Source organism: Pedobacter sp. AK017, assembly GCF_014200825.1.
Taxonomy (GTDB): domain Bacteria; phylum Bacteroidota; class Bacteroidia; order Sphingobacteriales; family Sphingobacteriaceae; genus Pedobacter; species Pedobacter heparinus.
This window is the reverse complement of record NZ_JACHCW010000006.1, coordinates 1-57671: the sequence shown is the minus strand read 5'-3', so window position 1 is coordinate 57671 and position 57671 is coordinate 1. Positions and strand designations below refer to the sequence as shown.

The window sequence follows — 57671 nt, the reverse complement described above, 5'->3', positions numbered from 1 at the left end:
GCCCCCAGAGAAAAAAGGCCCAGTAAAAAAACCTCATAAGTACGGCTAAGTGCAGCCGGAACAAATATGAAAGCGCCCAGGGCCATTGTCCAGAAACCGATCATCATCCCCTTTTTAAAACCTACAGATTTTAGCAAAAAGGAAGAGGGTACCGACATTACGAAATAAGAAATGTAAAAGGCAAAAGCAACCAGATAAGACTCAAAGTTACTTAGCTCACAGGCTATTTTAAAATAGGGGATCAGAATGGCATTTACCCATGAAACAAAACCGAATATAAAAAACAGCAATCCTATAATCAGGATCGAGATCAGGGTATCACGCTTACTTAGCGAACTTACAGCTACAGAACTGACTTGTTGGTTCATCTTGGAATAGGTTATTTATAATTTTTTTGAAAAACGAAACTAATGATATCAATACACAATAAAAGGCTATAGTACAGATAAATGAATGGCAACGTTACCGATAACGTTCTCGCTGTTTTATTCCCTGATATGGTCAGATTCTTAAAAGTCATTTAATAGCTTTGAATCAAAACTCAACCATCATTTTAATCATACAGTTAATGAAGAACAACAGAAGAGATTTTTTAAAGCTCGGTGGTATGGCAGGTCTGGGACTGGCAGGTTCGGGTATTTTATCTGCTTATACCGGCCGGGAACTGCCAACTTCAGACCAGACCCTAAACCTGGCCACAAAGCTGCACAAACAGGAATTTAACATGAGTGGCTACGCGGCCCCAAAACTGGATACGGTGCGCATTGGTTTTATAGGCCTGGGCAACAGGGGTACCGCAGCTGTAAAACGAATGGCAAGGATTGCCGGCACAAGCATCAATGCCCTATGTGATATCCGCCCGGAAAGAACGGATACCTCTGCTCAGAACTTAAAAAACACCATACATAAGCCTGTAGTTTATACCAAAAAGGAAGAAGACTGGAAAAAACTGTGCGAACGTGATGACATTGACCTGGTTTATATTGCCACACCCTGGGATTTACATACCCCGATAGCTGTATATGCTATGAACCATGGTAAACACGTATGTACTGAAGTGCCTGCAGCTACTTCACTTGAAGAATGCTGGCAACTGGTACGCACCTCAGAACGTACAAAGAAACATTGTATGATGCTGGAAAACTGCTGCTACGATTTTTTTGAAATGCTGACCTTAAACATGGCAAGACAAGGTTATTTTGGCGATATCATCCATGGTGAAGGTGCTTACATCCACGACCTGCTGGAAGGGAACTTTTCGAAGTCCAAATACTACGAGATGTGGAGGTTGAAAGAAAACATTAAACACAAGGGAAATCTTTATCCTACCCATGGTCTGGGTCCAATCTGTCAGGTCATGAACATTAATCGTGGCGACCAGATGAAGTTTCTGGTATCTGTTTCGAGCAATGACTTTATGATGAACGAAATGGCTACAGAACTGGCGGCTAAGGATCCTTTTTACAAACCTTATGTAGGTAAAGCCTATAGGGGAAACATGAGTACCACCACAATTAAAACACATCTTGGGCGTACCATTATGGTGCAGCACGATGTGACTTCGCCAAGGCCATACTCCCGCCTGCACCTGATAAGCGGAACAAAAGGTACGGCACAAAAATACCCCCTGCCGGGTCGGATCTCTAACAGCCATGAAGGTTGGCTTACAGATGCTGAAATGAAAGCACTGGAAGAAAAGTATACGCCAAACCTGGTGCGGAAGATCGGTGAAATGGCCAAAGCGGTAGGTGGACATGGGGGGATGGACTTTTTAATGGACTGGCGGACGATAGATTGCTTGCGCAACGGCCTGCCCCTTGATCAGGATGTTTACGATGCAGCCTTATGGAGTTCTATTCTTCCACTTAGTGAATGGTCTGTAAACAACCGTTCCAATTCTATCGATGTACCTGATTTTACCGGCGGGTCCTGGAAGAAAAATTTGCCGGTAGACATTTCCCTTTCTAAAGGAGGAACAACAGGTGTAATTTAAAAAAGCATACAACCACTGAAAAAATACGGATGACAATAAAAATGGAAACAAGTGTAACAAACAACCCTGTTGAGCTGGGAAAAGCTGCAGGAAAAGCTGCCGCAGCGCTGATCAGGGAAACCATTGCAAAAAATGGTAAAGCAAACATCATTCTTGCCACAGGGGCAAGCCAGTTTGAAACTTTAAATCAACTGATCAGCGAAGAGATCGACTGGAGCAAAGTGACTATGTTTCACCTGGATGAATACATAGGATTATCAGAATCGGCACCAGCCAGCTTCAGAAAATACCTGAAAGAACGTTTTCTCGAAAAAGTATCCCCTTTAAAAGCAGCATACCTGGTTAACGGAGAAACCGATCCGGAAGCAGAATGCCAGCGACTGGGTGAGATCATTACCCAAAACCCAATAGACGTTGCCCTGGTAGGTATCGGCGAAAACGGCCACCTGGCCTTTAATGATCCACCGGCCGATTTTGAGACCAAAAGACCTTACCTGGTCGTTAATTTAGATGAGCAGTGCCGCAAACAACAGTTTGGTGAAGGCTGGTTTAAAACCATTGAGGAAGTACCTACACAGGCCATTAGCATGTCTGTCCAACAGATCTTAAAATCAAAACACATTATATGCTCTGTACCCGACAGCAGAAAAGCACAGGCGGTAAAAGATAGCCTGGAACAGCCTGTCAGCAATCAATACCCTTCAAGCATCTTACAGCTGCACCCTGATTGCAGATTTTTCTTCGACAAGGCATCTGCCGAACTGTTAAGTGAAGCTTAAATAAAAAAGGCGCTTTCATTAAGCGCCTTTTATCATTCTTTATTATAGCTCATCTCCTTTGAAATTCCGGAGAACCAATGATAATACCCACCACCTGGGCCAACATGTTGTTATTCACTACCGGAACAACTTCTTTCTTCTTCTCATTTAGCTCTTCTGCTCCTGATACGGCATCCATGCCGGAAAACTTATTAGACACAGGCTGGGAGACAGCGGTTGTTTTACCAGCTTCATTATTCATCTTAGCCGCTGGCACGGGCACCTGCAACAAGGGGATCAGCTGTTGATAAGCCATATCCAGGTTTCGCTCAGGTATCATTACTTTACTATAACTGACCAATGCCTTTCCTGCAGTTTCAGTACCCTTTTGCGGGTTCAGCGCAGCAAGGTTTACCACCACCCCCGGAATGCGTCCTGAGCTGAGTGCCAGGCCAAAGTTCATCCGGCTCAGTAAGGAACCCGTATTGATCCAGTATTGCCCCTTGTCGGGGAAACCGGTAGGGGCCTGATAATAATAAATCCGCTGCCCCATTCTTGAAATCCAGGTAAACAACTGATAAGGCTGCTGAATGTCGGCATTTACGGCCCGTACACTACTTATAGCTAGTTCAAAAGGCGATTTGGTTTTCTGCCTCAATGCTTTGGCATCCCAGAATTCAGGCGAGTTTACCATGGTACGCAACACCTGCCTGATGTCCCCATCTGCCGAGGTAAATGTCTTGGCCATTTTCCTGATCATGCTGGCCGGAGGATTGTCACTTACAAAACGTACAGCCAGTTTCCTGGAAATAAAATTAGCAGCGGCCGGATGATGGGCCAGCATCTCTAAAAGTGCTACCCCCTCTTCATAGCCACCATTTGCCTCAAAACGTTTTCCCAATACCACCTTCTCTCCCTTATCATGCCGGTTAGGTGTAAACAAAAAGTCACCCTCATGTACAAAGCCTTTCGCAGCCAGGTTATTTTCCCCGATTTTAGCGACCAGGCCTTTCATCGCACTGCCATAACCTGAACTGCTGATCGGATAAATGGTCCAGCCTGTCAGAACGCGGGCGGCCTGTGTAACATCCGACTGGGTATAACCTCCATCAACACCAAGAGTATGCAGTTCCATTACTTCCCGGGCATAGTTTTCATTCAGCCCAGGCACGTTTTTAGGCGGCACAGCTGCCATATTTACCGGTTTTGTCTTTTGCGGGCTTTCGGATGCCATCATCATACCCATAGCAGGCTGACTGGCAGGAACTGCTGCACCCTGACTGGTAAAATTGTCGAGAAAATACAGCATAGCCGGAGATTTGGCAGAAGCGATCAGCAACTGATCAAATTTTCCCAGCGCATTTGGTCTGATGACGTCCCTTTCATAAGCAGGTATAAACTGCGCACACTCCCCTTTGGTAAATGAGACATTAAAATGGTTAAACCAAAAATCCGACATCACTTCCTGCAACTGGTTATTGGCATAGGCAGCCCTTAATATGTGCTGTGATATAAACTGCTTATACAGCTCCTGATCGGACTTAAGCCCTTTACTGGCCATATAAGCCTGTATCTGCTCGTTGTAAGCTTTTTTGTCTACGGCCTTTCCCACAGAATCTTTACTGATCACACTGTCTTTCAGTGCCATTTGTAATACTACAAAGCCCGGCGGATATTTGCTCAGCACCTCTGTATTGCTAAGTTGAATGGCATCATAACTTCTTAACCTGCCCTGCAGCCCCTCATCCGGCAAATTTCCTTCCAGTTGTTTGTTAAACCAGTTTTCAAGTCCCATGGTTACTACCTCATCAATTTGACCGGGTGTAGCCCCATAGGTAAATCGGCTTAAAAGATGTGCCGCAGCCTGCCGTATGTTTAACCCTGCCTGTTTATAAGGAAAGGCAGATTTTGCTGCTGGCCTTCCCTTTTGAAAAGCAGTACAGAATACAGTCGCGATGAACAGGAATACAAACAAACAGACAATTTTGGCGGGCGTTCTCATAACAGTTTATTTTTATATATAACGTTAAGACCCTCAATAAAGTTTAAGGTTATATTTTTATGAAAAGCCCGCTTTGCCTTTCGCTGATATTATTGAACTCAATGATATAAGAGCCCTGCGGCAAATCAGTAGCATCTATTTCAGTTTGCATTATGCCATTTTGAATGGATTTGACAATTACTTTTCGGCCGGTTATGGTATAAACAGTCATCATTGCCGATGGGTTGGCTTTTGAATGGTTAACCTTTAATATGCCTGTCACCGGATTTGGATACAGCTTTAATTTTTTCAGTTCTTTTACAACACTGGTATCCGGCATTTTAGGCAGTGTTGAACTACGTTTCAGCATTAAAGGGGTATGGTGAATGCTTACCGTATTGCTGTAAACGGTGCTTCCCGTACCATCGATGCGTTTACTCCCAATTTTATAATGAACAGTTTGCCCGGGTGTGGCATTATCTTTCAACAGATAAGCAGTTTGATTTATTGAAGCCGTAATTTCTGTAATTTTTGTAAATGACAGGCTGTCTGTAGACCTGTATAATCCGAGCTTAAACTGGTCCTTTGCCCAGTCAATATTAAAATCGACCTTAACGGTATCCAGTCCGCCTTTTTGGGCATTGATTGCCATAAACGTAACCTGCTGATCGGGTGAGGGTATACCATTTAGGTATTTTTCAAGCAGGTTATAACCATCTGCAGCATAGGTATTCCTATCCAGCCCGGTCGAATCTGTAGCAGAACCCTGTGTCATTTTTTCCCACCAATCCGGCAGGCCGTCATTATCAGTATCTCTAGCATAAGTGGTACTGCTCAGTACAGGCCAGCCTCCAACAGTGTTCTGGCTGTCTATGATACCCGAAGGGTGTCCCATACCTGCAGCTACATAGCTGCTGTCCTCATAGGTTGCGGTGCCCGTTCTGGTTTCTTTAATGATCCGTCTGTCAACCGTATCGCGGCGGGGCAAAATGGCTCCGGCACTGTTCATGACCGCATCAAAAGCTGCTTCAGCGGTTTGCGTTACTACAGGGCTGTAAGGAAAAGCGGTCGATACCTTTCCTGCAGCCTTCATTGCTGCAGCATCATAATAACTATCTAACTGCACACCTTTTGTCCAATTATCAGCTGTAACATCCGGAAAGCCATGTACGTAATTGCCGTCAATATAAAATTTAGCACCAAACACAGTGTCCCCCGCCAGGGTAGTGCTGAAGCTGGGGAATAAAAGGATGCGGTTTTTACGGTTCGTGGCCGAACTGCCAGCCCCACCTGTAGTTGCCGGCCCGGCCTTATGGTAATTGTTCACCATGTTATAATGCCCCCCGGCACCGCCATAAGGCGATCCTACCCAGTTAAAGATCACATTATTTCTAAAATCTGCATATTCAAGTTCCGGCTGTAAACTGGTAGTGCCCCCGGAAAAACGCGGGTTCCTGTTAGAGTTACTTGCCAGTAAATTATGATGGAACGAGGCGTTCTGGCCACCCCATATTCCACCATATCCGTGTGGGGTACCTTTGGTATGGAGCGACTGGTACAGGCTTTCACTCAGCATACTCCATTGCAGGGTAAACTTCGAAACCGCATAAAAAGAGCCTACTTCATCGGTAGACCAGCTCATAGAGCATTGATCAATCATGATGTTGTTGTAAGGCTGACTGATGGGACTGCCAAAATTGTTGTACATCGCATCCACCACTTTAGAAGAATCACCCGGCACTGTGATCACATCTCCCGGACGGGAACGGATATACCTTACGATAACCTGGTTTGCACGTATGCCCAGTCCATAATTCTTCAGGCAAATACCGTCTCCCGGAGCAGTCTGACCAGCAATAGTGATGTTATCTTTAGTAATGGTTATGGCACTTTGCAGATTGATCGTGCCAGATACTTTAAACAGTACCGTACGGTTGGGTTGCGATACCGCATCGCGCAGGCTTCCGGCCAGGTTGTCGTTCAAATTGGTCACATAATAAATATCCCCTCCGCGACCGCCTTTGGTATAACGTCCTCCACCTTCCGCTCCTGGAAAAGCCAGCTGCGGACTAACCTCGCTACTGCCACTGACGACAACATCTTTTGAGACCAGGTATCTGCCATCACTGAATCCGCTGGTTGTCCATGGATATACCCGGAGGTAAAAAGTACGGTTATCTGTAACCGGAATGTTCAGGTTTGCAAAGGTAATTACAGCAGGTACTGAACCAGATGTCAGTGTTACATCGGGGTTTAAATTGGTAAAGGTGGTCCCATCTGTTGACCAGCAGATCCGCGCATGTGCATAAGCAGAGGAATTAAAACTAAGGGGCACCTTAACCTGGCTTACCACAAAATTATAGCCCGCGGCCGGGTTTACAGCATACTGCACATACCTGTTGCTATCTGCACCGGTATTGGCAGGCCAGTTCCCATCCAGCGGTAAAATGCGCTGACCTCCGCTGCCGGAAATGTAATTGTTTACCTTAAGTCCGGAAAGCACCTGTACCGGTGCAGTAACCTGACCGGTAACACTGGCTGTCTGGTTTGCAGTTAAGCTCCAGCTGGCAAATGGGGAAACATTGGTAGTTCCGCTGATGGACACATTCCTGATGAGCAGGTATTTATTATTTATGACACTGGCTGTCCAGGGAGAAATCCTGAAATACAACTTTTTGCCGCTTGGCACAGTAATGTTCAGTCCGCCAAAAATATAGGATGTAGGTGTTGTACCTGATACCAGTGAAAAGTTTGAGGTCAGGTTTGTAAAATGAACACTATCGGTAGACCAGGCCATGTTTACACGTCCGGCACTGGAACCATAAAAACTGATCATCAAGGCTACCGAACTAACATTTAAATCATTTCCGCTAAGGGGGCTCAATGCAAATTGCATAAACCGTGTAGTATCTGGCACAGTCTGGGCAGGCCAGGTACCCCCAGGAGGCAAAGTCCGCTGTCCCCCGCTGATGTAGTCCTGGATGGTTAAGCCCGCAAGCTGCTGAACAGCTGCTGTAATGTTGCCCGTTACGGATGCACTTTGATTAGCTGTTAAGGCCCAGCTTACCGTAGCCGGACTTTGTGCATGCAAATTACCCAGTGTAAACCAGCAGAGAAAAAAGCACCATACCTTAGTAGCCATAATCCTGCTTTAGCTTTGGATTCGATTCTACCACAGATTGTGGCAAAGGCATCAGTTCGCTGTGATCGGGCTTAAAATACTGGGCAAAATTGGTAATCCAGGTAGTTGTAATGGAACTTACCCAGGCTACCCTGGTATATCCGGTAGGTAAAGTTGCCGGAGTTGGAGCATACAATGAATTGCTGAAAATCACATCCGGAGAGGCTGTTTTATAATACATATTCTGTGGCAGATTATTGTAAGGGGCCTGTTTGTTCAGCATCTTGGTATAATTTGCCCTTGTCTCACTGATCCTGGCAGCCAGGAGGTTCCAGCGGATCAGGTCATATTTCCTAACTCCTTCTCCGCCGAACTCAAAATACCGTTCGTTTACAATGGCATTAAAAAAATCGGCTTTACCACCCGGGGTAATGCCTATAGCACTTTCATTGCCTTTAAAAGCACGTTTTCTCACCTCTTCATACGCTGTTTTTGCAGCCGGACTTGGACCATTGTTTAGTTCATTTTCAGCTTCAGCAAACATCAGCAGTACATCCGAGAACCGAAGAATAGGCCAGTTGATGCCGGTTTGCTGACTGGCAGAAGTTGGCGCCGGATTCCACCAGTCGGCCCTGAACTTACCGCAGGTCATGTTTACCATGGTTTGCACCGCTTTGGTCTTGTCGGCATTGTTGTAATAAGGCGCCAGCGTAACATCCCTTCGGGTATCCAATTCATTAAATGCATAAAAATATACGGGCACAGCCCTAACAGAGCTGTTACCCTGTTGAGCAGTGGTAGAAGAAACATAAAAGCGCGGGCCGTCATAATAACCAATACGTCCGCTAATGTCCTTACCCAAGGCCACTTCAAACATTACTTCACCGTTGGGCTCTATTTTAAAAGCATCAATATTATTTTTGAATATATCCTGGAAATTCGGATTGAGTGTATGTTTATCCCGGCGCTGCATCACCTCATTACATTCATCGCGCGCAATCTGGTAATATTTCAGGTAATCTGCTTTCCGTTCCATCTGCTGTGGTTCCCTTCTTAACGCATATCCACCTCTGAAAAGGGCAATACGTGCCCTTAAGCCTTTTACAGCTCCTTTGGTAATGCGTTCATCCGCTACCACACCCGGATCATTACGCCAGGGCACCAGCTCGGCGGCCAGTTTAAGATCATCCAGCAAACGGTCGTAAATCACATCGCGATCTGTTTTTGGCAGGTAAAGATCTGCCTGGTCAATTGCCGGTTCAAATATGGCTGGAAGATCCCCCCAGTTCCTGAGCAGTTCCAGATAAAACTGCGCACGCAGGGTAAGCGCCTCGCCGTATAACCTGCGGAGCTGCTGTTTCTCAGTTTCCGAGCCGCTGCTGTACATGGCCATTGCCGGAATGTTCTTGATGCAGATATTGGCCCGCTCCACTCCGGTATACAATTGTTGAAAAGGCAGGGTAAGCTGTCCGTTTGTAGGTTGCAGGTTATACCGCGAAAGGTCGCGCGAATTGTTATCAGGTGCAGAAGCATTGGTAACACCTATAAATTCGTCCGTATCGTAGGGGTACATCATGCTCAACCTGCTTCCATAGCCATTGTCGCCGGTCAGCTGTTCATAAACACCCATCAGGGCACTGGTAGTATTGGCCACATTGCTGAACACAAACTTTTCATCAAATGCGGATGGTGGCGACAGGTCAAGATACTTTTTACAGGAAACCAGGCCAAGTATGCTGGTAAAAAAAAGAAAGGTTATTGCGGATAAAAATGATTTCTTTTTCATCTTTTGTGTGGTTGAGGTTAAAGGGAAAGGTTAATGCCAAACAGATAAGTGCGGCTGCGCGGATAAGCGGAATAATCTACCCCCGGCGTTACCGGATTGGAACTGCGGACATTCACTTCGGGGTCAAAACCGGAATAGCCGGTTATAACGGCCACATTATTTGCCGTAACATATACCCGAAGCTTGTTTATTTTTGCCCTGCTCAGCAGTTTAACCGGAAAAGTATACCCCAGGGTAATGTTATTGAGTCGTAGAAAAGAACCATCTTCAACTGCCCATGAGGTAGGATAAAAAGCACCTGTACCACTGATGGGCATCCAAATGTTCGCATCCTTGTTCAGTGCCGCCAGCTGATCCGGTGCTATGCCGGTTACCTGGGCCACCCCACCTGTTACAGTCACCTTTTGTACTACCACACCATTGGCATCAATCGTTTTCCAGCGGTTGTTCATAATGGCCAGCATATTGGTATTGGGTGTATAGCTGTTGGTAAACTCCACTTTGTTGGCATTGTAAATATCATTGCCAACAACAAAGTTCACAAACATGCTCATGTCAAAATTTTTGTAAGTAAACTGCTGATTAAAGCCCCCTGTAAATTTAGGTGTGGCATTGCCGATGATCTCCTTGTCATTTTCCGTAATGATGTTATCGCCATCACGGTCTTTCAGCTTCATCCAGCCCGGTTGTGCTGTACCAATTACACCAGATACATCGGCTACCCCTGCTTTAAGCGTATAAATTTGCGTAGCTGGATCATAGTTAAAATCATCTACTTTATAAAAACCATCCGATACAAAACCGTACATAGAACCTACGGGCTTACCTACTTTAACGATATAGTCGGAAGGCTGACCGGAAACAAAAGATACGGCTGGAGCAGGAAGATAACTGGAGGCGGTAGACAGCCTGTCAATATTATTCCGGTTAAAGGCAAGGTTGAAATTGGTTGTCCAGGAGAAATTCTTGTTCTGTACCGGAATGGCATTTAACTGAAATTCCAGTCCTTTATTAGAGGTTTGCCCTACATTCTGGAGTTGTGTGGTGTAACCGGAAATAGATGGTATCCGCACATTCAGTAAAAGGTCTTTCACCTTGTTTTTATAGGCATCAATATTCAGTTGCAGGCGGTTATCCCAAAGGGCGATGTCCAAACCTATATTCTGTGTTACTGTAGTTTCCCATTTCAGGTTTTTGTTGGCCAATGAAGAAGAGGTAAAACCAGCGTTTACGATCTCATTTAAAGCATATTTGGCATTGGTGGTAAAAGTGGTCAGGTAAAGGTAATCGTCAATCCTGTTATTACCCGAAGCCCCATAGCTGGCGCGGAGTTTCAGATCAGAAATAAAGTGCACATCCTTCATAAAATCTTCTTTTGAGATGCGCCATCCTATTGACCCGGAAGGGAAATAGCCCCAGCGTTTATCTGTTGCAAATTTTGAAGAACCATCGGTACGGAAGGTCAGCTTTGCCAGGTATTTATCATTGTAGACATAATTCAGGCCACCAAAGAACGAAAGCAGGTGGCTTTCGGTGATGACATTGGCCGGGAACAGTGGCGAGCTGACGCCCAGACTAAGCTGGCCCAAAGCCTTTTCGGGTGTAATACCCATAGAAAACTGTTTCAGCTGGTCCAGCTTCACCTCGTCCCTTAAATTATAGATTTCCTGTCCGAGTAATGCACTAAAGTTATGGGCCTTCTTTTTTAAAGTATAGGTGAATACATTAGAGTTGTTGAGGCTGAAACGTTTGGTATTGTTAATGTTAACAATGGGCAGACCGCCACCGTTCTGACGGGCATTGGAAGTAAAATAATCATCAAAGGAATTGATGGTAGTATTGGTAAAATTAACTCCTGCGGTAGATCTGAAAGAAAGGCCTTTGGTTAATATATAATTAAGGTAACCATTGATGTTCAGGTTGTTTGAAGGCCGGTTCCGGTATTGGGCATCACTCAACTGAATAGGGTTCAGTACACCCAGGCCATTGCCGGTATTGGTATCATTAAAATAATCCTCGTCCTGTACGTCATCACTTAAACCGGTGGTGTTTAAAGGCTTATATTTAATGGTATGCCTGAGCAGGCTGTAGGTAGCTGTTGTTTCGCTGGTGGAAACACCAGAGCCATTGATTTTCTGATCGTTGTACCGCATGCCGAAGCCTGCCCTCAGCTTTTCACTGGCACGGTGGTCTAGCTTTAAATTGATCAGCTGCCGGTTGAACTTCGAATTCAGCATGATGCCCTGCTGCGCATTGTTGGTATAGCTCACATTAAAAGTGGTGGCCTTTCCCCCACCGGTTAGGGCAATTGTATGGGTCTGCGAAACTGCATCGCGGCCAAAGGTTTTTTCCTGCCAGTCTATTCCTGCAATGTTTTTATACTGGCCCAGATCTTCAAAATCGCCGTAAACCTGCTGAAAGGCAGTTTCATTATTGGTCAGGCCACGGCTCCTTTCATATTGTCTGAGTACAAAATCATAGGGGCTCATCACTTCCAGTTTACGCTGCAATTGTGCCAGTCCGAAAAAACCGTCATAGCTGATCCTGGTCTTAGCTTCCCGCCCCCCTTTGGTAGTCACCACAATTACTCCGTTTGCGCCCCTTGCACCATAAATAGCAGTTTCTGAAGCATCTTTTAAAACCTCAACAGATTCTATATCTGATGGTGCAATGTTCGACAGCCCATCCTCTACCTGCACCCCGTCTATGACGTATAAAGGCGCGTTACTTTGCGTAATGGAACCTCCACCCCTAACAAGGATCCTCACATCCGAGCCGGGCATACCTTCATTTGCGGTAACCTGAACTCCAGCCAACCGGCCTGCCAGCGCTTCTGCTGCCGAGTTAATGGGGATATCTTTCAGTTGCCTTGCATTTACTGAAGCCACTGCACCCGTAATGTCTTTGCGCTGCAAGGTTTTGTAACCAATGCTAACCACCTCGTTCAGCATATAGGCTTCTGGCTGCATCCTTACCGTCAGCTCCTTTTCATCTGTAACTTTTACTTCTCTGGGCTTGTAGCCCATGTATTTAAATACAAGCGTTATTTCTCCGTTTAAGGGAAGGGTTATTTTAAAAGCCCCGTTGATGTCTGTACTCACTGCCGTAGGTTTTCCTTTTATACCCACAGATACGCCAGCCAGCAGTTCATCTTCTGCCTGGCTCATAACTTTACCCGAGATTGTACGGTTCTGTTGCTGTGAAAAAGAAATGCCTGCAAAGAGCAGCAAAATAAAAAGTAGTGGTATAGATCTTTTCATAATGTTTGGTTATAGCTGGTTTAGCACGATTGACCTATCGTTTTATAACAAGATTACATTATTCTGATGAAGATATAACCGATTTGAGGTTAAAAAAGTATGCAACCGTTACCGAGAACGTTATCGATAGCGTTCTCATTGATTTTATACATTGGATTGGCTTTCGGCAAGGGCCTGAAAAGTATCTTCGTAAAGATTAAAACCCTAAATTTAAATCATGATGAAACCGACATTAAAACCCTTAATCGCCTCATTAATAATATTGTTTGTACTGGTCAGCTTTAAGAACGAGCGGAAAAAGATAACCATATATTCTATCGGCGACTCTACCATGTGCGATTTTGCCCCCAGTTACCTTTCACAATTTGGTGGCGACAATTATCCCATCAGGGGCTGGATGCAAATGATGCCCGGTTTTTTTAATGATCAAGTGCTGATCCATAATGCGGCCCGCAGCGGTAGGAGCTCTAAAAGCTTCAGGACCGAAGGTCATTGGAAACCGGTTATAGACCAGGTAAAAGCCGGTGATTATGTATTCATTATGTTTGGCGGCAACGACCAGAAACCCGATACTGCCAGACATACAGATCCGCAAACCACCTATAGGCAAAACCTGCTGAATTATGTAAATGAAACAAAGGCTAAGGGGGCATATCCCATTCTGTTTACCTCACTGGTACGCAGAAGCTTTGGTAAAGATGGCAAGCTGCGCGATACTTACGGAGATTATGTGACAGCGGTACGCAACCTTGCCAAAGAAATCAACGTCCCTTTGATAGATATGTATCAAAAATCGTGGGACCTTGTTGAAGGGTATGGTCCTGAGGAATCTAAAAAACTATTCCTGTATATTGAACCGGGAAAATTTACCAAACTGCCTGAAGGTAAAAAAGACGACAGCCATTTGTGTGTATTTGGTGCTACCGAAATGGCGCGTCTTGCCGCACAGGGGCTAAAAGAAATAAAATCGCCCCTGACCGGCTACCTGAAATAATGATCTGGCCGGCTTCAGGGCTGAACTTTACCTGGTTAAAACAAGTCCTGAAGCCGGATCCATATTTACCTCATTCTCTATTACATTTCCCTGCAATGTTTTCCATTTGCCTTTGGGGAGTTGAACTGCAGCGACATTAACTGCAGATGGATTTACCAGACAGAGTCCCCTGGTATACGGCCGGATCCAGGCACCGCTGCTGCTTTCTTCAGGCTCGGCAACGGGTTCACCAATGGCCACATCCATTTCCTTACGGTAATCAAAATAATGATAAACAGTAGTTTTTCCATATCCTGCAAGCGCAAGCAAACTTTGAGGGCCACGCGATAACAGGTAGTTGGCCAATACCCATTCTATTTGCGCTGCCGGTGCTTGCGGCACCAGCCCCTTTACCTGATTAATGGATACATAAGCCTTTACAGGTGCTACCTTTCTTAAAAAAAGGAAGGCTTTTTTCCAGGCAGCACCTGTAATGTTTTCTCCGCGATGGCAGAAACCATTTTCATCAACCCACATGTCAACAGCGTCAATTACTTTTAATATCACTTCTGCACTGGCAGTGGTGGCCTTGATATTAGCCGAGACACGAACGCCAAGGGGCCGGAGTTTAGCACTTAAATACTGCATCCAACTGATCATGTTCTGCTGAAAAACAGGATCATCCTTTTTACCGGTATACAGTTGCACCCATTCTTTCCCTTTAAAATGGCCTGCACTTTTTGGCCAGTTGCCCAGGTCAACATTGTCCATAGCAACCATTTTATAGCCACTTTTTACAGCAGGTAAAATAAACGTATTGAAATAAAACTCCTGAACTTCCGGATTGGAAACATCCAGTGGCGTTAAACCGCCATAACTATAAACGTAGCCATATGCAGGTGTAATCCTGTCTTCCTGGTACATGACCCAGTCGGGATGATGTTCCTGATACCAGGCTATGGATAGTTTTTTATCTGGGGTACGGATAGAGGGAAAATACTTACTTGCGATAACACCCGCCGGCTGTTCAGCTTTCAAAGCACCCCAGATGTAACAGACTTTTGACAGATGGGCTGTATATTGACTGGGGTCGGTAACTTTAGAATCAAATGTCTGTGCCAGGGCTATTCCTCCCGAAGGGATTTCCGGAAATGGATCTGAGCGCTTATGCTGTGCAAACAGGGTAGGTCCTGAAAGAATAAGAAAGCTGTAAAGTAAAGTTTTCATAGCTTCAAAAATATTGATATCACCTTGTCATTTTCAGGATAAGAGTAATAAAAACAGCGAGAACGTTGCCGGGAGAACGTTGCAGGCAGGAGGATTATTTATCTTCCCTGAACAGCAACAGGGGAAGGTTGGTATGATAGGCCAATTTACTGGTCAGGCTACGGTGAAACAATCCCTCAAAAAAACCATAAGCCCTGGGCACGGTAACCAACAGCTGAATTTGCTGCTCACTGGCAAATTCCATAATTCCGGCTACCAGATCTTCATGGTCAGTATAATGATATTCAGGCTCCTCATCGTCCCACAGGCGGTGCAGGGCTGCCAGTTCGGCTATGGTATCAGGATTAAAGCTGGCGGTATTTTTCGCAACATTTAAAATATACAGCTTTGCATTCAGCGCATGAATCAATGTTTTTATAGGCCGTGTGGGTATAGTTTCAATTACCTTTTTAAGGTCACAGGCAAACAGCACCCGCTGTATATCTGCAAATACAGCCTCTTTAGGTACAATAAGCAGGGGCACCCTGCATGCATCGGCTATATGAACGGCATTGCTACCTATAAATATTTTTTCAAGGTTACTTTTGCCTGTCGTACCCATAACCACAAGGCCAAGTTGTAATTGCTCGGCAAGGATATTCACCGCTGCTGCCAGCGGGCGCTCGTCACAACGTACAGTTACCGTAATGTCATCAGCAACCATCAGTTCTATTTCCTTTTTTAGCTTGTTCAGCTCCCTGATACTTTCAGTCTGAAAATCTATGGCAGGCGGCGGATTTTGCAAAGGAACATCCGTAGCCAGCGGGACTGAAACGGAGTGGTATAAAATGATACTGGAAGTTTTAAACCTTGTCGTAATTGCAGCAGCATATCTTGCAGCATTCAATGCAGCCGCAGAAAAGTCGACCAGCACCAATATGTTTTTTATGGAGTATATTTTATCAAGGTGCTTATCTATGGCCTCTCCAAGCTCCTGAAAACCCTTTTCCGGGATTGTTCGCTGTCCGGGTTGTTCCACCTTCCATTCCCCAGCCTCCGAACGCAGCAGGATGATCGGGTTATCTTCATTCGTCACAAACTCAACTTTAAAACGACGATGGTAGTCAAAAGCCGTTACTATGGCCTCCAGCTCCAGACTACCCACTTTAAACTCAACAGAAAATGTTTCCACAGTATTTCCTCCTTCAATTAACCAAAGCAGATCAACAAGCAACAGATCGATGTGATCAAATAACAATTCAGCATGAAAATGGTTTACATCTTTATAGGTTAAACAATTTATTCACTATCTTTATTATTCTAATCTATGATGATATGATACTGCAATACCTCACACAAGAATTTGAGCATGAAGTAACCAGCACGCGCAAATTATTACAGGCGGTCCCTCAAAAAGACCTAGGCTATAAACCATCAGAAATTTCCTGGACTATGGGCCAGCTTGCTCAGCATATTGCCATTATTTACTATTGGTATGTGGGTACACTCACTAAAGATGTGTACGACATGGCCGGTGACCATCTTGAGCGCGGCGATCCTAATGATATCAAAGCTACCCTTGCACTTTTTGAAAGTAATGTAGAGAAGGCCAGGGCTGCACTAAAATCGCTTACTGAAGAGAAGCTGCAGGACAACTGGACAATGAAAATAGGTGAGCAGGTGGTTCTCGGTCCTATGCCAAGGGGCATTGTATCGCGTGGATTTCTTTTTAACCACATTTACCACCATCGTGGTGAAATGATTGTTTACCTGCGTGCTACAGGAAATAAAGTACCAGGTATGTACGGTCCAACGTATGAAGAAAGTATATAAAAGCTTAAGGAATCCGAATTGTATCTTTAAGGCATGACCACCTCAAACCTCATTAAAGCAGCTTTTCTGGTCTTTAGCATTACCATAATTACGGCCTTCAAAGTACAGCAAAACAGCGGTCAACCCAAACCAGGGAAAGCCTTAAAAATTATGGTAATCAGCGACCTGAATGCCAGTTATGGCGCACTTAGCTATAGCCCCGATATCAGAACTGTAATTGACCGCATCAAAACCATTAAACCTGATATCATATTGTGTGGTGGGGATATGGTAGCCGGCCAGAAAGCTTCACTTACGGAAACCCGCATTGACAGTATGTGGACAGTTTTTGATCAAACTGTTTTAAAACCTATCAGCGATTTAAAAATCCCTTTCGGCTTTACTCTGGGGAACCATGATGCCGCCCCGGGATTTGTAAAGGACCGTACAGCCGCCAAACAATTCTGGGACAAACATATTGGAGCTACCCATCTTGATTTTGCCGACAATACGCATTATCCTTTTTATTTTAGCTACGTGAGCAACAATGTATTCTTCGTCAGCTGGGATGCCTCATCGGCAAAAATAAAACCCGAAGTACTGGAATGGATGAAGGTGCAGCTGAAAAGCAAAGCAGCTACAAACGCAGGCTTTCGCATCTTGTTGGGTCATTTACCGCTTTATGCAATTGTGGCTGATAAAAACAAGCCCGGTGAAGTAAACGAAAATGCAGACCAGAGCCTTAATTTCTTTAAAGACAACAATATTGATATGTATATCAGCGGCCATCAGCATGCCTATTTCCCGGCACATAAAAATGTGGTGATATTGTTCAATGCCGACTGTATTGGCAATGGCCCCCGTCCTATCCTAGGTCATCAGGAGCCTGCAAAAAAAGCCTATTCTATCATTGAAATACCAGTTAAAACGCCTAAAAATTTCAGCTTCAATACTTTTATGCCTGAAAACAATATGCCTATAGCATTAGGCAGCCTGCCCGATTCTGTGACTGGTTTTAATGGCTCCATCAAACGGATAGACATCAGATAAACCTGAGCTTACGTTTTTTTTTCAGCCAGATGATCAACCCGGTAACAGGCAAACTGGCCGAGGTCAGTGCTGCCAGGCAAGCAATAATTTTACCGGGCAAGCCGAATAACCTGCCGGTATGAAGGTCATAATTTGTGGCCTCTACCAGATCAGCCCCATTATACTCCTTGTATAGCTTTGCACGCAACAGCTGTCCGCTTGCCTCATCAAAGAAAAAGGTATTCTGGTTACGCGCCCATCGGTATGGGTAGATCATCCTGAGCCGAAGTTCACCTCCTTTTCTTACCGAAATACTGGTTGTAACAGCACCAGGATATTTAATCATCATGTTTTCATAAAGCCTATTGTACCTTATTGCCAGCGGTTCAATTACAGCAGGCTTAAGGGAGGGTTCCACTTTTCCACTGCTGAGTTTTGAGCCGGTAAAAAAACTGGCCACCATTTTAACTTCCTTAAAGGCAAAGAACAGGCCTGTCAGCGAAATTACGAGCAGCAGCCAGGAAGCATAAAAGCCCAATACATTATGCAGGTCATAATTTATCCGTTTAAATGAGCCTTTCCATTTAATGCTGAGCGACTGTTTTAGCAGCCTTAACTGACGGGGGAACCATAAAACAAGACCGGTGATCAGCATGAATACAAATATGACTACCGACCAGCGTTGAATAAATTTACCCGTTTCACCCATCAACAGGGTCATATGGATCTCTTTAACCGTCTCCAGCCAATCGCGTCCACCTTTGTACACCAATTCTCCGGTGTAAGGATTAAAGTAATAGATTTTATTTTTAGCCGCTATTTCTACCGTAGCATTTGCTTGTCCGTTGGTAATTCTTAAAACGGTGATCTTTTCTTTTGGTGCCAGTTTTTCAAAATTGCCAATCACTTTATCCAGTCCTATAAAGGGTTTTTGCTGCAGCGGAACATACAGTCGATCAGTCTGTGTAGCTTCCCTGATCTCTTCTTCAAAAACATACAGGCCACCGGTAATGCTAATCACAAATACAATTAGACCGGTGCCTAAGCCCAGCCACAAGTGTATTTGTCTGATTATTTTTTTGAACCTTTTATTCATCCCTAAAAAGCGTAGCCAATGGAAAGGTTAAACCTCCGGCCATTTCCCCTTACATAATTGATACCACTTCCGTAAAATTGGGATATGCTCGGATAATAGCTTTTGTTCAACAGGTTTTCTATGCCCAGATTTGCTTTTAAAGAAGGAATAAGCTGATACGAGGCAGCGATATTAAAGAGGTCAAATGCCTTTACGGGCCCTTCACCAATCAGGTATTTGCCACTGGCATTGGGTTTAAAACGGTCCCTGCTGCCTATGCGCATCCAGTTTACATCAATAAGCAGATTTTTAAGCCCGGAATACTTCACATAAGCAGTAGTTTTTGCCGGGGGAATACGGGTCGTATTTAAATAAACATCTGTGGGTCCATCAAACTTTCCATCATTGTCAACATCACCTTTTCCTTCCACTTTTGCGTAGTTACCTCCTATCGTTAACGATTCCAGCAGTTGGTAGTCGGCCTGGATCTCGTAACCATAAACCTCTTCGGGAATCCTTTGAGAAATATACTTTCCATTAACCTCCAGTAAATTTGCACCCAGTTTAGAAGTACTGTAATAATAAGCTGCACTTAAGTTAAACTTGCCAATAGTGCTGCTAAAACCACCCTCATAATTGTTTACAATAATCGGCTTGGTTTCCAGCTGGGCAAGGGTATTGCTTTCTGCTGCCCTAAGCACCCTGCCCAGTTCAAATACAGAGAACGATTGCGCATAACTGATGAAAGGGTTAAAAAACTTAAATTTAGAATACCGCGCACCTGCATTAAACACAAGCGCATTGTAGTTTAAAGCACCTCCCTTTACAGCAATGCTTCCGGCGCCATTGGCCCCAGTTGCCAGGGTATTAAAATCATCCACGTCAATATTGATGTTCTCTGCTCTTGCCCCCGCTTTTAAAGTCAGGTCGGTAAACAGGTTTGCCGATGCCTGAAAATAAGGTGCAAAGTTTACCATGTTCATTTTTGGCACCCAGCTTCTCCCATCAACCAGGTTTTGGGCGGTTTTATCATTCATCAGGTCCAGGCCATAGTTGATTTGCATCGGAACCAATGGCCTAAGCCTAAATGGCGTATTCAGGTTTACACGTGCACCCTTTTTTGTAGAGGTGATGGCAGATTGCCCGCCTTCATAAAAAGACGTTGAATTAGAATAAATGGTATAAAAGTCCTGAAAATACAGGTTCGCTGTCAGATCGGTATGCCCAAAAATTTCGCGATTGCTATACTGAAGGTTTGCATTGTGGTTAAATCGGGTTCCCTCATCTACGCCAAGCCTGTTGCCCGCCACGCCAATGGCAGGAGATTCTCCATAAACACCTGCTTTGGTAACATACCTGGAATCCTGCCTGGAACTAAAATAATTATACATCAGCTCCAGCCTTTGTTTGGCCGTAATGTCGTAGCCTATTTTTGCAAAGCCGTTATAGGATTTTGTTTCTCCAAGTCCGTATTCCGGCGAAATAACCAGTCCTTCTGCATCACGGAACACCCCTGTTTTCTCAAACATACCACTTACAACGTAATCGAACTGCTCTACTTTACCATAAAACTGCTGGGTTGCACGATAACCAATGGTACTGTCTCCCTTCAGGTTGCCTGTTAAGCCAATTTGCGAATACCCGCCAAAAGATTTTCCTGTGTTCGCCTTTTTAGTGATATAATTGATCAGTCCCCCTTCTGCACCATTGCCGTAAATAGCAGTAGCGCCTTTAATCACTTCTACCCGTTCAATAACAGATGGATCTATGCTCCGGATGTCCCTGCCTCCAGCCCTTAATGGGGTCGACTGCGGAATACCATCAATCAGTACCAGTACATTTCTGCCACGCAAGGTTTGCCCTGAATTGCCCGTCTGATTTGTTGATGCACCTAGTCCGGGTACACTATAAGAAAGGATATTGGCAAGGTTAGGACTGATAATGGATTGTGTTGCGATATCTTTTGCTGTAAGCACAGTAACCGAAGATGGCGTTTGAGCCAGGGACTCTGCCCTTCTGCTTGCAGAAACAATGACTTCATGTAAATCTGCATTCGCTTCTGTAAGTGTAAAATCAATTGTCGAAACCTGATCTGTATTTACGAGCAGCTGCTGTTCCTGGTTGTTGTAACCTGTAATAGAAACACGGATAGTTCGGTTTCCTGCGGGAACATCATTTAAAGTAAACTTTCCCCATTTGTCGGAAGTGGTTTTGAGCTTTAATCCTTTTACCTGGATATTGGCAAAAGCAATCGCATTTTTCAAAGAATCTGTAAGACTGCCATTTACCGTACCCCTACCACTTTGGGCCATGATATTTATGGGAAGGATGAACACGAGAAGGAAGAGCGCAAGGTTAACCTGAATATATTTCATGCGTTGATTTTATCTGCGCGCAAATATAGACTTATTTAGATTTATTAAAAATAAAAAAAGAAAGTAGTGCCATTCCCAGGAGTGCTGATCAGCCACAGCTTGCCATGGTTGGCTTTTATAAACTCCAGACAAAGCATTAAACCTATCCCTGTACCCTTTTCTCCGCTTGTTCCGTAGGTAATGTCCAGGTTTTGTTTTAAAAACAGGGCCTGCTGCGTTTCAGTAATTCCTTTGCCTTCATCTTTTACTGAAAATATTACCTTTTCCGGATCAGATACATCTGCATTGATCCATATTGTCTTTCCGGGATAACTGAATTTGATGGCATTGGAAAGCAGGTTCCTGATGATAAAATCAAAGTGGTCTGCATCACCACTGATCCAAAGCTCTGCTGCAACGGTATTTTCTATCCGCAAAGACTTATCTGTAACCTGTTTATTCAATGCGGCCAGATTTTTCTGGATATAGGTAAGGGGACTAAAATGGCTGGTTTTCACATTGACACCTTTAAGCTGGGCTTCTCCCCAGTTCAGCAAGGCATTCAAGATCTCAAGTGCTACATCGCCCTGTTTCCGCATGGCCGAGATCATCTGATGGAGCTCTTCCAGGCTCAGTTCCTGTTCGTCCATTACCGCAAGCAGCTGGGTAATCCCCCCCACAGGATTACGCAGGTCGTGCCCTATAATAGAAAATAACTGATCTTTGATCCTGTTGCTTTCTATAAGCCTTTTGTTCAACATACGGGTCTTATAAAAATAGAAAGCTGTAATTGCCAAAATAACAAATGCTGCAATGGCCAATCCGATACCGATGTTGCGCTGGTAGGTTTTTTCCTGGTTGCTTAACTCCAGGCTTTCAATATGCGCCCTTCTGGCCGCAAGTTCATAACTGTTTTGCAATACCAGGAGCTTATGTGCTTTGTTTATATTGGACAGGCTATCGTTTAACCGGTGGTGCATCTCTAAAGCATTTAGCGCTTCTTTATGCATAGACTGCTGGTTATACAGTTCGGTAAGGCCCTTATAAATTTCTGCCGACAATTGTTTATGGCCAATTTCCTGTGCAAGGTCCAATGCAGTTTTCAAATGCTGAATTCCTTTTTGTGCATCTTCATCTTTCACCGCTCTTGCCATTACCAGCAAAGACCTTGCTTCATCCTCCTTCAGGTTGTGAGCCCGGGCATTTTGCAAACCCATGCGGTGATAAACTAAGGCTTCTTTGGCACTGTCAAGCGTATCCAGCATATGGCCTGCACTGTGCAAAAACCGGATGTGTGTTTTAACAGCTGCCGGACTACTGCTTTTTTCAATTCCTTCCCTATAATACCGCAAAGCTTCCCGCGGAAGTCCTTTTTTCACATTCAGGCGGGCCATATTGTTCAGCAACACAAAATAATCGTCTTTAACTGGTTGGTCTTTGTTGAGTTGTTTGGCTTTTATGTAAAAAGCCATAGCTTGCTTCAATTGGTGATCAAGTTCATTTACCTCGCCAAGCCGGGTATAAACAGCTACCATACCCGGTATATCGGCCAGGGTCTTATAAAGGGCTAAAGCCTGCCCCAATTGCTTCATTCCCAATTTCGTCCGCCCCCGCCCGGCTTCCAGCATGCCCAGCTGTGCATGTGCCGCAGCCTGCCCGGATCGGTTTTTTAATTGCTTATAGATGACCAGTACCTCTTTCTGGTAACGGCTGGCAAGTTCAAGGTTCCCATACACTTCATTAATAGCCGAAAGCTGGTTGATCAACAAAGCTTCGCCCAGCCTGTAATGCAATTTCTGGGAAAGCTGCAGGCCTTCCCGGGCATAATGCAGCGCCGAATCAGGCTTGCCCTGCTGATAAAAAATACTCTTTTGAATATATTGCTGAATCTTTAAGCTGTCCTTTTTCGAAATCCTGGGTAGCTGGCGCTGGTCAGCACTGCGGCCACAGGCAGCCATGGTTATTAAGGAAAAAAGAAGGTAAAAAAGGGGATGCTTCATTTTTACAAAAAATGGATTTAATGCCAAGTTAATTTATTGAACTGCATTTACCCAAAATTGTTTTAAACATCAGAATTTTTAACTGTGTTTTATCTGTGCTGATCTCATTTAGTCCCCCATTCTTTATTGGGCTCCTGCCCAAGCCAGATTTCAAGCTTACCTCCCTTTGCAAAATCGGCATGGCTAAACCAAAAACGGTTCAGCGCTTTACCATTTAGTGTTGCTTTCTGAATATACCTGTTTTCTCTGGAATTGTTATAGGTAATGATATCAAATTCTTTTCCGGTATAATACCTGGGGTCGAGGCTGATCCTTATCCTGTCAAAAATTGGACTGGTGATTTCATAAACAGGCGCAACTGCTGCATTGCCCTGCAGATTGAACAGACCTATAGCCATCAGCGCACTCAGTGCCCCCATTTGTCCCTGGTCCTCATCATGTCCGCCATAGCCCAGATCCGGACTGGTACCTCCATAAGCCTGCTCTCTTACTCTGCGTACCCAGTATTGTGTTAACCACGGCTTACCCGCATAGTTAAACACATGCGCATTGGAAAGACCAGGCTGGTTGGCATAACTTACATAACCATCGTTATAGGCAAAAACAAAATCCTGGGGGGCTGCTTTTTCAAAAGCGTAATTCAGCTTATTACACAAACTGTCATTGCCACCCATTAGTTTTGCCAGGCCGGGAATGTCATGTGATACACCCCAGGTAGCCTGCCAGGCATTTGCCTCTATAAAACCGGCGCCACTTAAAGGATCATTACTTGTAAAATGCCCAAGGCTATCCTTAGGAAACAAGAGGTTCTGTGCAGGGTTAAAACAGTTTTTCCAGCTTTCAGAACGTTTTAAGAAATAATTGTAATCGGTTTTGCGGCCCAGCTTCTTCGCCATCTGCGCAACTGCCCAGTCCTGAAATGCAGCCTCAATGGTAATTCCCGCATTGTTTTTCCACCAGCCGTTCTTAATGTAAAATTCAACATCAGTATTGCTGCCCAGCATTCCGCCTGGCATCTGGTTGCGTTTTAAAACATCAAAAGCATGCCTGGCATCCACTTTTGTCAGTAATCCTTTCTGATAGGTTCCTGCCACCAGGTTGGCCGTCGGGTTACTGGTCATGATGTATGAATAACCCCCACCGGAAGGCCCTCGGGGCAGCAAACCTCCATTATCCGCATACTGGATCATAGAGGCCGACAGTTCATCCTGTACTTCAGGCCAACCCAGCCCCCATAAAACATTCAGGTTCCATTGGCTTAGCCAGAAAGCATCCGAATTGTACATATGGTATTTTACCTTGCCTTCTTTAGTTTTAGGCAAGGTTTTTACTTTAAAAATGGCATCGGTAAAATTGCCTTCCCGTTTACCGGTAGTGCGGTCGGGATAATCACCGGATACATCATCAAGCTTTTGGCGGCCCAGCAAAACATGCCATAAATCTGTATAGAACTTGATTTTCTGATCCTGGGCGCCACCTTCCACCTCAATTTTACCCAGCCATTCGTTCCATACCTTTCTCGAATCCTGCCGCACTGCATCAAAATCCCAGCCCGGGCATTCTGTATCCATATTTTTCCGGGCATTGGCTATATTGGTATAGGATAGGGCAACCTTCATTTTAATTTCATCGCCCGCCTTTACGTTATATTTTGCACTCACACCTGCCTCATCACCCTGCAAGGCAGCTACATCCTTCAGCAGCTCTTTCCCCTTCCAGCCATCCAGTGCATCCACATCACGGTCAAACTGTACCACAAAAAAAACTTTGATATCCTTTGGGCCGCCCCAATACCTTTTTACAGAACTGAAAGAACCCCGAAACTCCCGGTTATTGATCTTTTTCAGTTCGGCATTGGCCATAGTACTGTTGCCCATATAACCCCCCAGGTTTACCAAAACCTGGGCCTGCATATCCTGCGTATATTTAAACCGGTAAAAAGAAACCCTTTCTGTACTGGTCAGCTCCACCCAGGTTTTGGGTGTACGCAGGTATACCCGCTGATATCCGGGCTGGACAATCTCGTCATCATGGCTGAATTCCGATTTCCAGGTCTGTTCCCCGCCCCGTGGATCAACTGCTTCTGATGCCGGCATCACTCCAATACCTGAGATCATCCAGGTATGGATCTGCCCGAAACCCAGGATCTCGTTTTCGTTATAATTGTAACCCCCGCCATTCTGGTTTTTATTGCGGGTATGCGGGGCAGCACCTACCATTCCAAACGGCCTGGATCCGGTTATGAAATAAAAATACCGCCCCCTGTTCGTTTCTATATAAGGATCAACCCAGCTTACATAATCGCTTTGCGCGGTTCTGGCCGTAAACACTTCTATTTCAGAAAAACCCAGGTCTTTGCCCTTGCCATCGGTTACGACAAATTTTACCCAGGATACGGCTCTGGGACTAAACTGTACCAACCTGGCGGTTCCGTTATTGGGGATCTGATTTACCCATACTACTGTGCCATCGCTAAACTCCAGCCGGCCGCTTGCAATGTGTTCACTCAATGAAGGCCGGTCGTACAGCACTATCCTGTCAATGGTATAATTTTTATCCCAGTCCAGCCTGACCCATGGGAAACGCACATACCCCCAATCTGTTGTTACACCTTCACAAGCCCATTCACCTTTATTTTCAATGCCGGTAAGGCCATCCTTAACATGATTTGCGCTGAAGCTGGCATTCAGCACTGAGGAAGCAGAAATGCCGGCCAGCGGAGCAATATTATCTGTACCTGCCACAGCAGTAAAACTAATTAAAAATAAGACTGCAGGGTAAATGGCCCGTTGTAGGAATTTTCTTAACATAATGTGCGTACTTAAAAGACCCAGGGATCTTCAGAGAATAATTTATGAGCTGTTTTGGCGGGCAGCTGGTCTGTCCGGAAAGGAGCTGCGGGCAATCCGCTGCTGTTGTACAGGTTAAGTTCGCCGGGATTGTCAGACCAGGCATAGCGCACTGAAACAGGTTTTTTAATCCCATCCCAATACACGATCACGCTATTGTTCCGGATAAAGGCTTTTGCCCAGTGAAACTTGTTGCTACTATCTGCGATGGCAAAACCTTCGATATATTCATGTTTACTATAAAGCTGATCTGTCCCCTTCGCATAATGGACGACAATAGAATCCCCCTTGATTTCCATACCCGCATAGGTTGGGCCTTTACTGATAATATTTTTATGATAGGCGGTATACAAAGCTTCAAGTGCCAGCCGCCGGCCTACATCCATTTTATTTTTGGGGTGGATATCACCCGCCTCACCAATGTCGATAAGCACGGCCATACCGGTATTGGGCAAGGCCAAAGCTTTTGCCTGGGCTTCACGCAGTTCTGCCCAGTCGCTTTCTCCCGGCTCAGGCTTTTCCGCCATATAATTGGCCAGTTGGGCAAATAGAAAAGGTACATCACCCTGTTTAAATTGTTTCCGCCAGTCCCTGATCATAGCCGGAAACAGCTGCCGGTATTCAACTGCACGGCCAGCATTGGATTCGCCCTGATACCAGATAAAACCCTTAATGGCCATTTGTGTAACCGGGGCAATGTTACCATTATACAACACTGCAGGTGTAGAAAAAGGGCTTACATTTACCACATGAGGTTTCGGAAAGGTAGCAGCATCTATTTTCAGGTCTTGCTGGTAACTCCATTTACCCAGCAAAATGGGATTGCCCCAGATGGCACCTGAATACATTCCACCTTTACCGCCAATGTCAAAGACCCTTATTACAATCACATTATCCGTTGGTTTTAGCATATGGGCAGGCACCTGGTAATTGCGCCAGTTCTGGTTACCAAAACCTTCGCCAACTTTTACACCATTGATCCAGACCATATCATAATCATCTATCTGGTTCAGCTGGAGCAGGAAATGTTCAGCTTTAAAATCTTTAGGCAGATCGAATGATTTACGGAACCAAACCGCCCCATCAAAACCCGGCAGCTCCTGGTCTTCCCACCAGGAGGGGACTTCTATGGTTTTCCATGTTGAAATGTCAGTTTCGGGCAGGTACCATTTTTCTTCCATCCCCTTTCCTTTCCAATAATAATTTTGCTCCCATTCGGGCTTCATCTTTTCAAATGCCGTAGTAATTTCTTTAAAACTTTTGGCCGGTGCCAGGTAAGCATCGGCATAAGGCTTAAATTGCGGGAAGGGAGAAAGTGCAGCAGCACTCATCCAGGTTTCTATACTGGTAGCCCCCAGGTTAATGCTCAGCAGTCCAATCGGCACATGAAGTGAATCGGCCAGCGCAAGGCCAAAGAAATAGGCAGTGGCCGAGAAATTACGGATACTTGCTGCTGAGGCACTTGTCCAGTTGCCACCTGCAAGATCCTTTTTAGGCACATAATCCATATCTATGCTTGCAGTAAACAAACGCAGGTTAGGGTTATTGGCTGCAACTGTATCTTTTGGTGTGTAGCCGATCTGGTTTAAGGTGTATTGCATGTTCGACTGTCCGCCACAAATCCATACATCGCCAAATAGTACATTTTTTAAAGTAAGGCTTTTTGATTTCCCTCTAATGAGTATTTCATAAGGTCCTCCTGCGGTTTGTGCGGGCAATTTAATGTTCCAGCTCCCGTCTTTACCGGTAATGGCAGTATAGTTGAGCGCCTTAAAGCGCAGTGTAATTTTTTCTCCTGCAGCCGCGAAACCCCATATAGGTACTGGCTTATCGCGCTGCAATACCATATTGCTTTGAAAGAGCTGTGCAAGTTTTAACCCTGCATGGGCAGTTGCAGCCATACTACCCATCAATATCAGCAGAAAAACTTTCCTGAACGCAGCCATCTTTTTAAGGTTTAAATTTAACGTTGATGAATCTTGGGCGGTAAAGGTTAGGGTACAGCAGGATGTCCTTATCAAAATCAAAGGAATTGACATTATAGCTGATCAGCAGTTCACCGGGTCTGGATAAGCTGGGATGTGCCTTCGCATTATAGGAGAATATTTTGGGTGCAAGCAGATCGGCCTTACTATCGTATAAATTGATGATGGGGCCAAAAGGACCAGCCGGACTGCTACCCAGGCGCATGCCGATCACTGAACTGATCCCATCTACCTGGAAAACCAGGGCATAGCGCCCATCAGGGATTTCGCTTACACTCAGCTCGTTCGACACCCTGTCGGTAACCCCTTTCGAGGCCTGGATATCCGGGTTCCACTGTTTTCCGTCCCAAAAACGCCATTTCTTAAAATCCTCAAAATCTTTTGGCAGCACTCTGGAAACGATCAGGCTTTTACCTGGTCCCTTAACCCCGTATACATATACATAACCATCGGGGTTTTTAGCGCCAGCTTTTGCAGTATTTACAAATATACCGCTGCCATAAGCAGTTGGCTCTCCACCGTCTTTAGCCGCAACAAATAAAGGAACATCCAATTGCCGCTGGTCTTTATAAGGTGGTTTACTGCCTTTAGGCAATACAATAAGGGTAGTACCCACATGCTCAAAACCAAAAGGGGTCTTTCCCTTAATATCCCTGATCCGATACCCAAAAATATAGGTCTGTCCCTTTAGTTCCTGATTTACAAAACCATCGCCCAGCCAGTAATAATCACCCGCTTTGGTACGTGCTGTTTTAGGGATAAAAAGCGATTCCGGTTTGCCGTCTGCTTTTTTATCGATATGAAATTTAATACTTCCCTTAGGTACGGTGCCCTTTCCAAAAGTGGCCACAGAATTATGAGTCATCACAAAACCGGGTTTCAGTTGGCCTGCTTTAATTTCGCCCACCATAGTATCGCTAAACAATAGCGTAATTTCACCGCCTACGGCTTTATCGTTCCCGTTTGCCGGAATGGCAAAAATTCCATCTCCCCCAAACCAGCCCAGCTGTCGCTTAAAAATGTTGCTCCATTCGGGCGCCTCTTCTACACTGAACTTAACCTGTGTAAGCTCGTCCTGCTTTTGCTGTGCTTTGCCCGCAATACCCGCACAAAACACAAGCATTGCTATAAGTCCCAGTCTGCTATTTTTTAAAATGCTATGCTTCATCACCAATAAATTTAACATTAACGACCACTGGATTCATAGGTAAAAACAAAAAGTTCATGGTCGGTTTCACCAAATGCTGTAAGGTCATATGTGATGCTCATCACCAGTTTTTCTTTGGTTAAAGAAATTACCTTGTATTTATCATTTGTTATTTGTGCCGGATTAAACAACGCATGATAAGTAATGGTCAGTTCTTTCTCATCATCAGATAAGCTCCAACCGTCATAGACATTAAATCCATCAAAAGTACAGGCAGATGTACCATAATTTACAGACATCGTTCTATCGCGGTTAAAAAGAAAAGCATCGTCTTTTTCACAATCCGTGATATTTTCTATAGGGGGATTTTTCTGCCACATCTTGGATTTCAGGTTCCATTTGTAAGTGTACAAAAGCTGGGCGGCCGAAACAGTGGTATTCAATGTAAAGTCTTTCTCTGAGGCCAGTCCTTTGCTGTCTTCGACCCTGAAGTTAAAACCAACCAGCTTATCTACTTCTTCGGGCTGCAGTGTATATTTAAAGATGTATGTTAACGTACTGCCAGTACCGGCAACTTTCAATACACCAGCAGTTCCAAAGGTATTATCGGGTTTCAGGTTTACCCCCTTGGTAATCAAAAGGGCCGATAAGCCATTGGGTGACGTTACATTAACAGTTACCTCAAGCTCCTGACCTGATTTTCCTAAAAATTTCTCGGAAGACAGGGTAATTTTAGGTTGGTTTGGGTCTGGTTCAGCATCCTTTTTACAGGAATTAAAAACAACAGTTGCAAATAGTGCAAGGGCAGTAATCAAATAATAAGCTCTTTTCATCTTCAATTTTTTTTATTGTTTATAATTAAACAGTACCGGTTTTGTGCCATGATTTTTCAATTTCTTCCAGACTTTTCCCTTTGGTTTCCGGAACAAGCTTCCATACAAACAGAAAAGCGACGATAGAAGTACCCATAAAGATCCAGAAAGTATAAGCGCTGCCGATAGATTTTAACAACATGGGGAAAAACTGGGATACGAAATAAACGGAGGCCCAGAGAAAGAAAAGACAGATGGACATGGCCCGGCCACGCACCCGGTTTGGAAAGATCTCGGCTATAACCACAAAGGTTAAAGGCCCTAATGACAAGGCAAAACAGGCAATATAGGCCAGGATAGCTACCAATACCAGGTATCCTTTAACGGCATCCATATGAAATGCCATGCCGATAATGGCCAGACAAATGGCCATGCCTGCTGAGCCGGCCATGAGCAGGCCTTTACGACCGGCGCGGTCTACATATTTAATAGCCACTATGGTAAACAACAGGTTGACCACCCCAACCAGTATAGTCTGCAATAAGGCTGAACCAGATCCATCGCCGGTAGATTTAAAAATTTCGGGTGCATAATACATGATGGCGTTGATGCCGGTAACCTGTGATACGATAGAAAGGATAATACCGATGATCAGTGCGGTTCTTAATCCCGGTTTAAAGAGTTCGGCGAAGGTACCCGTTTCGGTATGGATAGCCGCTTCAATTTCAGCTAATTCTGTTTTAGCTTTTGCTGCTCCATTAATTTTAGTCAGGATCTCTTCTGCTTCTTTAGCTCTACCCGCCTGTATCAGCCACCTCGGACTTTCAGGCACAAACATAAGCAGGATAAAGAAAACCAATGACGGTATGATGCCCGAGCCAAACATCCAGCGCCAGCCGGTATGGATGTTCCAGGCTTCATCATACAAGCCGGCAATGCCCGCATTTACAAAATAAATGAGCAGGATACCCGTTACAATGCCAAACTGGTTAATGGAAACCAGGCGGCCACGGATAGCTGCCGGTGCACATTCTGTGATGTACATGGGCGAGATCATAGATGCAATGCCGATACCCAGTCCGCCTAAAATTCTGAATACCACAAACCAACTGAGTTCATGCGGCATCGCAGTACCTACAGATGATACTGCAAAAAGGATGGCGGAAAGGATGAGGATCTTTTTACGGCCAAAGCGGTCGCTCAGGTACCCCGCAAACATCGCCCCCGTAATGCAACCTACCAGGGCACAGGAGGCGATCCAGCCCATCATAGCCGGCGAAAGGTCGAACCGCTGCTGGATAAAACCAATGGCTCCGGCCACAACTGCCGTATCGTAACCAAACAATAAGCCACCTACTGCCGCAACAATCGTGATCTTATATACATAACTCATATTTCCTTGTTTTTCCACCTGGATGTGTTTAAAGTTTGTAATTCATTAAATTTTCTGTCCGCACATAAGCCTTGATGGTTGCACAAGGTTTACCGGCAACATATGGTCTGATGGTATAAGCGCCTACCGCGGCCGGCACAATAAAGGTTTCAGCATAATGTACGATATATGGTTCAAAAGCTGCAGTCGGACTTTCTACAAACGCAGCATCACCCTCAATCAGGTTCAGTACGTTCACAATCCCATTGGTATTGTGCGGCACCGTTCCTGTAAACCAATGGCGTCTGGTTTCTATAAATAAACCTTCGTGCAGACCCGTCCTTTCTTCCTTCCAGCCCTCAGCTGCTGCAATAGGCACAACCTGATTGATCAGATGATCTTTAACCCAATCGGTTGTCCTGTCCCATTGAATGACATTCCTGCCATGCTCCAAAGAAATCGGCCTTGGCTTGCCATCCAGTCCCATACGCCCCCAGTCCCAAAGCTTAAAAGTAAAATTAAATGGCGTGGCACTGATTTCCAGTACCACACTATCAGCACCCGAGCAATGTACGGTACCTGCCGGAATAAGGATATGATCATGTTTTTTAACCGGCCATTTCTCTACAAAACGCTCTGCATCGAAAGGTTGATCACCTTCCTGGGCCTGCTGCAACCCTTCGAGCATTTTTTCTGGTTCGATCCCTTCTTTTAAACCCAAATAAACAAAGGCATGATCCCGGGCTTCCATAAAGTAATAACTCTCGTCCTGCGTATAGGCTATTCCGAAGTGTTCTTTTGCATAGGCCTTTAATGGGTGTACCTGTAAACTCAGATTGCCCCCATCCATCGTATCCAGGAAATCGAAACGTATGGGGAATTCGTCACCAAAAGCATCGAAAACTTTTTCGCCCAGCAAAGCTTCCGGATGTATAAACACCAGATTGATGGCCGGCATTTCAAACACCTGGTCTTCGAAACGGAACAACAAACTGTTTTCTTCCGGCACACAATCGAAGCCCCAGGCATAATTAGATTTGGTCCTGTCCAGATCGCAAACCTCTTTAAGCCACTGGCCGCCCCATGGTCCGGGATCAAAAAACGGGACTACCCTGAACGGCTGAGTTACAGCCGTATCCAATGCCTGCTTTGCTGCAGCACTGCTGATCATTTTTGGCTGGTTAGGAATAGTAGTATCCAGAAAATAATCAATAGAAGACCAGCTTTCTTTTTTATGCCTGTCTAATGCCTTCCAGTCTACAAAAAAAGCACGCTTATATTGATAAGAAAACTTATCATTTTGATTTTCAATACCCAGGTTACTAACTGTATTTGCTCTGAACCTTTGCTGAATTTCCCATCTTGGCATATCAGCATAGATCAACAGATCCGCATCCGGCGCGATTAAAGAAGCTCCCGGACCCATGACTACAACAAGACCATTTGTTACAGCAGAAAGTTCGTTTTGCAGATCCTGCACTTTTTGCGGATCTAAAAAGTCTTTGACGGTAAATGCACTCACATAGCCAAAAACAGGATCATCAGTTACAAAAGGCTGTACCATTGTATTGATTTGTTCTGCTGAAAGAAAAGTCTTTGCAACAGGCAGTAACTTAACCGGAGCCAACGCCGCTTGTAATTGTTTTTCTATTTCAGTGATGTATACCCCCTGATAGGTATCTATAGCAATGATACGCTTATTTTTTTGTTCCACATGGCTGGTGATAAACGCGTTTATAGCTGTCCATCCCGAAATGCAGGCATGCCCCTTAATAGTTAACGCTGGAAATTTTTCAAAGTTTGATGTTTTCAAAACCGGTATTTATAATTTATTGTTTAACAGATCCATTACCTAGAAATCTAAGTTCTGGGTAAGATTTTCATTGATGTCCCGCTCCTGCTGAGGAATCGGGAACAGGTAATTTTTTGCTTTTGGGGTTACACCTGGCTTGGCCAGGGGTACCAAAGTTTCAAGTGTTCCGGTACGTGCCAGATCAAACCAGCGCTGCCCTTCGGCCACAAACTCCATCCTTCTTTCTTTTAAGACCGCTGTCCGGAAGGCCTCTTTGCTTAAATTACCATAATCGGGTACCGTATTCAGGTACACCGTACCATTAAAGCGCGCTCTTTTGCGCACCATATTAATGTACTGTGCCGCCGTTCCCGGATCATTCTGTTCACTCGATGCCTCGGCATAGATCAGCAATACATCGGCATAACGGATGACCGGAAAATCATTGGCCGAACCATTTGCTTTAGGTTCTGCAACCCTGTCCCAATACTTCTGGATATAAGGCCTGATCTGGCTGGTGGTACTATTTTTATTGTGGATCTCGGTTACAAACGTAACCGACCTGCGGCGGTCGTCGATGTCATAAGTGCTGTATAAATTCAACGTTGGGATTTGCCAGCCCTGGGCATTTTCTACCCCTTCTTCACTCAATGCTGCAGGCAACAAACGCACATTGAACTGTCCCACTTCCCAAAAGGAAATTGCACCACCGCCATCACCAAACCCCACAGAAAATATAGCCTCTTTGCCGTTGCGGCTCGACAGCTTAAATACATCAGCATAATCATCCCAAAGCTGATATTGTTTGGAATTGATCACTTCCAAAGCTTTTGCTGCAGCCTTATCATACACCTTCCTGGTCAGATAAACCTTAGCAAGAATGGCTTTTGCTGCGCCCGAAGTTGCACGGCCTTTTCCATTGCCAGCAGGATAACTCAGTGGTAAAGCTTCAGCAGCACTAAGGTCGGCAATCACCTGATCATACACCGTCGCTGCAGCGGTTCTCGAAGGTTTCAGCGTTTCCACTTCTTTGGTTAACAGCGGCACATCCCCAAATAAACGCACCAGGTTAAAGTACATCAGGCCCCTTAAAAATTTAGCCTCATTAACCAGTCTGGTCCTTAATGTAGGGTTCATATTGATCAGCGGGATCCTTTCAATGGCAATATTGGCCACCGTAATGGTTTTATAATTCATCTGCCAGATCTCGAGCAGCGTTTTGTTTTGCGGGCCATTGGTAAAGGAAGACAACTGGTCCAGATCGGGCGTACCCAACTGGTTGTTCAGCATCTCATCCGATGCCAGGCCGGCAGTAACCCAGAAAGAGCTATGGTAAACACCTGCAGTTGAACCCGTACTGGTAGAATTTAAATAGGCATACACCGCATTTACTGCGGCAATGGCATCGGCTTCTGTTTTATAGAAATTGCCTACAGAAACCTGGCTTTTAAGGTCTTCCTCTAAAAACTTTTTACAGGATGGCAACATCAGCACAGTTAAAAGAAGCAGGGCTGCTGTTCTGGTATATTTTAAATAACAATTCATCTTTGCTGTATTTAAGGTTAAAAACCAACGTTAATTCCAAGACTGTATGTTTTTGCAATGGGGTAACCGCCCTGGTCGTAGCCAATTACAAAGCTGTTCTGTCCAAAAGTATTGGCCTCAGGGTCGTAGCCACTGTATTTGGTATGTGTCCAGAGATTTGTTGCACTGGCATACACCCTTACGTTGTTCAGTTTTATTTTCTGTACCCAGCTTTTAGGCAGGTTATAGGCCAGCGTCACATTTCTTAACCTGATATAAGAAGCATCTTCCACAATGGCAGTAGAAAATACGCCCTGGTCCAGACTGCCTTCGGATACCGCCCTCGGGTATTTGTTGCTGTGGTTTTCAGGTGTCCATCTGTTCAGCCCCCCTTCTTTCAGCACATTGGTCTGCCCGTTAAAGTTCAGCAGGTCGTAGGAGTTGAGATTGGCCATTTTATTGCCCTGAGAACCTTGAAAAAAGAAACTCAGGTCTATATTTTTAAAGGAAAGCGTGTTGTTAAATCCCCAGGTAAAATCAGGCTGCGCACTGCCGATGATCGTCCGGTCACCCTCATCGATCACCCCGTCTTTGTTGATGTCACGGTATTTTCTGTCGCCAGCCTTAGCCCTCGAGGCCACATTGGCCGAATTGGCTTCCTGTCCTTTTAACACAGGGCTGCCTGCAGCTTCTGCGTCAGACTGGAAGATGCCTTCAAAGATATATCCGTAAAATGTACCTACGGGCTGCCCTACACGTAGCAGACTACCGGAAGAAAGGATATCAGCATTTTTATTGGCCAGACTGGTTATCTCATTTCTGTTGATAGAAAAATTGACGGAGCTGTTCCATTTTAATGCCCCGGTAGTATTTACCGTACGCAGGTCAAAATCAAAGCCTCTGTTTACGATGTTTCCAATATTTAACAGGGTTGAAGTAAAGCCGGAAGTAAGCGGAATGGGCGACGACAGCAACAGGTCATTCGTTTTTTTATGGTAATAATCGGCAGTGAGCGCAATACGATTCTCAAAAAAGGCCACATCCATCCCTATATCAAACTGACGTGTACTCTCCCATTTCAGGTTTTTATTGACGTAGGTAAGCGGCTCACGTCCGGTATAGATCTCCGAACCGTTAAAAACACCCTCTCCATAAGGGCCCACCAGGGCGAGCGACTGATAGGGCGCAATATTCTGGTTGCCGATCAGTCCGTAACTTACTCTTAGTTTCAGGTCAGAGAGCTGTTTTACTGTTTTCATAAAGTCCTCTTCCACCACCTTCCAGGCAAATGCCCCCGATGGGAAGAAACCATATTTTTTTCCTTCCGCAAATTTGGAAGAACCATCTATCCGACCTGTTGCTGTAAACAGGTATTTGTTTTTCAGGCTGTAATTGATCCTGCCCAGGTAAGAGATCAAACTCCATTGAGATTCATTATTGGTTGTCTTCTGCGGGTTCAGGGCAGTACCCAGATTATGATAGCCCGTCAGGTTATCAGGGAAATCAAACGCATAGGCAAACAGGCTTTCGTTATTGAAACGCTGCATGGTAAAACCGCCCAGAATATCAAATACATGATCTTCCTTAATCGTCTTGTGATAGGTAAGTGTATTTTCATTTAGCCAGGTCAACCCAGAGATATCACCAACAGAAGCTTCACCTTTACTGGCCTGTGTTCTTTTCAGGAAGTTTGGTCCGAAAGCATTTTCCTTGGAAGTAAACTGATCTATACCAAAGCTGGTCTTAAAATCGAGCCCCTCAACAATCTTGTATTTGGCGTATACATTACCCAGCAACCGCGCTATGGTACTGTAAGAATTGTATTCTTTAGCTTCTGCAATAGGATTGCCAAGTGTTTTACCCCTGTCGTTCTCGAAGGTATAACCACCTGCCACCGAGGCATCATAAACAGGCAATACCGGATTGAACAAAAGTGCAGAACTGGTTACCCCCGGAACAATGGTTCCTGAATTGGTCAGCACACCTGTTGAAGCTATTCTTGAGAAACTTAAACTGTTGCCAATGGTCAGTCTGCTACTCACCTCACGGTCCATATTGGCCCGGAATGCATATCTTTTAAAATCAGAATTTAAAATGATACCCTTCTGTGTAAAGTAACCACCAGATACCGCATATTTTGTTTTTTCATCGCCCCCTGAAAACGACAGCTGATAGCTGGCCATAGGTGCTGTACGCAGCAGCTCATCCTGCCAGTCGGTTCCCATGCCCAGGTTTTTAGGATTTACATATATGGGCGTTGCGTTGGAATTCAGCTTTGCTTCGTTCACCAGGTTGGCAAATTGTTCGGCATCCAGCACCTCTACTTTGTGAGAGATTTCCTGAATGCCATAATAGCTTTCAAAAGTGACAATGCCGGCACCAGTACGGCCCCTTTTAGTCGTGATCAGCACTACACCGTTCGCACCTCTTGAACCATATATCGCCGTTGCAGAAGCATCTTTCAATATTTCTATGGATTCGATATCACTGGGATTGATGGAGGACAGCGGACTGATCCTGGGGCCCCGGGTTGCACCGGTACTCATATCTGCACCATCGCTGCTCACCAGCATCCCGTCAATTACATATAAAGGTTCATTTCCGGCATTGATAGAACTGGTGCCCCGTATCCTGATGGAAGTTTCAGCACCTGGCTTACCCGAAATCTGGGTTACCTGCACCCCTGCAGCACGCCCCTGCAGGGCCTGATCAAAGGAAGTTACCTGTGTTTTTTTAAGGTCTTCAGCTTTTATAGAAGATACGGAACCGGTAAGATCGCTTTTCCGGGCTACACCATAACCGATCACCACCACATCTTCCAGCGCTTTAACATCCTGCATCAGTTCAATATTGATCAGTTTCCGGCCGTTTACCGGAACCTCCTGTTTCAAAAAGCCCATTGAACTGAATACGAGAACTGCATTGTTGCCAGGCACCTGGATGGCATAATTGCCATCAGGGTTTGTACTGGTACTGGCCTTTGTTCCCTTTACAACAACAGTGACCTGGGAAAGGGCCTCCCCTTTGGCACCTGTAATTTTACCCTGCACGGTAATGGCAGACTGGGGGAAGGCCGGAAAGGCATAATTAAGGAGCAGAAAAAAAGAAAACAGGATTTTCCGTTCATGCTCGTTTATAAATCTAATACACATCATCGTGGAGATTAAGTAAAGAATTTGGTTAACAGGCTAAAGTTTATATTTGGTTTGTACATACATAGTTAATTATAATATTTTATAAAAACAAATATTCTTTACAACAATTTCCATTAAACAAAATACCTGCTACTATCTATTTATTAATCAATTACCAATTTAAAGCTGAAAAAACACTTCTATAAAGCATTAAATAAATAATTCTATAAATTCAGTAACAAAAAATAAAAACCATTAAAAACAATAATATGTACACACATATAAATATAATATGTACTTGCATATATTTTTAATATTATTGCATAGATTTTGATGAACATTTTAATATGAAACTTACAATCAATCACAAAAGTCAGGTTCCTTTACATCTGCAGGCAGAAGAACTTGTACGCAAACTGATCAACGACCCTCAGTTTAAGGATGGTAAGTTACTGCCCAATGAGGTTGAACTGGCCAGGCAGCTAGGTATTTCCAGGACTACTTTAAGGCAAGCCCTAAATAAACTGGTATATGAAGGACTCCTGATCAGAAAAAAAGGTGTCGGCACCAAAGTTGCCGATATGCCTGTAAGCTCCAAATCCAACAACTGGCTAAGCTTCTCCCAGGAAATGCAGGCCAGAGGTATTGCCATCAAGAACTTCGAACTGCATGTCAGCTGGGTTTATCCGGATGATAAAATCGCTGCCTTCTTCGAAATTTCGACAGACCAGAAAATCCTTAAACTGGAAAGGCTAAGAGGCCGGATGGAAGGGCCCTTTGTTTATTTTGTTTCATATTTTCATCCGCGGATCGGCTTAACAGGCGAGGAGGAGTTCAGAAGACCTTTATACGAAATCCTGGAAGCAGATCACCATGTAATTGCCCAATTGTCCAAAGAAGAGATCAGCGCAAAAGCGGCCGACAAATTTATTGCTGCCAAACTGGAAATAGAGCCCGACAGCCCCATTCTTTTCCGTAAAAGGTTTGTGTTTGACCAGAGCGATAAGCCTATAGAATACAACCTGGGCTATTATAAGGCCGATAGTTTTGTATATACCGTTGAAAGCCGAAAAGAGTAAGACATAATGATGACCTTTGCAGACAAAGTTATCCAGTTCAATAAAGACCTGTCCTATACCGGCAGCACATTACCTCCCGGCATACGTATCATGAACCCATTTAAGGAACATGAGCAAACGATGCACATTGTAGAAGCCTTTTATCATAAATACTACAGCGACAATCAGTCCAGATACCTCATTTTAGGCATCAACCCTGGTCGGTTTGGCGCGGGACTGACCGGAATTCCTTTTACCGACCCAAAACGATTGATCACGGAATGTAACATCCCCTATACCGGCAAATTATCACACGAACCTTCCTCAGTATTTATCTATGAAATGATCAATGCTTTTGGTGGCGCTGAAGCTTTTTACAAACAGTTTTACATCAGTTCACCCTGCCCCCTTGGCTTTACTTTTATTGCCGCAAACGGGAAAGGAAAAAACTATAATTATTACGATAGCAAAGCGCTGGAAAAAGCAGTTTATGAATTTATCATTGAAAATATCCGCAAGCAGCTAACACTCGGTATCACAACCGATACCTGCTTTTGCTTAGGTACCGGCAAAAACGAGAAGTTCCTGATGAAGGTTAATGCCCAATACAAATTCTTTAAAAGGATTGTAGCACTGGAACATCCAAGATTTATCATGCAATATAAAACGGCCAGTAAACAGTTTTATATAGACAAGTACATCTCAGCCTTTAAGGCCCTTAACAATTCTGTGATATAGACCTGAACTTACATGTTGTATGATCTTTAAAAAAATCCCCCATTAAAAAAAACGATGGCACATACATGGGTGTATTCCCATTAAATACGAAGGCGATAGCTAAAATCACAATCTGATCCTTAACTTAGCATACAGACTGGCCTGTACGCGTGCAGCCATTTTAAACTAAAAAAGCATCCTATTGCTAAATAAACTCCTGTGTATGGACAATCTCAGCATGAATATCAAGTCAGCCCTGCTTGCGGCAGCTATTCTCCTGTTCACCTATTTCTATTACTCCGGCAAGGGCGGTTCCTTCCTGAGCCTGGGCAGCGCAATCGTATTCTGGCTTTTATGCGGCGCGGCGCTTGTCCTATGCACGCTGATGGTAAGGCTCGTTGCCCATATGGCCATTTCCGGGCTGATTTATCCGAACGCAGTCTCTATGGTATTGCTGCCATTCCTGTGCATCCTGCTGCTCTTCTGGCTGGCATACGGAACCTTTTCCATCCCTGCGTTCGCAGACTTCCCCGGATATTCGGCCATCCTGAAAGGCTTTTTTCAGTCGCACCTGCTGTATATCGCTGTCGTATCAGTCATCATAGGAGGCGGCTTATATTTTTCGCTTCCGAAGGATATCCCAGCGACCAGGCCTCTTTTCAATGCCAACCTACTGTTTGCGCTTTCCATGGCAGGGGCATTCGTGCTGAGCGTTGCGGGCTTCTATTGGGCGAAAAAAATAAGCCAGCCCGCGCTTGATCCGAAATATGCTGCTTATAAAAGCCTTGGCGAGGACGTTCAGTATCAGGGTCTGGAAATATCGCTCCTGCTGGATGCCGGTCCAGACCATACCGCCTCGCAGCCCTATTACCTCGAGGAAAGAGGCGAGCTCATTATTAGCCTGCACTATGCCAGTTCAAATAAGAATGCCCCGCTTTTCAAGGTCTTCAAAATCGACAGACAGGGCAAGATCGCAGACAGTCTGGATACGGAAGAGCTGACTGTCGGTAGCGGAAGCCTGATATTCGACAAGGGGCTTATCAGGCCGGCGAATTCCAAGAACGCATATTTCTGGGTATTCGACGGCACAAAGACGCTGGTGCAGGAAAGCAGACAAGACAGCAAAAATAAGATAGCTGAACTGCAGAAAGACATGGCCGCGATCAGGCTGGAGCACTTCCATAAGACCGCCAGGCTGGAATGCGGGACCGGTTCGCAGATACAGTGGAACGGTACGGGCTACTTCCAGATTTTTCATCATGGCGATACGGCGAGGTTCAGGATTGACAACCTGTATGCTCAGAATGCCGATGGCGGATGCGGGGCGCGCCCAGTAGATTATTACCCTGCCAAGGGCCTGGATTTTGCACTCCTCAGGCTGGATGAGAAAACTTATTATATCATCAAACCAAAGAAAAAATAACATGAGACTGATCTTCATTTTTCTCTTGTCTATAGGTACCGCTTACGGTCAGGGAAGCCGCGAAATAAAGGTAGGCTATGCCGACCGCTATGACAGCCTGCCCAAGATACACTTTGAGGCGACATCGAAGGAAAGCTTTGATAGGCTTCCCCAGCAAGGACAGCTCATTCATAAGGCTATTGCGATGGATAAGGGCATGCTTGCTATTCCCAGCGGCAAAGGCAGGCTTAGGCTCAAGAAATACAACGGTTCGCCGGGACAGGGCGACGGGTTCCGCGGCTGGAAATATGCGGGGTATTTTCCGCTGCTAAAGATGCATGCGCTTTTCAGCCACAGTGTTTCCGAACACATCGGGTTCAGCGATCTGGTACTCATAGACAGCATTACTGCTGACCGCTACTCCATCGTTTCCATCGGGGATGATGCAGTGGAGGTACCGATACCCTCGCCAGATGGGCGGTTCCTCGCCTACTATTATAATCCAATTTATGAACGAAACAGTTCCTTTATAGGCGTTCTTGCAGTGGATGCCAAAGACAGCCACACGAAAGGCCACATTTCGGAGCTGATGAGCTTCCAGACTAAAGACTGGGGCGTCGAGAATATCAGGTGGGCTGGCAGCAGCTCCTTTATCGTAAAAGCATATACCGTAGAAATTGCAGGCCAGAGCAGGACAAGGAAGTACGCCTATTATCTGGGAAGGCTGGATCCAGCCAACGATAAAACCGGCCGCAATTAGGGTTACTTTCGGCTCAGTCCTGGTGAAAGCTTCTTTTGTTTTTGTGCCTGGAGTTTGAATATTTGATGAAATGCTTGCTTAACGCGACAGGCAGTCCCTTTATTGTTTTTTGTTCCTGCTGCAGTTTGCATCCCGTTTTCGTGCATGCATAGGCCAAGTGACGGGCATAGGATCTGCCATTGTAAAAAATCAGGTAAGAAACTGCCTTGTCATGGTCCTCGCTGTTTCCGCAGTAATAAAATGGGATAAAGACGGCATTGATGCCGTTTATGGTTTGAACGGATATTTCCTTGTGGTCGTAAAATATCAGGCTCATTTCCGGCGCAGGATTATCGTATCTTACCGCCAGGGTATTTTTTCTGTTGACAAGGCTGGCTTCTATAAAATTTTTATCGGCATCCCAGGGCGGTGCTGCCAGATCGCAGGGATTATATACTTTTACCGATACCATGTTTTTGCCCGATGCATCTGAAAAAGAATGCTTAAAGTTTGCTGTCTTGCGTTGTCCTATCCGATCTGCTTTTTCCTTTTCGAAAAGCTTTACGCACCGGCTGATGTACTGGTTGATGATCTTGTCGTCAAAAGTTTCCAGATAAGTCTTGGGTAACACCATTTTTCTTTTTATTGTCTGCATTTCAACCAGCCTGCTGTTTTCCATGTCATAATAATTCCATATTCCAGAATAGCTGTCCGTCAGCAGATTGACGCTTGATTCTCCGCTCCCGTCATTATTGGCCGGGCCAAATTCGTACCGGTTCATTCCGATGAGCTGTACTTTCTTAAGCGCCTTACTGTACGCAAAATCGCAGTGGTAGCCCGCCCGCATATGCGGAACAGTGTAGGTAAACCCATTTCCTTTTTTTTCGATACCCGACTGCCGCCCGTCAAAAATCAGCTTCATGCTTTTGATTTCCCTGAATGCCTGGGTTGATAGCTTACATACGATTATGCCCTTAGCTTTGTCAAAAATTACAGTATCCAATCTTCGGTCGAGATCCATATCGAATCTCAGCGTATCGTTTCTATATTCTTGTCCATCCGCCGATGCTGCCAACAGCAGACAGGCCGCTGCCATCATAAGCTTTCTGATAATCTTGTCCATTTTATCTTGGTCAATGGTTCCTACTCGGATTTCCTTTTATATTCATGGCTACTCGTATTGTCGTTGCTGGCAAGGAACACGAATACCCATCCCCACCTGTTCTGCAGCCTGTCGGCATGGAGCTGATTGTCCTTGTCCAGCCACAGCTGGAACTGGTTATTTTTTAGTTGTCCGTATATCAGCGGTATGGGTATGACGGTGCGCTTATGCCGCGACACGAAATAATTGTCCCTGAGCTTCCCTTTCAGAACGACACTCTTTTTTTCGATGCCGCCCTCCACCCAGGTAGCCCTGATTTGGTCTTTCCCTACGGCCTTGAGCCCTATTCTTGCCTTGCTGAAATCAAGGGTATCGGATTTCCCGCTTAGGTTGAGCTGGTTCCATAGCGAAGAGAATTCCGACTCGCTTTTCTTGATGGACAGATTCTCATAGATGCCGTCGAAGGCATTCAGGCTTGATATGTTCTTAATTCCTGTGGTAGAGGCCTGCTGAAGCGATGCGCAGCCGGAAAGGAATATTAATATGCAGGATAAAAAAAGAACTGGGCTTGTTGAAACCTGCTTAGGTCTTCCTCGATTTTCTGTCATAGCTGGGATGATATAAACGGCTAAATATAGCAATTTAACTCGTAAAATAAGTCTGAATAGACGCACGCGGAGTTCGAACAAATATAGCGTGTTAAACGCAAAAAAGGCCTTTATCTTTCGAATAAAGGCCTTTTTATCTAAGTGTGGTAAGAAGTATGCAAATAACGAAACATTTCCTGTCTGATTTGCGTAGAATAGTTGATTTGGAGATAGAATGAAAACGTCTCGATAAATACAGGAAGCTATCTGTTATAACTGCAAACACTGATAATTAATACAGCTTATATATTGTAAACTAGCAGATCTACCAGTGTTCCTTAAGTTCCCTAGAATAAACCAAATCTAACGATTGCCTGTTCTTTCATTGACAGTGAATGGTTTATCCAAAAACTGTAAAGCAATAGGCGTTATAAGACCCTTTGTTCCTGCTTTTTTGAACTTTAACAAGCAAGGTTGGGCGCCTGGGCTACATTACCCCTGCTGGATAACCACCCCCAGCTGGGTGTCTGTCACCGCAAACTCTTTTGCGCCCCAGGGACGGAGGGTTACCACTTTCAGGTTAGGGTGTAAAAATTCGGAATGGGATGCAGCTATTTTCTCATAAACAGCCTCAATGTCGTTGGTTACCAGTCGGAACTCCGGATGATGTTCTGCTGCCAATGCTGCATCTTGAAAAAGATTGATCCGCAGACCATCTTTTTCCATCACACAAAACGGTCTTGCAGAATGGAGCTCGTTGTGCGATATCTTAAATTCCAGGCAGTCCTGAAAAAATCTGACACCCTCGTGGATGTCGCGGTAAAAAATATTGGGAACAAGTTTGGTAAATTCCATAGTCTTAGGATTAAGTAAGGTATTGTCCGAAAGTCAGCAGGTTGTGGTCTGGGTCGAGCAAGGCAAACTCCTTTTGTCCCCAGGGTTTTGTATGCAGGTGGCCATTGGGATGAATAGCAATACCGTCGGTGAGCAAAGACTGGTATAAGCCCTCGATGTCGTCGGTTCTTATGTAGACCTGTCCGTAGTTTTCCCGCGGGTCCAGGTCTTCGAAAAGGAAAAAATGAAGCTGTACCTGGTCATTCTCCAGCATCAGATAGCCTTCGTATTCCCCGCCGCATAAGCGGAAGCCGAGTTTTTGGTAAAAATCTTTGGTCAGTGTCTGGTTGCGCATGGGCAGTTTGGGGTGTATGGCTGTTAGCATAGCGTCAGTTTAAAGCATATGATCTGTAACAGCAAAGATGAACGGTTTCAATCAAATTGCACTTGATTATGATCAAGAAATGTCAAACAGCGGCCCGAACGCGGCTCAGTGTCTCAGGGGTGATCTTTAGATAAGAGGCAATCATTTTCAGGGGGAAAGCCTGCAGGATTTGCGGTTTGTTCTCCATCAGGTAGTTGTACTTTTCTTTGGGCGACATCGCCTGGTCAAAGAAACCCACACGGAACCAACCTGGCTGCAGGATTTTGCCCAACTGGAAAAAGACAGGAGACAAACCGATCAGTACATGCAGCGCACTGATGTTAAGCGTTAAAAGCCGGCAATCTGTAAATGCTTTGATGAATTCCCCGGAAGGCTGCTGAAAAAAGAAACTGGAAGGGTTCACCACACAATCAAAGTCTGCGTACAGTTCGATGATACGTTCGCCGCTCTCTTCCGAACTGAATTGGTAACATGCACCCTCCAGCATAAAACTGATCGAATTGCAGACCATCCCCCGGCGCAGCAAATAGTCGTCTTTCTTCAGCCTATGTTCAGTGCAGTGCAGCAGAATTTGTTCCAGTTCTGACAGAGAGAAGCTGCCGGTATTTTCAAGGCATTTACTTAAGGTTGCGATTTTGTCCATGAGCTAATTTTTTCGCTTCCCTAAGTTACATATTATTCTCGTCAGGCATGACATGGGTTGCAATGCCTGTAATTTCTGATAAGGGAACTGGATTTTTCTAATTCGCTCATGCTAATGATTTCATTTAGTCAAAATTACAGAGAATAACTTTAATAAACCACCAGCGTCAGTTCTTTCAACAAGCTATAGATTTCTTCAAGCCATCTCGAAGTAACGGGTTCTGAAATTACTTATTAACTATCAGCAACACTAAATAGAGCGCTTTCCAATGATTTGTGTCAATTTGTATCATAAACTAAATCATAAACAAAATGAATGCAGTAGGATATTTAAGACTGAGTACAAGGGACCAGTCCAAATCACTAGAATACCAGGAAGAGATCATCAGAAACTATTGTCACAACAACGCTCTTAAGATATTAGAGATATTTAGTGACAATGGCCAGAGCAGTTATACCTTCGATCGCCCAGACTATCTTGCTCTGGAACAATTCATCAAAAAGCATAAAGGACATTGCCAATATCTGGTCGTACTGGATCACGACCGGTTCAGCAGAAACCTTCCGGAAGCGCTGATTAAGATTGCCGAACTTGAAAGAAAGTACGACGTTGTAGTCATTTCAACCAATGAGAGAGTAGGCTTCGATACTTCCGATCCTGACGTTTTTATGAAAAGAGCCTTTGATTATCTAATGGCAAATAGGGAACTTCTTAATATCAGAGCCAGGGTAAGGCTAGGTCGTATAAATGCCATGGAACATGGCAGATATCTTGGGAAAGCACCTTATGGCTATCGAAATATCAAATCTGAAAGAGAGGAGTGCTACATTGAAATAAATCAAGCCCAGGCTAAAATTGTCAGAAGAATCTTTCGTGACTATCTTCTAGGAATAGATCCAGCTATCATTCACAGTATCGTCAAAGAAAGGGGCTTTAGCAATTATGGAAAAAATGCAATCTATAATGTCTTGAGAAACTGCACTTATGCCGGGCTGATTAAAGTCCCTGGCAACAAGGGATCGCTAGACAAACACGTAAATGCCATTCATAGACCAATTATTTCTGAACATGATTTTTGGGCTGTCCAGGAAAAACTTTGTAAAATAAAGGTACGAGTAAGTCGATGTAGCGAAGACTTTCCCCTTCGAGGCCTGATAAAATGCTACTGCGGAAGAATGCTTACTGCAGGATGGTCTAAAGGCCGTAACAAATACTATCTCTACTATAAATGCAATGGACATCCGAGTGCCAATGTCTCGGGCAATATATTACATGAAAAGTTCGAAAGGATACTTAAGAACATCACATTTCTGCCTTATCAAATTGATCTGATAAAGCAGCTTATAAAACCGATGTTGAAGGCTGCAAGAATTGTCGAGGATAGACTTGATAAGGAGAGATCGAGAAAGAAGACTTCGATCGAAAGGAAGATATTCCAACTGGAGGAAAAGTTTATTGACAATCTTATAGAACATTCTGTCTATCAGAACTGGAGCAGAAAACTGAACCTAGAACGATTGATATTGGAAGAAGAGCTTAAGGCCAGTAAAGCTGGAAAAGCAGCATTACAATTTGATATCGACAATTTACTTTCGGACAAAGTGGGGTTGTTTGGAATTTATAATAACTGCAATACTGAACAAAAGCGCATGATAATTCATGCGATATTTAGAGATACGCTCACTTGGGAGGGCAACGGCTTCACTGCGTCCTTCTTCAATCCATCGTTAAATCACAACCTAAAAACTATACTAAAAATGATCTCAATAAAGAGTGCCTTTTCCGGGGTCGGAGTATCTAAAGAAGAGGCACTGATAAATTAATTTAATATTTAACCGCATGAGAAAAGCAAAAAGAATAACGCTGAAGTTACCAGAAGACACCAGACAAGAACATGACCTCCTTTTACTGGAAATAATTGCCGAAATAATCGTCCAAATATCCGTCCCAGAATCCGGCATAAGGAAAACTTTCAACCATAATGAACTTAAATAGGTATGAAAATAAGGGAATAGAGATATGCTAAACATCGAACCACCAGAATCAGTCAAATATCTGACTTACAATATCTTAAAAATATCAAATCTTTTAAAACGCAAATTTCCGAGAAACACAAAAATAACAAAGCCCTAACTATTAACTAGTTAGGGCTTTTAAAGTGGGAGAATTATGCAAATATCGAAACATTTCCTGTCTGATTTGCGTAGAATCGTGGGTTTGGAGATATAAATATATTAAATATCAATAGGCTATTTGCCATGAATATTCGTTTCAATGCGGGCGTTTAAATAATATCATGTATCGCTAATGGATTGGCTTGTCTAACTGATATTTCAACGAAAGTGTCCGGTCATTCGGCAGATAATTGCCTAATTCAATTGTCCGGCGCTAAGCTGCTATCCGAAAAATCATCTGTGAAATGCCTTCGCTGCTTCGTCTGGGAAAACTTATCCGTGTTGAACTGCGCTGAATTTCCCCTAGCGATAGAAAGTGACTGCCACTCGGCTGCTAGCATCTTGCCAATATAAACGATCTGTCCCACATGATAAGGATAATGCGCCAGCTGCCTGTTGATCGCTTCGATAACCGTATGCCCCTGGTTCCGAATATAGATAATTTTGTCAAGATCATGCTCAGACAACGAGCGCAGGCAATCCAGCATGACCTGCCAGCCGTGCTCCCATAAACGCAGCATTTCCGCTTTAGAGGCCACATCATTTTCAAACTCTCGGTCACGGTTGCGCCAGGGTTTTTCTCCATCGCTGCTCATAAAATCCGTCCAGCGGCTAAGCATATTGCCCGCCAGATGTTTAACAATTGTGGCGATGCTATTGCTGTCCGGGTTATGTTGCCAGAACAATTGTTCTTCAGAGATTTGATCGAATGTTTTTTCACCAAGCATTTTATAATATAAAAACTGCTTAATGACGCTGTCTATATACTCGTAATTCATAACCGTGATTTGATATCAATTAGCTCTCCCAATATACGCGTTTCCCGAACCAGATGTTCCATATTGAATTCACGCGCCAGCCGGAGGATTTCGAGATTAAGCATTTCAATCTCTGTGCGCCGGCCGTTACGGATGTCCTGAAGGGTAGAAATCAACTGTCCCTCAGAACGCTGGCTGATACTTAGGAGCATTGTCCTGATCTCATGGCGATTTAGCGAAATACCACTGAGCTTAGCGACACCTATACATTCCAAAATGATCCGGTCTGCCAGTTCCAGCGCCTGATCAGACCGGTAAAATATACCATTATCAACATCCAGCAACGGACAAATGGAATTGAATACACAATTGGCGATTGCCTTTTTCCAGATTAGCGGCAGGATTTCATTTTCCAGGTAAAAAGGAAACCAGGGATTTTGTAGCTGCTGTAGTACCTCATCCAGCTGCCCGGGCCCTCCGGCGATCACCCCGACCGGACAGGATGCCACAGGTTTGAAGCTAATAAACCCTTGATCGGTAAATTGGCTGGTTACCATCAGCACGCAGCGGTAGACCTGGGTAAACCCGTGGTCCAGAAAGGGTTGCTCTACATTCAGTCCGTTTTGAAGGAGCATTACTGGAAAATCCGAATTTTTCGAAGCCAGCTTTGCGGCAACGTTTTTATTGCCAAATGCCTTGGAGGCTACCAGCACCGGTCCGTCAATATCTTCCAATTGACTAAAAGTCTGAACCGATACCTCAGCAGTCAGTTCAACATCTTGAGGCAACCGCAACCGGATTGCTTCAACCGATGCGGGCAGATCATCAACGCTAGCTCTGATCAATGTCACCGGTTTCCCAGCAAGCTTCAAAAAGGTCGCCAGCGACTTCCCGATTACACCCGTCCCAACGATATAAATCATAACTTCAACGTTTACAATAGATGACCAAAGAGGCCTTCGCCAGGGCGGACTTGTTTAACATGAAACCGGTTAAAGCTGCCGGAGCAGTCGATGGCGCAGCTATTTTTTCAATATCCAGTGCATAAACGGTAATCAGGTAGCGGTGCGCTGCCTCTCCTTCTCCGGGACATGGACCCTGGTAGCCCGGCTGACCCGTATCATTGATACGCCTTAAACTGCCTGTGGGGGCAACTTTCGAATCCAAATTACCAGCGCCGCGTTTGAGACCTGCAACGCCAGCTGGGATATCGGTCAGCACCCAATGCCAGAAGCCGCTCCCTGTCGGCGCATCCAGGTCATACATGGTCACAGCGAAACTCCTGGTGCCAATAGGCGCATTTGCCCAGTGAAGTTCGGGAGATCTATTTGCACCGTTGCAGCCAAAACTGTTCGCAATAAATTCACTGGTGAATTGTCCGCCAAGATCTTCGCTGGATAAGGTAAAGTTTTGGGCAGAGGCCTGGCTGGTACACCAGATACAGAAGACAAATATTAATAACTTTTTCATGCCCAAAGGTATCAGCGGCTAGCCTTGCCGGGTTACGGATAAAGTTCAACTAGTTAGGCAAGACGTTCAAATCCTATAGCCTTTTGATACCGGCTAGGGCTAAATCCGAATTTGCGCTTAAAGGCCGCAGTAAAACTAGGAAGATGAGCATAGCCATAATCCAGGTAGATTTCACTGGCTGATTTTCCCAGGCATAAATCTGCCCGCGCCATTTCCAGTCTTCTATCCAATATATATTTTTGTGGCGGCAGTCCGTATTCCTTTTGGAAATCGCGCTTAAAGGAGGAAAGGCTGCGATTGGCAAGGAATGCCAGTTCATCCAGCGTCACCGGGTTAAGCAGGTTATTCTCAACCAGATTTTTAAGTGTCAAATTTCCTTGTGGCCTGAACACCGCTGTTAAAATTTCAGGTGCCATTTCGTACATAGCAGTCAACAATTCCTGCACTTTCAGAACAGCCATCTCGGGCGAAAACTTGTGGCCATGGGTGATCAATGAGCGGACATTACGAACGTATTCCTGAATGTAAAGATTTGTTTTAAAATGAAGATAAGGTGCCTCTTGCAACTGGAGAGTTTGCCGGTAGCCGCGCGCCTCGATAAATTGACGGCCAACACTGCCTGGAAAAAATACGATCACACTGTGGTATCGCTCCGCATTGTCGCTATGCTCAGTAATCAGGCAATTACCTTCCGGTACCAGCATACCATAGCCGGGCTTTAGAACCGTGTTTTCTGCTCCCCGATAGATGTGCTTTTGTCCATTCTGCACGAAACTAAATGCGCAGCAATCAAATGATACCCTGTTACGGAATAAACCGCCCTGATCTTTATAATCTACAAAAATAATATCACCTGCTCCGGTTTGCGGCTGCCCGCTTACTGCCGGGGGTACACTTATGACTTCCATATTTCTCTATTAAAATTTATCCCGCAGCGATCAACTGCCCTAATTTTTTCAGCGCCATTTCAATGTTCTTGTCCCATGGCATTCCATAGCTCAACCTGATGCAATTGCGGTATTGATCCTGAAGAGAAAACATATTCCCCGGCGCAATACTGATATTTTGCCGGATCGCACGGTCGTAAAGGGCTACGGTATCGATCCGCTGATTCAGCTCCACCCACAATATAAATCCACCCTCGGGCCTGCTTACCCGTGTCCCTTCGGGAAAGTACTCGGCGATGGCTCCTGCATACCGCAAAGAATTTGCATGAAGGGTCTGTCTTAGTTTCCTTAGGTGATGGGCATACCGGCCAGTCTCCAGGAAACCGGCTATCACCTCCTGGGTAATTGTCGCACCTGTTATTGTATGATATAGTTTTAAATTAATCACCTGCTTTTTAAATTTTCCCGGAGTGACCCAACCTACCCGATAGCCAGGAGCAAGGGTCTTCGAAACCGAACTGCACCAGAGCACCAGTCCGCTATCGTCAAAAGAATGGCAAGACCGGGGTCGATCTGCGCCGAAATAGACCTCACCATAAATGTCATCCTCAATCAGGGGAACACCATAAAGCTGGATCAGTCGCACAGCTTCCTGTTTGTGTGCATCCGGCATACAGCTCCCAAGCGGATTGTTGAAGTTTGATACCAGCAGACAGGCATCTATTTTCTGACTGGAAACCACCTTTTTTAACGCGTCTATTTCTACCCCGGTTTGCGCATGTGTAGGCAGTTCAATGACTTTCAAGCCAAGGCTTTGCGCCAGCTGCAAAATGCCGAAATATACCGGGCTTTCAACAGCGATCGTGCCACCTCGCTGGGTTACAGCCATAAGAGAAAGCGAAAGGGCTTCCATACATCCGTTAGAGATTACTAAGTCTTCGCCAGTCATTCCCTGACCTGCTCTCCCGTAAAAACGAGCGATCTGATTTCGCAGGTTTCCATTGCCCTGAACCTGTTCGTATTCCAATCCGCTACCGGGCAGGCTGCGTGTAGCGCGAACCAGGCCCTTGTTCAGTTTGGCAACCGGCAGCAATTCCAGCGCCGGCATGCCCATAGAAAAAGGTACGGCGCCGCTCCGTCCCATATCTCCATACACACGGGTGATTACTTCATTCACGGACGCCGCACCCGCACCACTCGGCGCGCTTACGCAAGGTATTGGAAACCTTTTGTCAGTCCACTCAGAAGCAAAATACCCTGAGCGGGGCCTGGATTCAATCAGTCCTTTAGCCTCCAGATGATAATAGGCTTGCAACGCAGTCGTCTGGCTGACGTTGTAACGCTCGCAGATCGTACGCAGTGAGGGCAGTTTATCCCCCGGCCGTAACGATCTGGAGGCTACCTGCGCCTGGATATCTGCTACAATCTGTTCATATAGTAAAGTTTTCATTTTTCATCTGCTATGGTCAAAAATAACAATTCTGCATCTGTATACATAGATATTTTTCTAACAATTTTGTACTATGACAAGAAAAGATATACCTATTCTTCATCCCATTCATCCCTGGCATCAACGTTATATGTCTCTTACGCAGGATTTGCCTTTACCCGAGGTTCTTGAAACGCACAGGCAATTATTTGCTGCGGAGGAGAAGAGCATGCTGGAACAACTGGGTAATCAAACCTATATACCGGGCAAATGGACAATTAGAGATATCCTGCAACACATGATAGACACAGAACGGATTTTAAACTATCGCGCCCTGTGTATAGCGCGTAACAGTGCAATTCCGCTACCGGGATTCGAAGAGGCCGAATATGGGCGGTTTACTACTGCTCTTGAAAGAACGATCGAGAGTTTGCTAGGTGAGTTTGATCTTGTTCGGCAGGCAAGTATCGCTTTATTCAGCAGTTTTGATGAGCTGATGCTAAAGCGTACAGGCCTGTGCAGCGATATTAAAATCTCTGTACTTGCATTAGGATTTGTGATCGCCGGACATCCGCTACATCACCTAAGGATCATCAGGGAGCATTATTTCCCCATCCTTCAACAATCAGAAATCAAGATCGTCACAGATAAAGCGGAATACCTTCCATATTTTGAAACCCTGAACCGGGCCTGGATAGAGCAGTCATATGAGCTGGAAGCCGATGATCTGTATGTCTTGGGACGGCCACAGAATGCCATCCTAGAACCAGGGGGGTCGATCTTGTTTGCAGAAAAAGAAGGAAAAGTGATCGGAACGGTAGCCCTCCAACGGGTAAGCAATATAGAATACGAACTGATCAAAATGGCCGTGGATGAAGGTCACCGCGGGCGTGGCACGGGACAGCGACTGATTCAGGCGGCGATCGAGAAGGCAAGGGAACTGGGAGCTACTCGGATTACGCTGCATTCCAATACCGAGTCCAATGCCAAAGCGGTCAGTTTATATAAGTATCTGGGCTTCTTGGAAGTTCCGCTCGGCGAGTGCCGCTATGAGCGCGCAAATATTAAAATGCAATTAAACTTACAACCATGAACTATACCATTCAATTGCAACGCAGCAGCTCCAGCAGGCTGGCTGCCTACGATTTCAATAACATCTTGTTTGGCCAGAACCCAACAGATCATTTATTCAGCGCAACTTACCGTGACGGCCGCTGGCAGGACGCCACAGTAGGGCCGTTCCAGGAATTTCTGATCAGCCCGCTTGCCTTGTGCCTGCATTACGGGCAAAACGTATTTGAAGGCATGAAAGCCTTCCGGATGGAAAATGGCCAGATCAGCATCTTCCGTCCTGACAAACACCTACAGCGGCTAAACCGTTCCCTGGAGCGGATGTGTATGCCTGAGGTTCCCCAGGAGCTATTCATCGGTGCCCTGGACACGTTGATCGGTATCGATGAAGCATGGGTATCGGATTTACCTGGCAACTCGCTCTACCTGCGCCCACTGGTTTTCGCCAGTGAGGCGCGGCTTGGCGTGCATGAGGCAGCTGAGTATAAGTTTTTGATCATGGCTATGCCCATTGCCAACTATTACAATGGCAGTGTACGGGTAAAAGTGGAGACCCGTTACACCCGGGCCGCTGAAGGTGGTGCCGGCTTTGCCAAACACGGCGGAAACTATGGTCCAGCCTTATTGCCAACACGCCTGGCAAAACAAGAAGGCTTCGATCAGGTGCTATGGACAGACGGCAAGACCCATACATTCATTGAAGAATCGGGCACGATGAACGTGATGTTCGTCATTGATGGAACGCTGATCACCCCGCCGCTTACAGACACGATCCTGGACGGGGTAAACAGGGATGCTATTCTCACGATAGCGCGAGAACGCGGCCTACCTGTGGAAGAACGAGCCATTGCCTATACAGAACTTGAAGAGGCCTTTAAAAATAATAAGTCGGTAGAGGCATTTGGCATCGGCACCGCGGCTGTCTTCACGCCGATCCGTGAAATAGCGGTTCTGGGTACAAGTTACTACCCATCGGTCCAGGAAAAAAGTCTCGGTGCAGAACTGAGCAGGGAACTTAACAACATCCGCACCGGCAAGCAGTCAGACCGCTATGGCTGGAACCATATTGTACAGGTAACAAAAAAAGCAGAAATTGCAGAATGATGAAGACCTTAATTATTACCGGAGCCAGTAGGGGGATTGGCGCGGCAACCGCTCGGCTTGCCGCAGAAAATGGGTACGCAGTCGCTGTAAACTATAACCGTAACCAGGCAGCCGCGCTCAGCGTTGTAGAGGATATACATAGTGCCGGCGGAACAGCCGAGGCTATTTGTGCCGACATCAGTACAGAAAAAGGTGTGCTGCATTTGTTTTCAGAAACAGACCGCCTGCTGCAAGGACAACTCGCCGGACTGGTCAATAACGCAGGAATCCTGGAAACCCAGATGCGGCTGGAAGATATGGATATAAAACGATTAGAGCGGATTTTTACCGCTAACATCACTGGGCAGTTCCTTTGCGCGCGTGAAGCGGTTAAACGGATGTCGACCAGGCATGGTGGCTCAGGCGGATCAATTGTTAATGTTTCTTCGCTAGCCGCTAAAACTGGCGCGCCCAATGAATACCTGGACTATGCGGCATCAAAAGCGGCCTTGGATGCACTGACCATCGGACTTTCTAAAGAAGTAGCCGCAGAAGGTATACGGGTCAACGGTGTACGGCCAGCCTTTATTTATACCGACATTCATGCAGACGGTGGGGAGCCTGGGCGTGTAGACCGCATAAAAGAAAGTATACCAATGAAGCGGGGCGGCACTCCCCAGGAAGTTGCAGAAGCGATTGTCTGGCTCTTATCCGACAAGGCTTCCTATACTACAGGATCCTTTATCGATTTAGCCGGAGGACGTTAGCTGTCACCTACCCTGCTGGGCCAACAAATCAAACATATTTGCTCAAACACGCATTACAGCATCTGCACAATCTGTATATTGTTTCCACATGTGTCATCCAATACGGCGACCTTAACAGTTCCCATCTCAGTTGGCGGCACGCTAAACTGGACACCTAAAGCAACCAACCGATCAAACTCCTTTTGCACGTCATCTACATTGAATTGTGTATATGGAATACCAGCTTCAAACAGTGCTTGCTGATAGACTTTTGCGGGAGGAAAATGATTGGGAGCCGGTTCCAGCAAGATCTCAGGCTCATCCTGTGCTTCCATGCTCACCACCGTTAGCCAGCGCGTATCCTCACCAAGCGGTAAATCAACTTTCTTGACAAATCCTAATTTTTCGGTATAAAATACCAATGCCTTTTCCTGATCCTGAACCGGGAGACTGATTATCTGAATTTTCATGACTAATATTTGATTTAAGTTTACGGCAGCAAAGATTCTAAATGCAAATGCAAATCTCTTTGCGAAAATTGCGCTTTTTTGAATGCTCCCGGAGTTTGTCCGGTTCTGGATTTAAATAACGTGGCGAAGGAAGCCGGACTTTCAAAGCCCACAGCGTAACAAACATTTGCAACAGCAAGCCCTTTTTTTAACAGAACTTTGGAAGCCTCAATACGCCGCTCTGTAAGATACTGTCGGGGCGTCTGCCCATAATATCGTTTAAAAAGCCTTAGCAAATGAAATTTCGAAACGAAACGAACTTCCGACAGTAGATTAAGGTTCAGATCCTGTTCATAATTATAGTCAATATATTTTTTCATTCCGATCACCACATCGAGCTGTACCTGATTGGCATAGACCCGCTTTCTGATCCGCATGATCTCAGTCTGGTAATGTGTCATCATAAAATTCCGGCCATCATTTAATACCAAATATAGACATCCCAATCCTGTTGTCCTATGTTTCTTCCATGGCTTAATGCCTTCCTTTCATTGCCAACGTTCAGCTATTGATCTGTCTTCAACTTGACATCGAACCAAAACTGACAGAAAAAACTATTTTATTTATTTGATTTTCAAATGTTTATAATTTATTTAACCCCTATGTGAACTGTGCAGTCATCCCGGCCCGACGGTGAGCAAGATGCAAATATCGAAATATTTCTTGTCTGATTTGCGTAGAATCGTGGAATTGGATATTGGCTAAATTTAGCAGCTCTTACTTATCGTGCAATTTTTAAGTAACTGTATTAATCCATTAGCTATTTTTAAATAATAACTCAGCACAAAAGGCAGCTGTGAAATTTTACTGGAAACTTTGCTTTTAAATTATTTTTCCGTTTGCTTTTCTTCAAAGCTTACTGGTTGCATTGTAGCCATGTATATCGCAGTGGCATCCGTGATCCCATGTTCTCTATCTGTTTTCGCCTTTGAAGGACTCAAATCTTTCTAGATAATGAATCACTAACTTGTTCAAGCCCTTATTCTTTTATCCATCAATGCAAGATATTTCATGCCGTTTTGATTATCTATATCTTCTGGCCTTTCAATTTGAAGTGCAGAATGGATAGCAGTGGCAACACCAGGTGCTGCACTAATTAAAGCTCCAATGGTTCCTGAGACTGGTAATGCTTGTACCGCCGCAACTATACCACATACAGATCCAAAAAATATTTTGCCGAATTGGCTTTCATTCATCTTTGCCGAAAGCTGTTCTTTACTATCTTTTAACTTTGCCAGTTTTACATCGAACAAGGGTGTTCCAACACTTACGTTCTTATCTAATGTAATTTCGTGAACCTCGTTTCGAAACGAGGTTAAAAGATCTTGATGCTTTTCTTTAAATTTCAATAGTCTTTTATAATCAATATCTTTTGGAAAAGGTATTAATTCATCTAAGATTGTTTCCCGCTTTTTACCCTGACTTCCGCTTTCTTTACGCCAGAATTTCGGTCTTACAAAATCAGTTGTCGGTAATCTATCTGTCTTTTTACTGATTACAGATGCTAGGTATTTCATCAGGTGATTTGCAATCTTGACCTCAACATTATACCATTGGTAGTCAATTCTCTCTGCTAACCCCATATTGATTAACACGTAGAAAATTTCATCATCAAACTTGTTGTTGTGAATCCTGACCATTCTCTGGTTTAATCTTCTATTAAAAAACCTCTTTTGTGCCTTTTCAATCTTTTTTTGCTCACCCTCGATATATTGTAAGAATGGTTGCACAAGATGGAAAGGGTTATTCAACACTTGAAATGGATCTATTGGTATCACCAAATTTTCTCGTACAAGTTCAAGCATAAATGGTTCATAGTTATCTTCTGGATTATAAAAGTAATCTTGTGGAACAATCGAACCGACGTTATCATAATAGAGAAGAGTTCTCAACGTCCAATCTGTCCTTGGCAGATTTATGTAGGGATAGTAGAGTATTTGGTTTGTCATCGTTTAATCAATAAAAATTCCTTTTTTTCAACTAAGTTGTATATTTCGGAGAAAGTGGTTCTTCCCCACATTTGGTGGTAATTATGATAATTGAAGGCTAGTGTTCGTTAGAAATTAATGAACGTTACGAATCTAATTTTCTCTTCTGCTGATGTATTTAAAGTT

Annotated in this window: 44 protein-coding genes (1 of these 44 running past the window's edge); 13 read left to right on the top strand and 31 right to left on the bottom strand. The window is 44.8% G+C overall.

Going from position 1 to position 57671, the window contains the following annotated elements; all coding sequences use genetic code 11:
- On the bottom strand, nucleotides 1-368 hold the start of the coding sequence (locus HDC92_RS09965; RefSeq protein ID WP_183874196.1) for a sugar MFS transporter. It extends 958 nt beyond the left edge of the window; only the first 368 of its 1326 coding nucleotides appear in the window; the start codon lies at nucleotides 366-368; its stop codon lies off the left edge, out of view.
- Nucleotides 369-568: 200 nt separating this feature from the next.
- On the opposite strand from HDC92_RS09965, the gene HDC92_RS09960 reads away from it, so the two are divergent.
- The gene (locus tag HDC92_RS09960) at nucleotides 569-1993 is read left to right on the top strand and encodes a Gfo/Idh/MocA family protein (RefSeq protein ID WP_183874194.1); all 1425 of its coding nucleotides are present in this window, start codon (nucleotides 569-571) and stop codon (nucleotides 1991-1993) included.
- A 41-nt stretch (nucleotides 1994-2034) separates the two neighbouring features.
- Nucleotides 2035-2772 carry a glucosamine-6-phosphate deaminase gene (locus HDC92_RS09955; RefSeq protein ID WP_183874192.1) on the top strand — a complete coding sequence of 246 codons (738 nt, stop codon included), beginning with the start codon at nucleotides 2035-2037 and terminating at the stop codon, nucleotides 2770-2772.
- 49 nt (nucleotides 2773-2821) lie between these two features.
- On the opposite strand, the gene HDC92_RS09950 is transcribed toward HDC92_RS09955, so the two are convergent.
- From HDC92_RS09950 to HDC92_RS09935, 4 genes are read right to left on the bottom strand one after another with little or no spacing between them, the layout of a single operon-like run.
- Nucleotides 2822-4753, bottom strand: coding sequence for a DUF1800 domain-containing protein (locus HDC92_RS09950; RefSeq protein WP_183874190.1), 1932 nt, complete (start codon nucleotides 4751-4753; stop codon nucleotides 2822-2824).
- A 49-nt stretch (nucleotides 4754-4802) separates the two neighbouring features.
- Entirely contained in the window at nucleotides 4803-7874 is a 3072-nt protein-coding gene (locus tag HDC92_RS09945) for a T9SS type A sorting domain-containing protein (protein ID WP_183874188.1), read from the bottom strand.
- A complete protein-coding gene (locus tag HDC92_RS09940; protein WP_012780939.1) occupies nucleotides 7864-9639 on the bottom strand; it encodes a RagB/SusD family nutrient uptake outer membrane protein in 1776 nt (591 codons plus the stop codon). Before HDC92_RS09940 ends, HDC92_RS09945 begins: the two co-directional genes overlap by 11 nt.
- Nucleotides 9640-9656: 17 nt before the next feature.
- Entirely contained in the window at nucleotides 9657-12899 is a 3243-nt protein-coding gene (locus HDC92_RS09935; protein ID WP_183874186.1) for a SusC/RagA family TonB-linked outer membrane protein, read from the bottom strand.
- 217 nt (nucleotides 12900-13116) lie between these two features.
- Here HDC92_RS09935 and HDC92_RS09930 point away from each other — a divergent pair, with 217 nt between their 5' ends.
- Nucleotides 13117-13893: a rhamnogalacturonan acetylesterase gene (locus HDC92_RS09930; protein WP_183874184.1), complete on the top strand. Its 777-nt coding sequence runs from the start codon at nucleotides 13117-13119 to the stop codon at nucleotides 13891-13893.
- A 27-nt stretch (nucleotides 13894-13920) separates the two neighbouring features.
- Here the strand turns inward: HDC92_RS09930 and HDC92_RS09925 are convergent, their stop codons facing one another.
- Together HDC92_RS09925 and HDC92_RS09920 are read right to left on the bottom strand one after the other, a co-directional pair.
- The gene (locus tag HDC92_RS09925) at nucleotides 13921-15099 is read right to left on the bottom strand and encodes a putative glycoside hydrolase (RefSeq protein ID WP_183874182.1); all 1179 of its coding nucleotides are present in this window, start codon (nucleotides 15097-15099) and stop codon (nucleotides 13921-13923) included.
- Nucleotides 15100-15193: 94 nt separating this feature from the next.
- Nucleotides 15194-16336: a universal stress protein gene (locus HDC92_RS09920; RefSeq protein WP_183874180.1), complete on the bottom strand. Its 1143-nt coding sequence runs from the start codon at nucleotides 16334-16336 to the stop codon at nucleotides 15194-15196.
- A gap of 77 nt (nucleotides 16337-16413) precedes the next feature.
- Here HDC92_RS09920 and HDC92_RS09915 point away from each other — a divergent pair, with 77 nt between their 5' ends.
- Nucleotides 16414-16911, top strand: a complete 498-nt coding sequence (locus HDC92_RS09915) for a DinB family protein (RefSeq protein ID WP_012780934.1) — start codon at nucleotides 16414-16416, stop codon at nucleotides 16909-16911.
- A gap of 33 nt (nucleotides 16912-16944) precedes the next feature.
- Complete coding sequence (locus HDC92_RS09910; RefSeq protein ID WP_183874177.1) at nucleotides 16945-17940, top strand: metallophosphoesterase family protein; 996 nt, start codon at nucleotides 16945-16947, stop codon at nucleotides 17938-17940.
- Here HDC92_RS09910 and HDC92_RS09905 read toward each other — a convergent pair.
- The 11 genes from HDC92_RS09905 to HDC92_RS09855 all read right to left on the bottom strand — a co-directional run bounded on the left by HDC92_RS09905 (nucleotide 17933) and on the right by HDC92_RS09855 (nucleotide 37984).
- Nucleotides 17933-19015 carry a PepSY-associated TM helix domain-containing protein gene (locus HDC92_RS09905; protein ID WP_183874175.1) on the bottom strand — a complete coding sequence of 361 codons (1083 nt, stop codon included), beginning with the start codon at nucleotides 19013-19015 and terminating at the stop codon, nucleotides 17933-17935. The genes HDC92_RS09910 and HDC92_RS09905 overlap by 8 nt on opposite strands.
- Nucleotides 19016-19017: 2 nt before the next feature.
- Nucleotides 19018-21369 carry a TonB-dependent receptor gene (locus HDC92_RS09900; protein WP_183874173.1) on the bottom strand — a complete coding sequence of 784 codons (2352 nt, stop codon included), beginning with the start codon at nucleotides 21367-21369 and terminating at the stop codon, nucleotides 19018-19020.
- 44 nt (nucleotides 21370-21413) lie between these two features.
- On the bottom strand, nucleotides 21414-23348 hold the full coding sequence (locus HDC92_RS09895; RefSeq protein WP_255484501.1) for an ATP-binding protein: 1935 nt from the start codon (nucleotides 23346-23348) through the stop codon (nucleotides 21414-21416).
- 104 nt (nucleotides 23349-23452) lie between these two features.
- Nucleotides 23453-26158: a GH92 family glycosyl hydrolase gene (locus HDC92_RS09890; protein ID WP_183874171.1), complete on the bottom strand. Its 2706-nt coding sequence runs from the start codon at nucleotides 26156-26158 to the stop codon at nucleotides 23453-23455.
- Between the two features lie 11 nt (nucleotides 26159-26169).
- The gene (locus HDC92_RS09885; protein WP_183874169.1) at nucleotides 26170-28143 is read right to left on the bottom strand and encodes a sialate O-acetylesterase; all 1974 of its coding nucleotides are present in this window, start codon (nucleotides 28141-28143) and stop codon (nucleotides 26170-26172) included.
- 4 nt (nucleotides 28144-28147) lie between these two features.
- Nucleotides 28148-29350, bottom strand: coding sequence for a DUF4185 domain-containing protein (locus tag HDC92_RS09880; protein WP_255484500.1), 1203 nt, complete (start codon nucleotides 29348-29350; stop codon nucleotides 28148-28150).
- A 17-nt stretch (nucleotides 29351-29367) separates the two neighbouring features.
- Nucleotides 29368-30162 (bottom strand): lipocalin family protein, encoded by a 795-nt coding sequence (locus tag HDC92_RS09875; RefSeq protein WP_183874165.1) that lies wholly within the window; start codon nucleotides 30160-30162, stop codon nucleotides 29368-29370.
- Between the two features lie 25 nt (nucleotides 30163-30187).
- Nucleotides 30188-31552: a sugar porter family MFS transporter gene (locus HDC92_RS09870; RefSeq protein ID WP_317618090.1), complete on the bottom strand. Its 1365-nt coding sequence runs from the start codon at nucleotides 31550-31552 to the stop codon at nucleotides 30188-30190.
- A 10-nt stretch (nucleotides 31553-31562) separates the two neighbouring features.
- Nucleotides 31563-33326, bottom strand: a complete 1764-nt coding sequence (locus HDC92_RS09865; RefSeq protein ID WP_183874163.1) for a class I mannose-6-phosphate isomerase — start codon at nucleotides 33324-33326, stop codon at nucleotides 31563-31565.
- A 39-nt stretch (nucleotides 33327-33365) separates the two neighbouring features.
- The gene (locus HDC92_RS09860) at nucleotides 33366-34850 is read right to left on the bottom strand and encodes a RagB/SusD family nutrient uptake outer membrane protein (RefSeq protein ID WP_183874161.1); all 1485 of its coding nucleotides are present in this window, start codon (nucleotides 34848-34850) and stop codon (nucleotides 33366-33368) included.
- A gap of 17 nt (nucleotides 34851-34867) precedes the next feature.
- Nucleotides 34868-37984, bottom strand: a complete 3117-nt coding sequence (locus HDC92_RS09855; protein WP_183874159.1) for a SusC/RagA family TonB-linked outer membrane protein — start codon at nucleotides 37982-37984, stop codon at nucleotides 34868-34870.
- Between the two features lie 326 nt (nucleotides 37985-38310).
- On the opposite strand from HDC92_RS09855, the gene HDC92_RS09850 reads away from it, so the two are divergent.
- The 4 genes from HDC92_RS09850 (at nucleotide 38311) to HDC92_RS09835 (ending at nucleotide 41900) form a co-directional block, all read left to right on the top strand.
- On the top strand, nucleotides 38311-39042 hold the full coding sequence (locus tag HDC92_RS09850; protein ID WP_012780921.1) for a GntR family transcriptional regulator: 732 nt from the start codon (nucleotides 38311-38313) through the stop codon (nucleotides 39040-39042).
- Between the two features lie 6 nt (nucleotides 39043-39048).
- Nucleotides 39049-39759, top strand: coding sequence for an SMUG2 DNA glycosylase family protein (locus HDC92_RS09845; RefSeq protein ID WP_183874157.1), 711 nt, complete (start codon nucleotides 39049-39051; stop codon nucleotides 39757-39759).
- Between the two features lie 202 nt (nucleotides 39760-39961).
- A complete protein-coding gene (locus HDC92_RS09840; RefSeq protein WP_183874155.1) occupies nucleotides 39962-41161 on the top strand; it encodes a hypothetical protein in 1200 nt (399 codons plus the stop codon).
- Between the two features lies 1 nt (nucleotide 41162).
- A complete protein-coding gene (locus HDC92_RS09835) occupies nucleotides 41163-41900 on the top strand; it encodes a hypothetical protein (RefSeq protein ID WP_183874153.1) in 738 nt (245 codons plus the stop codon).
- Between the two features lie 13 nt (nucleotides 41901-41913).
- Here HDC92_RS09835 and HDC92_RS09830 read toward each other — a convergent pair whose 3' ends face one another.
- The 5 genes from HDC92_RS09830 to HDC92_RS09810 form a co-directional block, all read right to left on the bottom strand.
- Nucleotides 41914-43002, bottom strand: coding sequence for a hypothetical protein (locus tag HDC92_RS09830; RefSeq protein ID WP_183874151.1), 1089 nt, complete (start codon nucleotides 43000-43002; stop codon nucleotides 41914-41916).
- A 20-nt stretch (nucleotides 43003-43022) separates the two neighbouring features.
- On the bottom strand, nucleotides 43023-43589 hold the full coding sequence (locus HDC92_RS09825; protein WP_012780916.1) for a hypothetical protein: 567 nt from the start codon (nucleotides 43587-43589) through the stop codon (nucleotides 43023-43025).
- A gap of 471 nt (nucleotides 43590-44060) precedes the next feature.
- On the bottom strand, nucleotides 44061-44423 hold the full coding sequence (locus tag HDC92_RS09820; protein WP_183874149.1) for a VOC family protein: 363 nt from the start codon (nucleotides 44421-44423) through the stop codon (nucleotides 44061-44063).
- Between the two features lie 10 nt (nucleotides 44424-44433).
- Nucleotides 44434-44787: a bleomycin resistance protein gene (locus HDC92_RS09815; RefSeq protein ID WP_183874147.1), complete on the bottom strand. Its 354-nt coding sequence runs from the start codon at nucleotides 44785-44787 to the stop codon at nucleotides 44434-44436.
- Nucleotides 44788-44869: 82 nt separating this feature from the next.
- Nucleotides 44870-45430: a Crp/Fnr family transcriptional regulator gene (locus tag HDC92_RS09810; protein WP_183874145.1), complete on the bottom strand. Its 561-nt coding sequence runs from the start codon at nucleotides 45428-45430 to the stop codon at nucleotides 44870-44872.
- A 311-nt stretch (nucleotides 45431-45741) separates the two neighbouring features.
- On the opposite strand from HDC92_RS09810, the gene HDC92_RS09805 reads away from it, so the two are divergent.
- The gene (locus HDC92_RS09805; RefSeq protein WP_183874143.1) at nucleotides 45742-47253 is read left to right on the top strand and encodes a recombinase family protein; all 1512 of its coding nucleotides are present in this window, start codon (nucleotides 45742-45744) and stop codon (nucleotides 47251-47253) included.
- A 551-nt stretch (nucleotides 47254-47804) separates the two neighbouring features.
- Here HDC92_RS09805 and HDC92_RS09800 read toward each other — a convergent pair.
- From HDC92_RS09800 to HDC92_RS09780, 5 genes are read right to left on the bottom strand one after another with little or no spacing between them, the layout of a single operon-like run.
- Nucleotides 47805-48383, bottom strand: a complete 579-nt coding sequence (locus HDC92_RS09800; protein ID WP_183874140.1) for a DUF1572 family protein — start codon at nucleotides 48381-48383, stop codon at nucleotides 47805-47807.
- A complete protein-coding gene (locus tag HDC92_RS09795) occupies nucleotides 48380-49285 on the bottom strand; it encodes a ketopantoate reductase family protein (protein WP_221270948.1) in 906 nt (301 codons plus the stop codon). Before HDC92_RS09795 ends, HDC92_RS09800 begins: the two co-directional genes overlap by 4 nt.
- Before the next feature lie 4 nt (nucleotides 49286-49289).
- Nucleotides 49290-49832 carry a YbhB/YbcL family Raf kinase inhibitor-like protein gene (locus HDC92_RS09790; RefSeq protein ID WP_183874138.1) on the bottom strand — a complete coding sequence of 181 codons (543 nt, stop codon included), beginning with the start codon at nucleotides 49830-49832 and terminating at the stop codon, nucleotides 49290-49292.
- A 53-nt stretch (nucleotides 49833-49885) separates the two neighbouring features.
- The gene (locus HDC92_RS09785; RefSeq protein ID WP_183874136.1) at nucleotides 49886-50740 is read right to left on the bottom strand and encodes a helix-turn-helix transcriptional regulator; all 855 of its coding nucleotides are present in this window, start codon (nucleotides 50738-50740) and stop codon (nucleotides 49886-49888) included.
- A 16-nt stretch (nucleotides 50741-50756) separates the two neighbouring features.
- Nucleotides 50757-52169: a PLP-dependent aminotransferase family protein gene (locus HDC92_RS09780; RefSeq protein WP_183874134.1), complete on the bottom strand. Its 1413-nt coding sequence runs from the start codon at nucleotides 52167-52169 to the stop codon at nucleotides 50757-50759.
- 73 nt (nucleotides 52170-52242) lie between these two features.
- Between HDC92_RS09780 and HDC92_RS25000 the strand changes: the two genes are divergently transcribed.
- Genes HDC92_RS25000 through HDC92_RS09765 form a run of 3 tightly spaced genes read left to right on the top strand, consistent with a single transcriptional unit; the run spans nucleotide 52243 to nucleotide 55069 of the window.
- A complete protein-coding gene (locus HDC92_RS25000; RefSeq protein ID WP_221270947.1) occupies nucleotides 52243-53241 on the top strand; it encodes a GNAT family N-acetyltransferase in 999 nt (332 codons plus the stop codon).
- Nucleotides 53238-54323 (top strand): branched-chain amino acid aminotransferase, encoded by a 1086-nt coding sequence (locus tag HDC92_RS09770; protein ID WP_183874132.1) that lies wholly within the window; start codon nucleotides 53238-53240, stop codon nucleotides 54321-54323. The genes HDC92_RS25000 and HDC92_RS09770 overlap by 4 nt, the downstream gene beginning before the upstream one ends.
- Nucleotides 54320-55069: an SDR family oxidoreductase gene (locus HDC92_RS09765; protein WP_183874130.1), complete on the top strand. Its 750-nt coding sequence runs from the start codon at nucleotides 54320-54322 to the stop codon at nucleotides 55067-55069. The genes HDC92_RS09770 and HDC92_RS09765 overlap by 4 nt, the downstream gene beginning before the upstream one ends.
- A gap of 53 nt (nucleotides 55070-55122) precedes the next feature.
- On the opposite strand, the gene HDC92_RS09760 is transcribed toward HDC92_RS09765, so the two are convergent.
- The 3 genes from HDC92_RS09760 to HDC92_RS09750 all read right to left on the bottom strand — a co-directional run bounded on the left by HDC92_RS09760 (nucleotide 55123) and on the right by HDC92_RS09750 (nucleotide 57506).
- The gene (locus tag HDC92_RS09760) at nucleotides 55123-55518 is read right to left on the bottom strand and encodes a VOC family protein (RefSeq protein ID WP_183874128.1); all 396 of its coding nucleotides are present in this window, start codon (nucleotides 55516-55518) and stop codon (nucleotides 55123-55125) included.
- Nucleotides 55519-55538: 20 nt separating this feature from the next.
- Complete coding sequence (locus HDC92_RS09755) at nucleotides 55539-55961, bottom strand: helix-turn-helix domain-containing protein (RefSeq protein WP_183874126.1); 423 nt, start codon at nucleotides 55959-55961, stop codon at nucleotides 55539-55541.
- A gap of 567 nt (nucleotides 55962-56528) precedes the next feature.
- Nucleotides 56529-57506, bottom strand: coding sequence for a kinase (locus HDC92_RS09750; RefSeq protein ID WP_183874124.1), 978 nt, complete (start codon nucleotides 57504-57506; stop codon nucleotides 56529-56531).
- Nucleotides 57507-57671: the final 165 nt, after the last annotated feature.

Coding starts and splice junctions, on each gene's coding strand:
- HDC92_RS09960 (WP_183874194.1), top strand. CDS start 569: ATGAAGAACAACAGAAGAGATTTTTTAAAGCTCGGTGGTATGGCAGGT.
- HDC92_RS09955 (WP_183874192.1), top strand. CDS start 2,035: ATGGAAACAAGTGTAACAAACAACCCTGTTGAGCTGGGAAAAGCTGCA.
- HDC92_RS09950 (WP_183874190.1), bottom strand. CDS start 4,753: ATGAGAACGCCCGCCAAAATTGTCTGTTTGTTTGTATTCCTGTTCATC.
- HDC92_RS09945 (WP_183874188.1), bottom strand. CDS start 7,874: ATGGCTACTAAGGTATGGTGCTTTTTTCTCTGCTGGTTTACACTGGGT.
- HDC92_RS09940 (WP_012780939.1), bottom strand. CDS start 9,639: ATGAAAAAGAAATCATTTTTATCCGCAATAACCTTTCTTTTTTTTACC.
- HDC92_RS09935 (WP_183874186.1), bottom strand. CDS start 12,899: ATGAAAAGATCTATACCACTACTTTTTATTTTGCTGCTCTTTGCAGGC.
- HDC92_RS09930 (WP_183874184.1), top strand. CDS start 13,117: ATGATGAAACCGACATTAAAACCCTTAATCGCCTCATTAATAATATTG.
- HDC92_RS09925 (WP_183874182.1), bottom strand. CDS start 15,099: ATGAAAACTTTACTTTACAGCTTTCTTATTCTTTCAGGACCTACCCTG.
- HDC92_RS09915 (WP_012780934.1), top strand. CDS start 16,414: ATGATACTGCAATACCTCACACAAGAATTTGAGCATGAAGTAACCAGC.
- HDC92_RS09910 (WP_183874177.1), top strand. CDS start 16,945: ATGACCACCTCAAACCTCATTAAAGCAGCTTTTCTGGTCTTTAGCATT.
- HDC92_RS09905 (WP_183874175.1), bottom strand. CDS start 19,015: ATGAATAAAAGGTTCAAAAAAATAATCAGACAAATACACTTGTGGCTG.
- HDC92_RS09900 (WP_183874173.1), bottom strand. CDS start 21,369: ATGAAATATATTCAGGTTAACCTTGCGCTCTTCCTTCTCGTGTTCATC.
- HDC92_RS09895 (WP_255484501.1), bottom strand. CDS start 23,348: ATGAAGCATCCCCTTTTTTACCTTCTTTTTTCCTTAATAACCATGGCT.
- HDC92_RS09890 (WP_183874171.1), bottom strand. CDS start 26,158: ATGTTAAGAAAATTCCTACAACGGGCCATTTACCCTGCAGTCTTATTT.
- HDC92_RS09885 (WP_183874169.1), bottom strand. CDS start 28,143: ATGGCTGCGTTCAGGAAAGTTTTTCTGCTGATATTGATGGGTAGTATG.
- HDC92_RS09880 (WP_255484500.1), bottom strand. CDS start 29,350: ATGAAGCATAGCATTTTAAAAAATAGCAGACTGGGACTTATAGCAATG.
- HDC92_RS09875 (WP_183874165.1), bottom strand. CDS start 30,162: ATGAAAAGAGCTTATTATTTGATTACTGCCCTTGCACTATTTGCAACT.
- HDC92_RS09860 (WP_183874161.1), bottom strand. CDS start 34,850: ATGAATTGTTATTTAAAATATACCAGAACAGCAGCCCTGCTTCTTTTA.
- HDC92_RS09855 (WP_183874159.1), bottom strand. CDS start 37,984: ATGATGTGTATTAGATTTATAAACGAGCATGAACGGAAAATCCTGTTT.
- HDC92_RS09850 (WP_012780921.1), top strand. CDS start 38,311: ATGAAACTTACAATCAATCACAAAAGTCAGGTTCCTTTACATCTGCAG.
- HDC92_RS09845 (WP_183874157.1), top strand. CDS start 39,049: ATGATGACCTTTGCAGACAAAGTTATCCAGTTCAATAAAGACCTGTCC.
- HDC92_RS09840 (WP_183874155.1), top strand. CDS start 39,962: ATGGACAATCTCAGCATGAATATCAAGTCAGCCCTGCTTGCGGCAGCT.
- HDC92_RS09835 (WP_183874153.1), top strand. CDS start 41,163: ATGAGACTGATCTTCATTTTTCTCTTGTCTATAGGTACCGCTTACGGT.
- HDC92_RS09830 (WP_183874151.1), bottom strand. CDS start 43,002: ATGGACAAGATTATCAGAAAGCTTATGATGGCAGCGGCCTGTCTGCTG.
- HDC92_RS09825 (WP_012780916.1), bottom strand. CDS start 43,589: ATGACAGAAAATCGAGGAAGACCTAAGCAGGTTTCAACAAGCCCAGTT.
- HDC92_RS09820 (WP_183874149.1), bottom strand. CDS start 44,423: ATGGAATTTACCAAACTTGTTCCCAATATTTTTTACCGCGACATCCAC.
- HDC92_RS09815 (WP_183874147.1), bottom strand. CDS start 44,787: ATGCTAACAGCCATACACCCCAAACTGCCCATGCGCAACCAGACACTG.
- HDC92_RS09810 (WP_183874145.1), bottom strand. CDS start 45,430: ATGGACAAAATCGCAACCTTAAGTAAATGCCTTGAAAATACCGGCAGC.
- HDC92_RS09805 (WP_183874143.1), top strand. CDS start 45,742: ATGAATGCAGTAGGATATTTAAGACTGAGTACAAGGGACCAGTCCAAA.
- HDC92_RS09800 (WP_183874140.1), bottom strand. CDS start 48,383: ATGAATTACGAGTATATAGACAGCGTCATTAAGCAGTTTTTATATTAT.
- HDC92_RS09795 (WP_221270948.1), bottom strand. CDS start 49,285: ATGATTTATATCGTTGGGACGGGTGTAATCGGGAAGTCGCTGGCGACC.
- HDC92_RS09790 (WP_183874138.1), bottom strand. CDS start 49,832: ATGAAAAAGTTATTAATATTTGTCTTCTGTATCTGGTGTACCAGCCAG.
- HDC92_RS09785 (WP_183874136.1), bottom strand. CDS start 50,740: ATGGAAGTCATAAGTGTACCCCCGGCAGTAAGCGGGCAGCCGCAAACC.
- HDC92_RS09780 (WP_183874134.1), bottom strand. CDS start 52,169: ATGAAAACTTTACTATATGAACAGATTGTAGCAGATATCCAGGCGCAG.
- HDC92_RS25000 (WP_221270947.1), top strand. CDS start 52,243: ATGACAAGAAAAGATATACCTATTCTTCATCCCATTCATCCCTGGCAT.
- HDC92_RS09770 (WP_183874132.1), top strand. CDS start 53,238: ATGAACTATACCATTCAATTGCAACGCAGCAGCTCCAGCAGGCTGGCT.
- HDC92_RS09765 (WP_183874130.1), top strand. CDS start 54,320: ATGATGAAGACCTTAATTATTACCGGAGCCAGTAGGGGGATTGGCGCG.
- HDC92_RS09760 (WP_183874128.1), bottom strand. CDS start 55,518: ATGAAAATTCAGATAATCAGTCTCCCGGTTCAGGATCAGGAAAAGGCA.
- HDC92_RS09755 (WP_183874126.1), bottom strand. CDS start 55,961: ATGATGACACATTACCAGACTGAGATCATGCGGATCAGAAAGCGGGTC.
- HDC92_RS09750 (WP_183874124.1), bottom strand. CDS start 57,506: ATGACAAACCAAATACTCTACTATCCCTACATAAATCTGCCAAGGACA.